Annotated in this window: 59 protein-coding genes (1 of these 59 cut by a window edge); 35 read left to right on the top strand and 24 right to left on the bottom strand. The window is 62.8% G+C overall.

Annotated features, from left to right (window positions below):
- The 3 genes from prfA to DPV79_RS27310 form a co-directional block, all read right to left on the bottom strand.
- Positions 1–490: the start of a peptide chain release factor 1 gene (gene prfA / locus DPV79_RS27320; RefSeq protein WP_027788492.1), read on the bottom strand. Its footprint begins 593 nt before the window's first position; 490 of the gene's 1,083 nt are visible here — the first part of the coding sequence; the start codon lies at positions 488–490; its stop codon lies beyond the left edge, outside the window.
- A gap of 93 nt (positions 491–583) precedes the next feature.
- Positions 584–1,882 (bottom strand): glutamyl-tRNA reductase, encoded by a 1,299-nt coding sequence (gene hemA, locus DPV79_RS27315; RefSeq protein ID WP_113046963.1) that lies wholly within the window; start codon positions 1,880–1,882, stop codon positions 584–586.
- Between the two features lie 26 nt (positions 1,883–1,908).
- Positions 1,909–2,670 carry a response regulator transcription factor gene (locus DPV79_RS27310; RefSeq protein ID WP_113046962.1) on the bottom strand — a complete coding sequence of 254 codons (762 nt, stop codon included), beginning with the start codon at positions 2,668–2,670 and terminating at the stop codon, positions 1,909–1,911.
- Positions 2,671–2,841: 171 nt separating this feature from the next.
- Between DPV79_RS27310 and DPV79_RS27305 the strand changes: the two genes are divergently transcribed.
- The 4 genes from DPV79_RS27305 to DPV79_RS27290 all read left to right on the top strand — a co-directional run bounded on the left by DPV79_RS27305 (position 2,842) and on the right by DPV79_RS27290 (position 6,178).
- Positions 2,842–3,096 (top strand): DUF1129 domain-containing protein, encoded by a 255-nt coding sequence (locus tag DPV79_RS27305; RefSeq protein WP_021161784.1) that lies wholly within the window; start codon positions 2,842–2,844, stop codon positions 3,094–3,096.
- Positions 3,097–3,114: 18 nt separating this feature from the next.
- Positions 3,115–4,929, top strand: a complete 1,815-nt coding sequence (locus DPV79_RS27300) for an aminopeptidase P family protein (protein WP_059486488.1) — start codon at positions 3,115–3,117, stop codon at positions 4,927–4,929.
- A gap of 77 nt (positions 4,930–5,006) precedes the next feature.
- Positions 5,007–5,558: a cysteine hydrolase family protein gene (locus DPV79_RS27295; protein WP_021161782.1), complete on the top strand. Its 552-nt coding sequence runs from the start codon at positions 5,007–5,009 to the stop codon at positions 5,556–5,558.
- Positions 5,555–6,178, top strand: a complete 624-nt coding sequence (locus tag DPV79_RS27290; RefSeq protein WP_059486485.1) for an HAD family hydrolase — start codon at positions 5,555–5,557, stop codon at positions 6,176–6,178. Before DPV79_RS27295 ends, DPV79_RS27290 begins: the two co-directional genes overlap by 4 nt.
- 134 nt (positions 6,179–6,312) lie before the next feature.
- On the opposite strand, the gene ettA is transcribed toward DPV79_RS27290, so the two are convergent.
- The 3 genes from ettA to gcvA all read right to left on the bottom strand — a co-directional run bounded on the left by ettA (position 6,313) and on the right by gcvA (position 9,509).
- Complete coding sequence (gene ettA, locus DPV79_RS27285) at positions 6,313–7,980, bottom strand: energy-dependent translational throttle protein EttA (protein ID WP_039352138.1); 1,668 nt, start codon at positions 7,978–7,980, stop codon at positions 6,313–6,315.
- Positions 7,981–8,170: 190 nt separating this feature from the next.
- A complete protein-coding gene (locus DPV79_RS27280) occupies positions 8,171–8,479 on the bottom strand; it encodes a DUF3761 domain-containing protein (RefSeq protein WP_113046961.1) in 309 nt (102 codons plus the stop codon).
- A 112-nt stretch (positions 8,480–8,591) separates the two neighbouring features.
- Complete coding sequence (gcvA, locus tag DPV79_RS27275) at positions 8,592–9,509, bottom strand: transcriptional regulator GcvA (protein WP_027788483.1); 918 nt, start codon at positions 9,507–9,509, stop codon at positions 8,592–8,594.
- 193 nt (positions 9,510–9,702) lie between these two features.
- Between gcvA and DPV79_RS27270 the strand changes: the two genes are divergently transcribed.
- The 5 genes from DPV79_RS27270 to DPV79_RS27250 all read left to right on the top strand — a co-directional run bounded on the left by DPV79_RS27270 (position 9,703) and on the right by DPV79_RS27250 (position 15,595).
- Positions 9,703–11,019 (top strand): MFS transporter, encoded by a 1,317-nt coding sequence (locus tag DPV79_RS27270; RefSeq protein WP_113046960.1) that lies wholly within the window; start codon positions 9,703–9,705, stop codon positions 11,017–11,019.
- An 81-nt stretch (positions 11,020–11,100) separates the two neighbouring features.
- Positions 11,101–11,445: an MmcQ/YjbR family DNA-binding protein gene (locus DPV79_RS27265; protein WP_021156959.1), complete on the top strand. Its 345-nt coding sequence runs from the start codon at positions 11,101–11,103 to the stop codon at positions 11,443–11,445.
- A 412-nt stretch (positions 11,446–11,857) separates the two neighbouring features.
- On the top strand, positions 11,858–13,249 hold the full coding sequence (gene gabP / locus DPV79_RS27260) for a GABA permease (RefSeq protein ID WP_021156961.1): 1,392 nt from the start codon (positions 11,858–11,860) through the stop codon (positions 13,247–13,249).
- A 435-nt stretch (positions 13,250–13,684) separates the two neighbouring features.
- A complete protein-coding gene (locus DPV79_RS27255) occupies positions 13,685–14,494 on the top strand; it encodes an alpha/beta hydrolase family protein (RefSeq protein ID WP_244321820.1) in 810 nt (269 codons plus the stop codon).
- 39 nt (positions 14,495–14,533) lie between these two features.
- Entirely contained in the window at positions 14,534–15,595 is a 1,062-nt protein-coding gene (locus DPV79_RS27250) for a radical SAM family protein (protein ID WP_113046958.1), read from the top strand.
- A 73-nt stretch (positions 15,596–15,668) separates the two neighbouring features.
- Here DPV79_RS27250 and ychF read toward each other — a convergent pair whose 3' ends face one another.
- A complete protein-coding gene (ychF, locus tag DPV79_RS27245) occupies positions 15,669–16,763 on the bottom strand; it encodes a redox-regulated ATPase YchF (protein WP_021156964.1) in 1,095 nt (364 codons plus the stop codon).
- A 247-nt stretch (positions 16,764–17,010) separates the two neighbouring features.
- On the opposite strand from ychF, the gene DPV79_RS27240 reads away from it, so the two are divergent.
- The 4 genes from DPV79_RS27240 (at position 17,011) to DPV79_RS27225 (ending at position 21,658) form a co-directional block, all read left to right on the top strand.
- On the top strand, positions 17,011–18,189 hold the full coding sequence (locus DPV79_RS27240; RefSeq protein WP_060058102.1) for a UbiH/UbiF family hydroxylase: 1,179 nt from the start codon (positions 17,011–17,013) through the stop codon (positions 18,187–18,189).
- Between the two features lie 90 nt (positions 18,190–18,279).
- Complete coding sequence (locus tag DPV79_RS27235; RefSeq protein WP_059554492.1) at positions 18,280–19,008, top strand: DsbC family protein; 729 nt, start codon at positions 18,280–18,282, stop codon at positions 19,006–19,008.
- A gap of 106 nt (positions 19,009–19,114) precedes the next feature.
- Positions 19,115–20,914, top strand: coding sequence for a M61 family metallopeptidase (locus DPV79_RS27230; protein WP_111943138.1), 1,800 nt, complete (start codon positions 19,115–19,117; stop codon positions 20,912–20,914).
- Between the two features lie 147 nt (positions 20,915–21,061).
- Entirely contained in the window at positions 21,062–21,658 is a 597-nt protein-coding gene (locus DPV79_RS27225) for an FMN-dependent NADH-azoreductase (RefSeq protein ID WP_048026373.1), read from the top strand.
- Between the two features lie 116 nt (positions 21,659–21,774).
- Here DPV79_RS27225 and DPV79_RS27220 read toward each other — a convergent pair whose 3' ends face one another.
- From DPV79_RS27220 to DPV79_RS27200, 5 genes are read right to left on the bottom strand one after another with little or no spacing between them, the layout of a single operon-like run.
- Positions 21,775–22,680: a uracil-DNA glycosylase gene (locus tag DPV79_RS27220; RefSeq protein ID WP_021156969.1), complete on the bottom strand. Its 906-nt coding sequence runs from the start codon at positions 22,678–22,680 to the stop codon at positions 21,775–21,777.
- Between the two features lie 12 nt (positions 22,681–22,692).
- Positions 22,693–23,319, bottom strand: coding sequence for a CYTH domain-containing protein (locus tag DPV79_RS27215; protein WP_060082871.1), 627 nt, complete (start codon positions 23,317–23,319; stop codon positions 22,693–22,695).
- A complete protein-coding gene (trpC, locus tag DPV79_RS27210; protein WP_027788473.1) occupies positions 23,319–24,104 on the bottom strand; it encodes an indole-3-glycerol phosphate synthase TrpC in 786 nt (261 codons plus the stop codon). The genes DPV79_RS27215 and trpC overlap by 1 nt, the downstream gene beginning before the upstream one ends.
- A gap of 29 nt (positions 24,105–24,133) precedes the next feature.
- Positions 24,134–25,165, bottom strand: a complete 1,032-nt coding sequence (gene trpD / locus DPV79_RS27205) for an anthranilate phosphoribosyltransferase (protein WP_027788472.1) — start codon at positions 25,163–25,165, stop codon at positions 24,134–24,136.
- A 13-nt stretch (positions 25,166–25,178) separates the two neighbouring features.
- The gene (locus DPV79_RS27200; protein ID WP_113046957.1) at positions 25,179–25,769 is read right to left on the bottom strand and encodes an aminodeoxychorismate/anthranilate synthase component II; all 591 of its coding nucleotides are present in this window, start codon (positions 25,767–25,769) and stop codon (positions 25,179–25,181) included.
- Positions 25,770–26,097: 328 nt separating this feature from the next.
- Here DPV79_RS27200 and DPV79_RS27195 point away from each other — a divergent pair, with 328 nt between their 5' ends.
- From DPV79_RS27195 to DPV79_RS27175, 5 genes are all read left to right on the top strand, one after another.
- On the top strand, positions 26,098–26,745 hold the full coding sequence (locus DPV79_RS27195; protein WP_113046956.1) for a hypothetical protein: 648 nt from the start codon (positions 26,098–26,100) through the stop codon (positions 26,743–26,745).
- Between the two features lie 377 nt (positions 26,746–27,122).
- Positions 27,123–27,362, top strand: a complete 240-nt coding sequence (locus DPV79_RS27190) for a helix-turn-helix transcriptional regulator (RefSeq protein WP_165843579.1) — start codon at positions 27,123–27,125, stop codon at positions 27,360–27,362.
- Positions 27,363–28,588: 1,226 nt separating this feature from the next.
- Positions 28,589–29,788 (top strand): inovirus-type Gp2 protein, encoded by a 1,200-nt coding sequence (locus tag DPV79_RS27185; RefSeq protein WP_113046954.1) that lies wholly within the window; start codon positions 28,589–28,591, stop codon positions 29,786–29,788.
- A gap of 322 nt (positions 29,789–30,110) precedes the next feature.
- Positions 30,111–30,473, top strand: a complete 363-nt coding sequence (locus tag DPV79_RS27180) for a hypothetical protein (protein WP_113046953.1) — start codon at positions 30,111–30,113, stop codon at positions 30,471–30,473.
- A gap of 115 nt (positions 30,474–30,588) precedes the next feature.
- Positions 30,589–31,545, top strand: coding sequence for a DUF6602 domain-containing protein (locus tag DPV79_RS27175; protein ID WP_133295734.1), 957 nt, complete (start codon positions 30,589–30,591; stop codon positions 31,543–31,545).
- Positions 31,546–31,801: 256 nt separating this feature from the next.
- Here the strand turns inward: DPV79_RS27175 and DPV79_RS27170 are convergent, their stop codons facing one another.
- Positions 31,802–32,566, bottom strand: a complete 765-nt coding sequence (locus tag DPV79_RS27170; protein WP_113046951.1) for a hypothetical protein — start codon at positions 32,564–32,566, stop codon at positions 31,802–31,804.
- 340 nt (positions 32,567–32,906) lie between these two features.
- Here DPV79_RS27170 and DPV79_RS43465 point away from each other — a divergent pair, with 340 nt between their 5' ends.
- From DPV79_RS43465 to DPV79_RS27115, 11 genes are all read left to right on the top strand, one after another.
- Entirely contained in the window at positions 32,907–33,677 is a 771-nt protein-coding gene (locus DPV79_RS43465) for a hypothetical protein (RefSeq protein ID WP_244321819.1), read from the top strand.
- Between the two features lie 56 nt (positions 33,678–33,733).
- On the top strand, positions 33,734–33,862 hold the full coding sequence (locus tag DPV79_RS43680; RefSeq protein ID WP_279636602.1) for a hypothetical protein: 129 nt from the start codon (positions 33,734–33,736) through the stop codon (positions 33,860–33,862).
- Positions 33,855–34,331 carry a hypothetical protein gene (locus tag DPV79_RS43460; protein WP_244321818.1) on the top strand — a complete coding sequence of 159 codons (477 nt, stop codon included), beginning with the start codon at positions 33,855–33,857 and terminating at the stop codon, positions 34,329–34,331. The genes DPV79_RS43680 and DPV79_RS43460 overlap by 8 nt, the downstream gene beginning before the upstream one ends.
- 122 nt (positions 34,332–34,453) lie before the next feature.
- Complete coding sequence (locus DPV79_RS27150; RefSeq protein ID WP_113046949.1) at positions 34,454–35,425, top strand: DUF932 domain-containing protein; 972 nt, start codon at positions 34,454–34,456, stop codon at positions 35,423–35,425.
- Between the two features lie 72 nt (positions 35,426–35,497).
- Positions 35,498–36,493 carry a YqaJ viral recombinase family nuclease gene (locus DPV79_RS27145; protein ID WP_113046948.1) on the top strand — a complete coding sequence of 332 codons (996 nt, stop codon included), beginning with the start codon at positions 35,498–35,500 and terminating at the stop codon, positions 36,491–36,493.
- A gap of 54 nt (positions 36,494–36,547) precedes the next feature.
- The gene (locus DPV79_RS27140; protein WP_113046947.1) at positions 36,548–37,492 is read left to right on the top strand and encodes a recombination directionality factor; all 945 of its coding nucleotides are present in this window, start codon (positions 36,548–36,550) and stop codon (positions 37,490–37,492) included.
- Positions 37,489–37,914, top strand: a complete 426-nt coding sequence (locus DPV79_RS27135) for a hypothetical protein (protein ID WP_113046946.1) — start codon at positions 37,489–37,491, stop codon at positions 37,912–37,914. Before DPV79_RS27140 ends, DPV79_RS27135 begins: the two co-directional genes overlap by 4 nt.
- A 55-nt stretch (positions 37,915–37,969) precedes the next feature.
- The gene (locus tag DPV79_RS27130; RefSeq protein ID WP_244321817.1) at positions 37,970–39,070 is read left to right on the top strand and encodes a hypothetical protein; all 1,101 of its coding nucleotides are present in this window, start codon (positions 37,970–37,972) and stop codon (positions 39,068–39,070) included.
- A gap of 321 nt (positions 39,071–39,391) precedes the next feature.
- The gene (locus DPV79_RS27125; RefSeq protein WP_113046945.1) at positions 39,392–40,198 is read left to right on the top strand and encodes a DUF4942 domain-containing protein; all 807 of its coding nucleotides are present in this window, start codon (positions 39,392–39,394) and stop codon (positions 40,196–40,198) included.
- Positions 40,199–40,306: 108 nt separating this feature from the next.
- Positions 40,307–40,606 carry an ACT domain-containing protein gene (locus DPV79_RS27120; RefSeq protein WP_113046944.1) on the top strand — a complete coding sequence of 100 codons (300 nt, stop codon included), beginning with the start codon at positions 40,307–40,309 and terminating at the stop codon, positions 40,604–40,606.
- Position 40,607: 1 nt separating this feature from the next.
- Positions 40,608–41,246, top strand: coding sequence for a hypothetical protein (locus DPV79_RS27115; protein WP_113046943.1), 639 nt, complete (start codon positions 40,608–40,610; stop codon positions 41,244–41,246).
- On the opposite strand, the gene DPV79_RS27110 is transcribed toward DPV79_RS27115, so the two are convergent.
- Complete coding sequence (locus DPV79_RS27110) at positions 41,247–41,588, bottom strand: helix-turn-helix transcriptional regulator (protein ID WP_113046999.1); 342 nt, start codon at positions 41,586–41,588, stop codon at positions 41,247–41,249.
- Between the two features lie 359 nt (positions 41,589–41,947).
- Between DPV79_RS27110 and DPV79_RS27105 the strand changes: the two genes are divergently transcribed.
- The 3 genes from DPV79_RS27105 to DPV79_RS27095 all read left to right on the top strand — a co-directional run bounded on the left by DPV79_RS27105 (position 41,948) and on the right by DPV79_RS27095 (position 43,937).
- Positions 41,948–42,607, top strand: a complete 660-nt coding sequence (locus tag DPV79_RS27105) for a hypothetical protein (protein WP_133295733.1) — start codon at positions 41,948–41,950, stop codon at positions 42,605–42,607.
- Positions 42,608–42,705: 98 nt separating this feature from the next.
- Positions 42,706–43,071 carry a hypothetical protein gene (locus DPV79_RS27100; protein ID WP_113046941.1) on the top strand — a complete coding sequence of 122 codons (366 nt, stop codon included), beginning with the start codon at positions 42,706–42,708 and terminating at the stop codon, positions 43,069–43,071.
- Between the two features lie 239 nt (positions 43,072–43,310).
- Positions 43,311–43,937: a hypothetical protein gene (locus DPV79_RS27095; protein ID WP_113046940.1), complete on the top strand. Its 627-nt coding sequence runs from the start codon at positions 43,311–43,313 to the stop codon at positions 43,935–43,937.
- A gap of 329 nt (positions 43,938–44,266) precedes the next feature.
- On the opposite strand, the gene DPV79_RS27090 is transcribed toward DPV79_RS27095, so the two are convergent.
- Positions 44,267–44,590 carry a hypothetical protein gene (locus DPV79_RS27090; RefSeq protein WP_133295732.1) on the bottom strand — a complete coding sequence of 108 codons (324 nt, stop codon included), beginning with the start codon at positions 44,588–44,590 and terminating at the stop codon, positions 44,267–44,269.
- Positions 44,591–44,913: 323 nt separating this feature from the next.
- Between DPV79_RS27090 and DPV79_RS27085 the strand changes: the two genes are divergently transcribed.
- Positions 44,914–45,105 (top strand): hypothetical protein, encoded by a 192-nt coding sequence (locus tag DPV79_RS27085; protein WP_113046998.1) that lies wholly within the window; start codon positions 44,914–44,916, stop codon positions 45,103–45,105.
- 37 nt (positions 45,106–45,142) lie between these two features.
- Here the strand turns inward: DPV79_RS27085 and DPV79_RS27080 are convergent, their stop codons facing one another.
- Entirely contained in the window at positions 45,143–45,871 is a 729-nt protein-coding gene (locus DPV79_RS27080) for a hypothetical protein (RefSeq protein WP_113046938.1), read from the bottom strand.
- 178 nt (positions 45,872–46,049) lie between these two features.
- Here DPV79_RS27080 and DPV79_RS27075 point away from each other — a divergent pair, with 178 nt between their 5' ends.
- Positions 46,050–46,799 (top strand): DNA/RNA non-specific endonuclease, encoded by a 750-nt coding sequence (locus tag DPV79_RS27075; RefSeq protein WP_113046937.1) that lies wholly within the window; start codon positions 46,050–46,052, stop codon positions 46,797–46,799.
- Complete coding sequence (locus tag DPV79_RS27070; RefSeq protein ID WP_113046936.1) at positions 46,789–47,055, top strand: hypothetical protein; 267 nt, start codon at positions 46,789–46,791, stop codon at positions 47,053–47,055. The genes DPV79_RS27075 and DPV79_RS27070 overlap by 11 nt, the downstream gene beginning before the upstream one ends.
- Positions 47,056–47,177: 122 nt before the next feature.
- On the opposite strand, the gene DPV79_RS27065 is transcribed toward DPV79_RS27070, so the two are convergent.
- The 8 genes from DPV79_RS27065 to tssG all read right to left on the bottom strand — a co-directional run.
- The gene (locus tag DPV79_RS27065) at positions 47,178–48,116 is read right to left on the bottom strand and encodes a hypothetical protein (protein ID WP_113046935.1); all 939 of its coding nucleotides are present in this window, start codon (positions 48,114–48,116) and stop codon (positions 47,178–47,180) included.
- A gap of 56 nt (positions 48,117–48,172) precedes the next feature.
- Positions 48,173–49,336, bottom strand: a complete 1,164-nt coding sequence (locus DPV79_RS27060; RefSeq protein ID WP_165843578.1) for an AlbA family DNA-binding domain-containing protein — start codon at positions 49,334–49,336, stop codon at positions 48,173–48,175.
- Positions 49,337–49,474: 138 nt separating this feature from the next.
- On the bottom strand, positions 49,475–50,110 hold the full coding sequence (locus tag DPV79_RS42260) for an NlpC/P60 family protein (RefSeq protein ID WP_133295731.1): 636 nt from the start codon (positions 50,108–50,110) through the stop codon (positions 49,475–49,477).
- 68 nt (positions 50,111–50,178) lie between these two features.
- The gene (locus DPV79_RS27055) at positions 50,179–51,483 is read right to left on the bottom strand and encodes a hypothetical protein (RefSeq protein WP_133295730.1); all 1,305 of its coding nucleotides are present in this window, start codon (positions 51,481–51,483) and stop codon (positions 50,179–50,181) included.
- Positions 51,484–51,724: 241 nt separating this feature from the next.
- Complete coding sequence (locus DPV79_RS27050; RefSeq protein ID WP_244321824.1) at positions 51,725–52,885, bottom strand: sterol desaturase family protein; 1,161 nt, start codon at positions 52,883–52,885, stop codon at positions 51,725–51,727.
- A 599-nt stretch (positions 52,886–53,484) separates the two neighbouring features.
- Positions 53,485–53,700: a hypothetical protein gene (locus DPV79_RS42255; protein WP_133295729.1), complete on the bottom strand. Its 216-nt coding sequence runs from the start codon at positions 53,698–53,700 to the stop codon at positions 53,485–53,487.
- Between the two features lie 45 nt (positions 53,701–53,745).
- Positions 53,746–54,849, bottom strand: a complete 1,104-nt coding sequence (locus DPV79_RS27045) for a type VI secretion system protein TssA (RefSeq protein WP_113046931.1) — start codon at positions 54,847–54,849, stop codon at positions 53,746–53,748.
- Positions 54,846–55,423 (bottom strand): type VI secretion system baseplate subunit TssG (gene tssG, locus DPV79_RS27040; protein ID WP_113046930.1); only part of this gene is annotated, 578 nt, incomplete at its 5' end. The genes DPV79_RS27045 and tssG, both read right to left, overlap by 4 nt.

The following is a 55,423-nucleotide window of genomic DNA, read 5'->3' as shown; positions in this document are numbered from 1 at the left end:
CGATCACTTCCTTGTAGCCGCCGAGATCCGATGCGCTCTCCGACATCATTTCGACCTGCCAGCGCTGGCGTTCCGCGAAGCGCAGGTACATGCGCAGCAGGTCGCCGGCGAACAGCGCGGATTCGTCGCCGCCCGTGCCCGCACGGATTTCGAGGAAGATGTTGCGGTCGTCGTTCGGATCCTTGGGCAGCAGCATCTTCTGCAGCTCGGTCTCGAGGCGGGTCATGCTCTCGCGCGCGCTGCGGATTTCGTCTTCCGCGAAGTCGCGCATCGACAGATCGCCGAGCAGCTCCTGGGCGGCCGTCTCGTCGCTGCGCGACTGGCGCCACAGCGCGTACTGTTCGACCACCGGGCCGAGTTCCGCATGTTCACGCGTCAGCTTGCGGTACTGGTCGAGGTCGGCCGTGACGTTTTCGCGGCTCAGCAGGTCGTTCAGTTCGGCCAGCCGTGTGGACAGCTGGTCGAGCTTGCGTTGCATGCTCGTCTTCATGGTGTGGAGCGGCGCTCCCGGGCAAGGGGTATTCGGAAAGGATAGGCCGGCGGCGGGACAACGACCGGCCGGCGGCAGGGCGACCGGCCGGCGCTAGTGGCCGGACTGGTCGTTCGAGCGCGGTGCGTGCTGGTAGAAGCCGCGCATCAGGTCGATCAGCGAATCGCGATCGGCGCCGTTCACGCGATTGAGCGCGCTCGTCGGGCCGTGGATCAGCTTGTTGGTCAGTGCCTGCGACAGTGCTTCGAGCACGGCGGCCGGATCGTCGCCGCGCGCGAGCAGCTTCTGCGCCTTGTCGACTTCGGCCCGGCGCAATGCGTCGGCCTGCGTATGCATGTGACGGATCACCGGCACGACGCTGCGCGTGTCGAGCCACTGCATGAAATTCTGCACGCGCGTTTCGATGATCGATTCGGCTTGCGCGACCGCAGCCTGGCGCGATGCGTTGCCTTCGCGCACGATCGCGCCGAGATCGTCGACGGTATAGAGGAACACGTCCTTCAGCTTGCCGACTTCGGGCTCGATGTCGCGCGGCACCGCGAGGTCGACCATGAAGATCGGCCGGTGGCGGCGTGCCTTCACCGCGCGTTCGACTGCGCCGAGGCCGATGATCGGCAGCGTCGACGCCGTGCACGACACGATGATGTCGAATTCGTGCATGCGGGTCGGCAGATCCGAGAGCGGCATCGCGCGGCCGCTGAAGCGTTCGGCCAGGCGCTGGCCGCGTTCGGCCGTGCGGTTCGCGACGACGAGTTCGCGCGGGCCTTGTGCGGCGAAGTGCGTCGCGCACAGCTCGATCATCTCGCCGGCGCCGATGAACAGCACGCGCTGATCGGACACTTTTTCGAAGATCCGCTGCGCGAGGCGCACCGCGGCGGCGGCCATCGACACCGACTGCGTGCCGATTTCGGTCGTGCCGCGCACTTCCTTCGCCACCGCGAACGTGCGCTGGAACAGCTGGTTCAGGTAGGTGCCGAGCGCGCCGGCTTCCGTCGCGGTGCGGACGGCATCCTTCATCTGGCCCAGAATCTGGGTTTCGCCCAGCACCATCGAATCGAGGCCGGATGCGACGCGGAACGCGTGCCGGACTGCTTCCGACTGCGGCAGCGCATAGACGTGCGGTGCGAGCTCGTCCACCGGAATCCGGTGATACTCCGACAGCCAGCGGATCGCGCCTTCGCGTGCGGCGCGATCATCGGTCGCGCAATACAGTTCGGTGCGGTTGCAGGTGGAGAGGATCGCCGCTTCGGGCGTGTTGGGCGCCTGGGGGCCGAGAAACACGTTCTTGAACGTGACGAGAGCCGGCTTGATCTGCTCGAGCGGAAACGCCACGCGTTCGCGCAGGGCGACAGGCGCAGTGTGGTGATTGATTCCGATCGTGAGGAGTTGCATATCGAGGGCTATCGTTTAGCCCCATATTATAGCGTTTCAGCGATTTCCTCACTCGCGGCATACCGGGCATCGGCGTGGCGGGGCCGAGAATTTGGGGGCTCGATCGGCACGCGGTCGAGCTGATAGCCATAGCCGTAGAGCGGCAGCAGCCGGTAGCCGCGCTCCGGAAGCAGGTGCAGCTTGCTGCGCAGCCGGGACGCGTGGGTATCGAGCGTGCGCGACTTCGTGTCGCGGCGGCGCGCCCACACCGTTTCGAGAATATGGGCGCGCGACACGGGCCGCGACAGGTTCGCGAACAGCAACTGCGCAAAACGGAACTCCTTCGGCGTGAGTGAAACGATTGCGTTGCCGAAGCGAACGAGGCAGTGCGTGGCGTCGAAAGCGTATTCGCCATACATTTCGCGCGAGCGGGCCGGCGGCCGGCGCACGCCGGCGCGCCGGCTCAGCGCGTTGACGCGCGCGAGCAGCTCGGGCCCGCTCACCGGGCGCACGAGGCAATCGTCGGCGCCCGCGTGCAGGCACGATACGATCTCGCTTTCGCGCGGCATGTGCATCACGGCGATCGCCGGCAGCCCGGGCAGGACTGTCTGCGCGCGCGGAATGACTTCCTCGGCCGGCTGGTCGCCGGCCCAGTGGCCGGTGATCAGCATGTCGCAGGTATTGGCGGCGAGCCACTCGAAGAACGCCGTACTGGACGGAAACGCGTGGCATACGTGACCGCCCGCAAAGAGCAGGCGGTTCAGGAGCGCGGCATGGCGCGCGTCCGGATCGATCAGAGCGATTCGCATGAGAATTTCTTCAATACGGCAGCTGGTGCGCGCTTGCCATAACGTCGAGTCGGCCCCTACACTCGAACGTTCGCGGCACCCGGCTGGTCTCGGGTTCGATGGATGAATCGATGCTAGCCGCTGGCAACGTTCACGCCTATGGGACGAATCCGAATTTATCGAAGGCGTTGAATGAACTGGTTTGGAATCCTTGTCCTGGGAGCGGCCGTCGGGCTGTTCGGCCGATGGCTGCATCCGATGCGGCGCACGGCCCGGCCAGCGTGGTGGATCGCGGTGCTCGCCGGTATCGTCGGCGCGGCCGCGGCCCGCATGGCCGGCAATCTCTCTGGACTGTTTTACGATGGCGAGACGCTCGAATGGCCGGTCTGCACCGGCGTCGCGTTCCTCGCAGTAGCCGTGACGGTTGCGCTGTCGGCCCGTCGCTGAATGCTCTCAGGTGAAATCATGAATGCCCGTCTTCCCGAAGTCTCGCCGGTGCCGGCCCGTCTCGCGCTGTTGCGTGGCGCGATGGTCCGCGAGGACCTGGCCGCCTATCTCGTGCCGTCCGCCGATCCCCATCTGTCCGAGTATCTGCCGGAGCGCTGGCAGGCCCGCCGCTGGCTGTCCGGCTTCACGGGCTCGGTCGGCACGCTGGTCGTAACCGCGGATTTCGCAGGGCTGTGGGTCGACAGCCGCTACTGGGTGCAGGCCGACGCCGAACTGGCCGGCACGGGCGTGCAACTGATGAAGATGACGGGCGGGCAGCAGAGCGCGCCGCACGTCGACTGGCTCGCGCAGAACGTGGCGGCGGGTGCAACCGTCGGCGTCGACGGCGCCGTGCTCGGCGTCGCGGCCGCACGCGGGCTGACGGCCGCGCTGAACGCGCGCGGCATCGCGCTGCGCACCGATCTCGACCTGCTCGACGCGATCTGGCCCGAGCGGCCGGGGCTGCCCGGCGATGCGGTGTTCGAGCACGCAGCGCCGCAGGCCGACACGACGCGCGCGAGCAAGCTGGCCGAAGTGCGCCGCGCGATGCGTGCGCAGGGCGCGCAGTGGCATTTCGTCTCGACGCTCGACGATCTCGCATGGCTGTTCAACCTGCGCGGCGCCGACGTCAACTTCAATCCCGTATTCGTTGCGCACGCAATGATTGGCGCCGATCGCGCGACGCTGTTCGTCGCCGACGGCAAGGTGTCGCCGGCACTGGCCGCGTCGCTTGCGCAGGACGGCGTCGACGTTCGCGCCTACGACGCCGCGCGCGCCGCGCTCGCGGCACTGCCCGACGGCGCGACGCTGCTGATCGATCCGCGCCGCGTGACGTTCGGCACGCTCGAGGCCGTGCCGGCCGGCGTGAAGCTCGTCGAGGCCGTGAATCCGTCGACGTTCGCGAAGTCGCGCAAGACATCCACCGAGATCGAGCACGTGCGCGTGACGATGGAGCACGACGGCGCCGCGCTCGCGGAATTCTTCACCTGGTTCGAACAGGCCGTGAACCGCGAGACGATCACCGAGCTGACGATCGACGAGAAGCTCACTGCCGCGCGCGCGCGGCGCCCCGGCTATGTGTCGCCGAGCTTCGCGACGATCGCGGGCTTCAACGCGAACGGCGCGATGCCGCATTACCGCGCGACGCCGGAGTCGCACGCGACGATCGCCGGCGACGGGCTGCTGCTGATCGATTCGGGCGGCCAGTACGTGACGGGGACGACCGACATCACGCGCGTCGTGCCGGTCGGCACCGTCAGCGACCTGCAGCGGCGCGACTTCACGATCGTGCTGAAATCGATGATGGCGCTGTCGCGTGCCCGATTCCCGCGCGGTATCCGCTCGCCGATGCTCGACGCGATCGCGCGCGCGCCGATGTGGGCGGCCGGGCTCGACTACGGGCACGGCACGGGGCACGGCGTCGGCTACTTCCTGAACGTGCACGAAGGCCCGCAGGTGATCTCGCACTACGCGCCGGCCGAGCCGTACACGGCGATGGAAGAGGGCATGATCACGTCGATCGAGCCGGGCGTGTACCGTCCCGGCCAGTGGGGCATCCGGATCGAGAACCTGGTCGTGAACCGCGCGGCCGGGCAGACCGAGTTCGGCGATTTCCTCGCGTTCGAGACGCTGACGCTGTGCCCGATCGACACGCGCTGCGTGCTGATCGAGATGCTGCATGAAGAAGAACGCGCGTGGCTGAACGCATATCACGCAACGGTGCGCGAGCGCGTCGGCCGGCACCTGAGCGGCGACGCGAAGGCGTGGCTCGACGCGCGCACGCAGCCGATCTGATGCAACGCGCGGTAGCGGCCGAGTAACGATTGGATAGCGGTCGAACGACGGCCGGACAATAACGACGAGGGCAAGCAATGGCGGACACTGCAGTGATCGTGGTCGACATGCAGCGCGGGCTGGTGGAGCGGGCGAGGCCCGCGTACCGGCTCGATGACGTGGTGTCGGGCATCAACCGGTTGACGGCGGCGGCGCGTGCGGCGAACGCGCCCGTGTGCTTCGTGCAGCACGACGGCGACGCGGACGACGACGTCGTGCCCGGCACGCCGGGTTGGGAGCTGCACGCGGGGCTGGTCGTCGGGAACGGCGACTGGCGGGTGCGCAAGCAGATGAGCGATTCGTTTCACGATACGCCGCTCGCGGCGCAACTCGAGCGCCACGGCATCCGTTCGGTGCTGATCTGCGGTTATGCGACCGAGTTCTGCGTCGATTCGGCCGCGCGCCGCGCAGCGCTGCTCGGCTACCGGACGACCGTCGTGTCCGACCTGCACACCACGAACGAGCGCACGCACCTGTCGGCCGCGCAGATCGTCGCGCATCATCACTTCGTATGGGAAAACAATTCGCTGTCGGGCAACCCGGTGACGCCGCGCCCGCTCGCGGACGTCCTTGCGACGGAGTTCGCATGACGATCAAGGCCGTGGTATTCGATTTCGGCGGCGTGCTGATCGACTGGAGCCCCGAGTACCTTTACCGGGAACTGATTCCCGACGACGCCGAGCGTCGCTGGTTCTTCACGCATGTGTGCACGATGGACTGGGTGGTCCGCCAGGACGGCGGGCAGACGATCGAAGAGGGGACGGCCGAGCTCGTCGCGAAGTTTCCGGCGCACGAGGGGCTGATCCGCGCGTTCTATGCGCGCTGGCACGAGATGATCGGCGGCGTGCTCGACGAAGGCGCCGCGCTCGTCGACCGGCTCGACGCGCAGGGGATGCCGCTGTTCGGGCTGACGAACTGGTCCGCGCAGACGTTTCCGTATGCGTGGGACAACTTCCCGGTGCTGCGGCGTTTCAGGGACATCGTCGTGTCGGGCCGTGTGAAGCTCGTGAAACCCGATCCGGCGATCTACCGCGAGATGCATGCGCGGATCGAGCCGCACTTGCCGGGCATCGCGCCGCACGAACTCGTGTTCATCGACGACAACGCGAAGAACGCCGCGGCCGCGACGGCGCTCGGCTGGCACGGCATTCATCACACGAGTGCGGCGGCGACCGAGGCACGACTGCGCGAACTGGGCGCGCTGGCGTAAGCGGCAAGCGTGCAGCCAGCCGCCGGATAAAAAAACGGGCCGCAGGCCCGTTTTTTTGTTCCGCTTCCGGAGCGAGACCAGCCTCGGTGCCCGTTCCTGCGTTGCCGCAGTGCCGGGCGCCGGGGCCGCGCCGCTCAGCGGCTGATCGGCTTGTAGCGCAGACGCTTCGGCTTCGCGGCTTCCTCGCCGAGGCGCGCACGCTTGTCGGCTTCGTATTCCTGATAGTTGCCGTCGAAGAACGTGACCTGCGAATCGCCTTCGAATGCGAGGATGTGCGTCGCGATCCGGTCGAGGAACCAGCGATCGTGCGAGATCACCATCACCGAGCCCGCGAATTCGAGCAGCGCGTCTTCCAGCGCGCGCAGCGTTTCGACGTCGAGGTCGTTCGACGGTTCGTCCAGCAGCAGCACGTTGCCGCCCGAGATCAGCGTCTTCGCGAGGTGCAGGCGGCCGCGTTCACCGCCGGACAGGTTGCCGACGATCTTCTGCTGGTCGCCGCCCTTGAAGTTGAAGCGGCCGATGTACGCGCGCGACGGCGTTTCGTACTTGCCGACCGTCAGCACGTCGGCGCCGCCCGAGATTTCCTCGAACACCGTCTTCGAACCGTCGAGCGCGTCGCGGCTCTGGTCGACGTACGCGAGCTTCACCGTCGGGCCCATCACGACTTCGCCCGAATCCGGCTGTTCCTTGCCGGTCAGCATCTTGAACAGCGTCGACTTGCCGGCGCCGTTCGGGCCGATGATGCCGACGATCGCGCCGGCCGGGATCTTGAAGCTCAGGTTGTCGATCAGCAGGCGGTCGCCGAACGACTTGCTGACGTTCTTGAACTCGATCACTTCATTGCCGAGGCGTTCGCCGGCCGGAATGAAGATTTCCTGCGTTTCGTTGCGCTTCTGGTATTCCTGGCTGCTCAGCTCCTCGAAGCGCGCGATACGCGCCTTCGACTTCGCCTGGCGGCCCTTCGGGTTCTGGCGCACCCACTCCAGTTCCTTCTTGATCGCCTTCTGGCGCGCCGATTCCGACGCTTCTTCCTGCTTCAGGCGCTCTTCCTTCTGGTCGAGCCAGCTGCTGTAGTTGCCCTTCCACGGAATGCCGTGGCCGCGGTCGAGTTCGAGAATCCACTCGGCCGCGTTGTCGAGGAAGTAGCGATCGTGGGTGACCGCGACGACGGTGCCCGGGAAGCGCACCAGGAATTGCTCGAGCCAGTCGACCGATTCCGCGTCGAGGTGGTTGGTCGGTTCGTCGAGCAGCAGCATGTCGGGTTTTTCGAGCAGCAGCTTGCACAGCGCGACGCGGCGCTTCTCACCGCCCGACAGGTGCTCGATCTTTGCGTCCCATGACGGCAGGCGCAGTGCGTCGGCGGCCACTTCGAGCTGTTGCTCGGGGCTGCCGCCGTCGCTCGACGCGAGGATCGCTTCGTACTTCGCCTGCTCGGCGGCGAGCGCGTCGAAGTCGGCGTCCGGCTCCGCGTACGCCGCGTAGATTTCCTCGAGCTTCTTGTTGGCCTGGAACAGGTCGCCGAGGCCTTCCTCGACGGCTTCGCGCACCGTCTTCGTCGGATCGAGCTGCGGCTCCTGCGGCAGATAGCCGATGTTCAGGTTCGGCATCGGCGTGGCTTCGCCTTCGATGTCCTTGTCGACGCCCGCCATGATGCGGATCAGCGTCGACTTGCCCGAGCCGTTCAGGCCGAGCACGCCGATCTTCGCGCCGGGAAAGAACGACAGCGAGATGTCCTTCAGGATCTGGCGCTTGGGCGGCACGATCTTGCCGACCCGGTTCATCGTGAAAACGTATTGGGCCATTTGGGTGTGAAAGTCAGAAGTGGTTGAGACTGCCGCGCAGCGCGCGGGCGTGGCGGCGTCGGGTGATTCGGTACGGAGCGTGCCGCGCACGGCGCGGCGGCGTCGCCGGGTGTCGGCGGCGCGAGCGGCTATTGTACTTCGCCGCCGGCCGCCGCTGGCGCGACACCTGGCCTTTTGGCCGGGGCCGCGCTCACAGCCACGCGGCGACGCCGCCGTGCCCCGAGCACGTGCCGCGCCGATGGCGGCTGAAGCTGTAGGTGCCGTCGCGGCAGCGCGCGCTCGCGCCTTCGGGCATGCGGCCCGATTTCGAGTGCGCGGGTGCGTGCACGGTTTCGCCGTCGCGGTTGCGATACGTGTCGTGACGGTCGAGATCGGCTTCGTTGCCGTAGCCGGGCGGTGCGCGGTACGCGTGTGCGGGTTGGGGCAACGCGGCGCAGGCGACGAAGAAGACGGCGGACAGTGCCGCGATGCGTGTCGCGCGGCAGAACAGGGCAGGCATGGTCTCTCCCGGTCGGTTTGTTGTTATCGATGTCGGGCGGACGGCCCGCGCCGCATGTTAGCGGATCGGCGCCCGACCGGCGCCGGTGCCGGCGCCGCGCGGCGGCGTGACGCTACGCCGCGCCCGACATCGAGGCCGCGCCGTCGGCCTGCGCGGCCTCGAGGATCCATCGGCGAAAAGCGGCGACCTTCGGCCGCTCGGCGTGATGCGGCGGATAGACGAGGTAGTACGCGAAATCGTCGAGCCACGCGACGTCGGCGAGCTGCACGAGCCGGCCGCTTGCCAGCTCGCCGCGCACCATCGCGGCCGGCAGCAGCCCGGCGCCCTGGCCGGCGACGATCGCCTGCAGCAACAGGCCCGAGTCGTCGAACGCGGGGCCGCGCGGCGGGCCGATATCGTCGATCCGCTGCGCGCCGAACCAGATGTGCCAGCCCTTGCGCTCGGCGTCGTGCAGCTGCGGCCAGCCGACCAGATCGGCGGGCGTCGCCGGCATGCCGAGCCGCGCGACGAGGTCGGGCGACGCGAGCGCGACGATCTCCACCGTCAGCAGGCGCTCGCTGCACAGGCCGATGTAGCGCCCGAGGCCATGACGGATTGCAACGTCGACGCCGTCGCGCGAAAAATCCGCGAGCGCGTGGCTCGTGACGACCTGCAGGTCGACGTCAGGGCACGCGTGCCGGAATTGCGCGAGGCGCGGGACGAGCCACGCGGATGCGAAGAACGGGGTGACGCTCACCGTCAGCACGCCGCTGTCGGCGGCGCCCGACACGCGCTGCGACGCGTCGGCGATCTGCCGGAACGCATTGCGCACCGGCGGCAGGTAGTCGCGGCCGGCGGCCGTCAGCAGGATGCCGCGGTTGACGCGCTCGAACAGCTGCACGCCGAGGTGCGTCTCGAGCGTGCGGATCATCTGGCTCACCGCGCCGGGCGTGACCGACAGCTCCTCGGCCGCCGATTTCACGGACAGGTGGCGGGCGGCTGCTTCGAATGCACGCAGCGCGTTGAGCGGCGGCAGGCGGGAACGATTCATTGAGTTTTTCTAAAGCGAATGACCGATGAAATATCGTTTGAGGCGGCGCGTGTGCGCGAGTACCGTTGTCGCATCCGATTGCGTGCTGTGTGGCTGCATTGCGGCAGCCAATGCGATCAACATAGTTCAACTATATCCACGAGGCAAACCGGACGCCGTGAGGTGTCCGGCGGGACCTGAGAGGAGCATCGTCATGATCCGCCCGGGCACATCGCGCCATTTCTTCTATGGCTGGTACGTGGTCGCGGCCGCGTTCGCCGTCACGTTCGTCGGGTTCGGCAGCGCCTATACGTTCAGTGCGTTCGTCGAGTCGCTGCAGCGGGACTTCGCCGCGTCGCGCGGCCAGATCTCGCTCGTGTTCTCGCTCGCCGGCTTCCTGTATTTCGGTTTCGGCATCGTCAGCGGGCCGCTGGCCGACCGCTTCGGCTCACGGCGGCTCGCCGTCGCCGGGATGTTGCTGACGGCCGCCGGGCTCGCGGCTGCCGGCGCCGCGCACACGCTGCTGCAGGTTTATGTCGCATACGGGCTTGGCGTCGGTTTCGGCGTCGGCTGCGCATACGTACCGGCGGTCGGCGCCGTGCAGCGCTGGTTCGTGCGCCGGCGCGGCTTCGCATCGGGGCTCGCGGTCGCGGGGATCGGTGTCGGCACGCTGGTGATGCCGCCGCTCGCGTCCACGCTGATCGCGCAGGTCGGCTGGCGCGGCGCGTATTTCACGCTGGCCGTGATCGCGGTCGTGATCGGCGCGGGGATGTCGCTGCTGATCGAGAACGACCCGCGCGGGCGGGGGCTGCTGCCGGACGGGGAGGCTGCGCATGAGCCCGGCGGCGGGGCGCACGTCACCGGGCACGGTGCGAGGGCCTCGGTGTCCGCCGCCGCCGCGAGGCGTCAGCCGGTCGCCGCTTCGGCGCCTGCCGGCGCGACGGTGCGCGAAGCCGTCATGTCGCGGCCGTTCGCGAGCCTGTACGCCGCATGCCTCGCCTGCTCGTTCGGCGTGTTCGTTCCGTTCGTTCACCTCGTGCCGTACGCGCTCGATCATGGCGTCGCGCCGTCGACGGCCGTGCTGCTGCTCGGCGCGATCGGCGTCGGCAGCACGGCCGGCCGCTTCTTCCTCGGCGGCCTCGCCGACCGCTTCGGCCGCCGTGCGTCGCTGCTCGCGATGTTCGCGGGCATGGCCGTCGCACTCGTCGCGTGGGCCGGTGCCGGCACCGTCGCGACGCTTGCCGCGTTCGCGCTCGTGTTCGGCGTGTTCTACGGCGGCTGGGTCGCCGTGCTGCCGGCGGTCGTGATGGACTACTTCGGCGGGCGCAACGTGAGCGGGATTATCGGCGTGCTTTATACGAGCGTCGCATTCGGCACGCTGATCGGGCCGGCCGCGGCCGGTTTCATCTATGACGCGGGCGGCGGTTATCTCGTGCCGATCCTGGCCAGCGCCGCCGTGAATGCGATCGCCTTCGCGATCGTCGCGACGACGGGGCGTGCGCCGGTGGCCGCACGTGCGGCGCGCGGATAGGCGCACGTCCCGCGGCGTGCCTTCGCGAATTCCGGTAGGGTGGCCGGATCGTGAACCGAAGAAGTGCAGCCGGGAGGCCTCATGACATTCGACGAAGTCCGCCAGATCGCGCTGGCATGGCGCGGCGTCGAGGAAGGTACGTCGTACGGCACGCCTGCGCTCAAGGTGAGGGGCAAGATGCTCGCGCGGCTGCGCGAGGACGGCGACACGCTCGTCGTGAAAGGTGTCGGCCCCGACGAGCGCGCGTGGCTGATCGAATCGGAACCGGACGTGTATTACGTGACGGATCACTACGTCGGCTGGCCCATCGTGCTGGTGCGGCTGTCGGCGGCCCGTCCGGACGCCGTGAAAAAACTGCTTCTGCGAGAATGGCAGGCCGTCGTCCCCGCCAAATGGCGCGACGAGAGGGCGCACGGCGCGAACTGACACGCCGGTCGCGGCCTGCTGCCCGGCGTAGCCGGGCGCTTTCGGCGCGGCTCGCGCGCCGGCACGAACGGGTACAAGCGTTGCATCGATCGATGTCGATGCAACGAGTGGTTCCATCGAAATTCTTCAATTGGTTCTTAGTGAAGAACCGTTTGGTGCTTACACTCCTTCGCTTCGAAGGCAGCTGACGAAAGCCGACGGAAACGGCGCACGCGATGCGTCGGCGCACCGCGCGCCGCATCGCACCCGCAGCTTCGCAGACTGCGCGGCGCGCCGATCCGAACGGTCCCATCCGGCCGCATGCCCGCGTGCGATGCACGCGCGCTCGCAGCCGGATTCAAGAACGACAACTCCCCCTGCTGCCTTCACGCGATACCCGGCCATACCGGAACCGTTTTTTGGAGAGAGACAGATGAGTGGAAGCAACACAGGCCTCGGTACGGGCCTGAAGCAGCGGCACGTGACGATGATGTCGATTGCCGGCGTGATCGGCGCGGGCCTGTTCGTCGGCTCCGGCCACGCGATCGCGGAAGCCGGCCCGGCGTCGATCCTCGCGTATGCGATCGCGGGCGTGCTGGTCGTGCTGGTGATGCGCATGCTCGGCGAGATGGCCGTCGCGCATCCGGACAGCGGTTCGTTCTCCACCTATGCCGATCGCGCGATCGGCCACTGGGCCGGTTTCTCGATCGGCTGGCTGTACTGGTGGTTCTGGGTGCTCGTGATCCCGATCGAGGCGACCGCCGCCGCGACCATCCTCAATGCATGGTTCCCCGGCGTTGCAACCTGGGTCTTCGCGCTCGGCATCACGCTGGTGCTGACGGTGACCAACCTCTTCTCGGTCAAGAACTACGGCGAATTCGAATTCTGGTTCGCGCTGATCAAGGTCGTCGCGATCGTCGTGTTCCTGTGCATCGGCGGCGCGGCGATCGTCGGCATCATTCCCGCGCCTGCCGTGTCGGGCGTATCGAACCTGTTCGTGCACGGCGGCTTCATGCCGCACGGTGCCGGTGCGGTGCTCGCGGCGATGCTGACGACGATGTTCTCGTTCCTCGGCACGGAGATCGTGACGATCGCGGCCGCCGAATCGGACAACCCGCAACGCCAGATCGTGCGCGCGACCAATTCGGTGATCTGGCGCATCACGCTGTTCTATCTCGGCTCGATCCTGATCGTCGCGGCCATCGTGCCGTGGAACGATCCGCTGCTGCCGAAGCACGGTTCGTATCAGCGCGCGATGGAGCTGATCGGCATCCCGAACGCGAAGGCGATCATCGACGTGATCGTGCTCGTGTCGGTCGCGAGCTGCCTGAATTCGGCGCTGTACACCGCGTCGCGGATGCTGTTCTCCCTGTCGAAGCGCAAGGACGCGCCCGCGTTTCTGCACCGCACGGATTCGACCGGCACGCCGCGCGCGGCCGTGCTCGCATCGACCGCATTCGGCTTCCTGACCGTGATCGCGAACTACCTGATGCCGGAACAGGTCTTCGGCTTCCTGCTGGCGACGTCGGGCGCGATCGCGCTGCTCGTGTATCTCGTGATCGCGATCTCGCAGCTGCGGATGCGCAAGACGCTCGAAGCGACCGGCGCCGACCTGACGCTGCGGATGTGGCTGTTCCCCTGGCTCACGTGGCTGGTGATCCTGTTCATCTGCGGCACGCTGACTGTGATGCTCGTGAGTGAGGATCACAGGATGGAAGTGGGTGCGACGGCCGTGCTGGCGCTGATCGTGCTGCTGGCATCGTGGCTGAACAAGCGCGGCCGCGATGCGCAGGCGAGCGCGGGGCGGCGGGTGTCGGCGATGTGAGGTGACGACGAAGCGGCGGCGGACCGAGTGTTTGCCGTCGGCTGGTGAGGAGATTACCGGCGTGAAAAATGGCCCGATCGGCGAAAGCCGGTCGGGCCATTTGCTTTTCGGGACAAACGGGTACCGCTTTCCGGTGTCGACGCGAGTTGTTCGGTAACAGCATGCGGCATTGAAATTTGTGGTCAAAAATCGAACTCGTCTGATTTTACTGGCGGCAAAAAATTAATACATTGATCACCTCGATAAACGGGGTGAATCGATGGGCGAATCGATTTTGAATCCTTTTTTACACGACCAAATTCAGAAATCGGGCCGTATGTTCGTTCCGGAATGCCGGGCACATCCTTGCATGATTATCGTATCGGGACCCGAGCGATGAACCGGCCGTCGTTATCTCGTGTATGCGTTGCATTTCATGCCCGCGATGGATTTCCGTTGAAGGGCACGTATTTTCCGGTGGCCTCGGCCACTTGCTTTCCTGTTCTCATTTGCCCCGCGACGGGCGTTCGCCAATCCTTTTATTTTCCATTCTCGGATTGGCTGAATGCAATCGGGTATCCAGTATTCGTATTCGATTACCGGGGGATGGGGGCGTCGCTCGGCACGCGCCATGTTCGCCAGTCGCGCGCACGCAAACAGGACTGGGGCCAGCTCGACATGCCCGCCGCGCTTGACTGGCTTCTTCGTGAAACCGGCGCGAGCGAAGCTCACCTGATCGGTCACAGTGCGGGCGGGCAACTGGTCGGACTGATGCCGAATCACGCGTCGATCCGTTCGTTATGCGCGATTTCCGCGTCATCCGGATACGTCGGCAACATCCGGTGGCCGAAGCGAATCGCTGCGTTGTTGCTGGCGAATCTCTATGTTCCGGTTACCGCACGCCTACTCGGCTATGTGCCTGCGAGGGTGCTCGGTTGGGGCGACGATTTGCCGGCACGCGTCGGGCTTCAGTGGGCCCGATGGTGCCGCCGCCCCGGATATATGGCGAACGAGTTCGGGGTCGGCGTTACGCAGCACCACTACAACGAATTCTCCGCTCCCGTCACGGTAGTTGCTGCGACCGACGACCCACTCGCGACACCGGCCAACATCGAAGACTGGCTGCGATGGTTGCCGCGGGCCAAAAGCAATATCCATTTCATCAGTCCGGAAAACTGCGATGGCCGAGCAATCGGTCACGTCGGCATGTTTCGTCGCCAGTATTCGTCGTTGTGGCCGGAACTCATCAGAGGATTGCGGGGTTGACGTTCAGGCGAGCTTGCATCCTCGTATCAGGAGACCAAGATGGACGATTCAAAAGATATGAAGGCGCGCTTCAAAGCAGTCAGAAACGAAGCGAGTGAAACGCGCGCATCGCTTTACCATCTCACGAATCAATGCAACTTGCGATGCAAGGGGTGCTGGTTCTTCGAAAACGAATTCGACGTCGCATCGGATGAGTTAAACGATACGTCGCGTCTTGAGGCGCGCGTGAAGGACGAGGCCGGGCGCGGGGTCAACGCACCATTGCTGATCGGCGGCGAGCCTGCGTTGCATCTCGACCGGATAAGAATATTCCGGAAACACATGCCGAAGGTGTCCGTCTCGACAAACGGCCTTCGGCGCATTCCAATCGAGGGCTTCGAAGATATCACCATCGCGATCTCTGTATTCGGTGGCGGGCCGCTCGATGACGAACTGCGCGCGATCGGTCCGAATGGGAAGCGTTTCGCGGGCTTGTTTGACAAGGCGCTACTCAACTATCGCAATGACGAGCGGGCGGGTTTCGTCTATGCGGTGTCGATCGACGGAATTGCCTATATCGAAGATACGGTGCGCAAGATTCAAGATAACGGAAATCGACTGCTGTTCAACTACTACAGTCCATACGACGTTGCCGGCCCGCTTCGCCGGCGTGGTGAGGAGCAGCTCCTGGATGTGTTGCTCGAACTGAAGGCGAAATATCCGGAAACAGTGGCGAGCCATCCCTATTATCTGGCTGCTCTCATGCGCGGGGAGACCGCATGGGGGATATTCGACCATACTAGTTGCCCGAGCGTCAGCGAGGCTCATCCGCAGAACGCCACGCGTTTCACGTCGGGGTGGCCCGCGTTGCCGAAATTCAACGCGTATCGTGCAGACATGCATACGCTAGCGCGCTGCTGCACATCAGGAGAATGTGCGAAGTGTCGAGACAGCCAGGCCGTGATGTCGTGGTTGCTGGTCAATGCCAAGCAAGTTATGCAGGAAGACGACGGGCTCAGAACGTGGACGGAAGTGGCGGAGAGCTATTTCAGTCAGTTCGTCTGGTCGAGATACCATCCGCGCAGTCGTCTTGAGCGTATCTCGAGTCGCACGATGCAATGACACAACGGGCCGCTCGCCCGGAAAATGAAAAGCCCGCTGCAGCGGGCTTTTCATTGAGATCTTGATGTAACGCTCAGACGTTGAACAGGAAGTTCATCACGTCGCCGTCGTGCACGACATATTCCTTCCCTTCGGCGCGCATCTTGCCGGCTTCCTTCGCGCCTTGCTCACCCTTGTACGTGATGAAGTCGTCGAACGCGATCGTCTGCGCGCGGATGAAGCCGCGCTCGAAGTCGGTATGGATCACGCCGGCCGCCTGCGGTGCCGTGTCGCCGATATGGATCGTCCACGCGCGCACTTCCTTCACGCCCGCGGTGAAATAGGTCTGCAGGCCGAGCAGCTTGAAGCCCGCGCGGATCACGCGGTCGAGGCCCGGTTCTTCCATGCCCATGTCGGCGAGGAATGCTTCCTTGTCGGCATCGTCGAGATCGGCGATTTCCGCCTCGATCGCCGCGCACACGGCGACCACCGGCGCATTCTCGCTTTCCGCGTACTTGCGCACGGCATCCAGGTGCGCGTTGTTCTCGAAACCGTCGTCCTTCACGTTGGCCACGTACATGGCCGGCTTCGCGGTGATCAGGCAGAACGGCTTGAGCAGCGCCTCTTCGTCGTCCGACAGCGCGAGGCCGCGCACGGCCTTGCCCTGGTCGAGCTGCGCGCGCACCTTCTCGAGCACGGCGACGAGCTTCGCCGCTTCCTTGTCGTTGCCCGACTTCGCGGCCTTCGAATAGCGCGTGAGCGCCTTCTCGACGGTGCCGAGGTCGGCGAGCGCGAGTTCGGTATTGATCACTTCGATGTCGTCGATCGGGCTGACCTTGCCGGCGACGTGAATGACGTTCTCGTCCTCGAAGCAGCGCACGACGTGCGTGATTGCATCGGTTTCGCGAATGTTGGCGAGGAACTGATTGCCGAGGCCTTCACCCTTGCTCGCGCCTGCGACGAGGCCCGCGATGTCGACGAACTCGACGACGGCCGGCACGACACGCTCCGGCTTGACGATCTCGGAGAGTGCCTTCAGGCGCGTATCGGGCACTTCGACGATGCCGACGTTCGGCTCGATCGTGCAGAACGGGTAGTTCTCGGCGGCGATGCCGGCCTTGGTCAGCGCATTGAACAGGGTGGACTTGCCGACGTTGGGCAAGCCGACGATGCCGCATTTGAGACTCATGGAATCCTTCGGACGGGTAAGGCGGCGCGGCCGGACAGGGCACGGCGGCGCGGGAAAAAAGGGCGGCCGGCGCTTGGGGCGCGGCGGGCCGACGGTCAAAGACGCTATTGTACCGTGCCGGCGCCCCCGGATTGCGGGCCGGCGCCGAACGGCCGATGCGGCGGGCCGCCGCGCTGCATCGGCCGCCTGCGATTCTGCTGATTTCCCGCAAAGTCCGGCCGCGTAAGGGTTTGGCCCCGCGGCTATAATGCCCGCCATGACTGCCCACCACTCCTTCGACGTCGCCGTGGTCGGCGGCGGGCTCGTCGGCAAGACTGCCGCGCTCGCGCTGACCCAGTCCGGCTACAAGACTGCCTTGCTCGCCCAGCCGGCCGCGCCGCGCCCCGCCGATCTCGTATTCGACACGCGCGTCTACGCGCTGTCTTCCAGTTCGCAGGCGTTGCTCGAGCGGCTGCGGGTCTGGCAGGCGCTCGACCACGGCCGGCTCGCGCCGGTCTACGACATGCGCGTGTACGGCGATGCGCACGCGGAACTGCATTTCTCCGCGTACCAGGCATCCGTGCCGCAGCTCGCGTGGATCGCCGAATCGTCGCTGGTCGAGGCGTCGCTCGACGCCGCGCTGCGGTTCCAGCCGAACCTCACGTGGTTCGAGGCGCGCGCGCAGGGCTTCGACGTACACGACGACGCAGCCGTGCTCACGCTGTCGTCGGGGCAGGTGCTGGAAGCGGATCTCGTCGTCGGCGCGGACGGCGCGCATTCGTGGGTGCGCTCGCAAATGGGGGCCAAAGTCGAACGGCGCGACTACCGGCAAACCGGAGTCGTCGCGAACTTCAAGGCGTCGCTGCCGCATCGCGAGACGGCCTACCAGTGGTTCCACGAAGGCGAGATCGTCGCGCTGCTGCCGCTGCCGGACGGCCATGTGTCGCTCGTCTGGTCCGCGCACACCGCGCATGCGGATGAATTGCTCGCACTCGATCCGGCGCAGCTCGCGGCCGAGGTGGAGCGCATGTCTCATGGCCAGGTCGGCACGCTCGACTGCGTGACACCGGCCGCCGGCTTCCCGCTGGCGCTGCAGACGGTCGACAAGCTGATCGCGCCGCGCGTCGCGCTGGTCGGCGATGCCGCGCACCTGATCCACCCGCTCGCGGGACAGGGGATGAACCTCGGCCTGCGCGATGTGGCGGCGCTTGCCGATGCGATCGCCGGCAAGGAAAGCTTCCGCAACCTCGGCGATACGGTGCTGCTGCGCCGCTACGAGCGTTCGCGCCGCGAGGACATCCGCGCGCTGATGGTCGCAACCGACGGCCTGCAGCGGCTGTTCGCGGTGCCGGGCTCGCTCGCGAAGGCCGTGCGCAATGCGGGCATGGCCTTCGTCGGTGCGCAGCCGCTCGTGAAGCGCTGGCTCGTGTCGGCCGCGCTCGGCTGATCGAACCTTCGGCCGCTTCGCCGGTCGGACACGGTTCCGTTACGGCGTACACTGTGCCGTGAACACCGATTGAGCTGAAGGAAGATTTCGATGAAAAAAACGATCCGCATCGCGTCGCTGGCGCTGGCCGTCACGATGGCGACGCTTGGCTGCACCGCGCAGGCCGACCAGACCACCGACAAGCTGAAAGCCACGCTGCAGGCCCGCCTCGGCAACGATGCGCCGATCAAGAGCGTGTCGAAATCGCCGGTCGCGGGCCTGTACGAAGTGAACCTCGGCTCGCAGATCATCTATAGCGATGCGGCGGGCGACTACGTGCTGCTCGGCGATCTCGTCGACACCAAGACGCACAAGAACCTGACCGACGCCCGCCTGTCCGAAATCAACAAGATCGACTTCGCGAGCCTGCCGTTCTCGAATGCGATCAAGGTCGTCAAGGGCAACGGCGCCCGCAAGATCGCGGTGTTCTCCGATCCGAACTGCCCGTACTGCAAGAAGCTCGAGACGACGCTGCAGTCGGTCGACAACGTGACCGTCTACACGTTCCTGTACCCGGTGCTGTCGCCGGATTCGACCGCGAAGTCGAAGGCGATCTGGTGTGCGACCGACCGCGCGAAAACGTGGGAGAGCTGGATGCTCGACCATCGCGCACCGACCGGCGCCGGTACCTGCGATACCGCCGCACTCGACAAGAACCTCGCGCTCGGCCGCGGGATGAACGTCACGGGCACGCCGACGATCTTCCTGCCGGACGGCCGCCGCCTGCCGGGCGCCGTATCGGCCGACCAGCTCAACCAGGCGCTCGCGTCGAGCAAGTAACCGACCATCCGCCGGGCCGCATGGCCCGGCCAGCGAGGGGCGCCCGCGTGACCTGCCGGCGCCTCTCTTCGTTTCCGCCGCCGTATCCGACCGTCCGATTGCCACGATGACCCAGCCGATCCGCTATTCGATTGTCCCGAAAGATCTTGCCGCGCACCTGTTCGAAGTGTCGGTGACGGTCACCGATCCCGACCCCGAGGGCCAGCGCTTTTCGCTGCCGGTGTGGATTCCGGGCAGCTACCTCGTGCGCGAGTTCGCGCGCAACATCGTGACGCTCGGCGCATTCAACGACGCGGGCCGCAAGGTGCGGATCGCAAAGACCGACAAGCATACGTGGCAGGCCGCACCCGTGAACGGCACGCTGACGCTGCGTTACGACGTGTACGCGTGGGACCTGTCGGTGCGCTCCGCGTATCTCGACGAATCGGGCGGCTTCTTCAACGCGACGGCCGTGTTCCTGAGCGTTGCCGGCCGCGAGGACGCGCCGTGTGAAGTCGACATCGGGAAGCCGGCCGGCGCGGCGTTCCGCGCGTGGCGCGTCGGCACCGCGTTGCCCGAGGCGCGCGGCACGAAGCGCTACGGGTTCGGCGCGTACCGCGCGTCGAACTACGACGAGCTTTCCGATCATCCGGTGACGATCGGCGAATTCGCGCTGGCGACGTTCGACGCGCACGGTGTGCCGCACGACATCGTGATCGCGGGGCGTGTGACGCAGCTCGACATGGAGCGCCTGCGCACCGACCTGAAGCGCGTGTGCGAAGCACAGATCGCGCTGTTCGAGCCGAAATCGAAGAAGGCGCCGATGGACCGCTACGTGTTCATGACGCTTGCGGTCAGCGACGGTTACGGCGGCCTCGAGCATCGCGCGTCGACCGCGCTGATCTGCAACCGCACCGACCTGCCGGTGAAGGGGCGACCCGAAACGACGGAAGGCTATCGCACGTACCTCGGTCTCTGCAGTCACGAGTACTTCCATACCTGGAACGTGAAGCGCATCAAGCCGGCGGCGTTCGTGCCGTACGACCTGACGCGCGAGAATTACACGTCGCTGCTGTGGCTGTTCGAAGGCTTCACGTCGTATTACGACGATCTGATGCTGGTGCGCAGCGGGCTGATGTCGCAGGACGAATATTTCGCGGCGCTCGGCCGCACGGTCGGCGGCGTGCTGCGCGGCACGGGCCGGCTCAAGCAAAGCGTCGCGGAAAGCTCGTTCGACGCTTGGATCAAGTACTACCGCCAGGACGAGAACGCGACCAACGCGATCGTCAGCTATTACACGAAGGGTTCGCTGGTCGCGCTCGCGTTCGATCTCGCGATCCGCGCGCAGACGCGCAACCGGAAGTCGCTCGACGACGTGATGCGCCTGCTGTGGCAGCGCTACGGCCGCGATTTCTACCGCGGCAAGCAGGCGGGTGTCGAGGAGAACGAAGTCGAGACGCTGATCGAGGAAGCGACGGGCGTCGCGCTCGGCCGCCTGTTCACCGATGCCGTGCACGGCACGCGCGACCTGCCGCTCGCCGAGCTGCTCGCACCGTTCGGCGTGACGCTCACGCCGGATGTCGCGAACGGCGCGGCCGCGAAACCGACGATCGGCGCACGCCTGCGCGGCGGCGCGGACTGCACGTTCGCGGCGGTCTACGAAGGCGGCGCCGCGCATCGTGCGGGGCTGTCGGCCGGCGACACGCTGATCGCGGTCGACGGGCTGCGCGTCACGGGCACCAACCTCGACGCGCTGCTCGCGCGCTACCGGCCGGGCGACAAGGTCGAGGTTCACGCATTCCGTCGCGACGAGCTGCGCAGCGCGAAACTGAAGCTCGACGGCCCCGAAGTCACGCGCTACCGGCTGACGGCGGCCGCGAAGCCGGCGGCGGCATCGAAGGCCCGGGAAGCCTGGCTGAAGGGCTGATCCTACGAAGGCGGGTATCGGGGCGCGATCGAGGATTGTTCTGTTGTTGCAACAATCCGTCGCCCTGAACCCGCTTTTTCGCGGTCATGCGGCCACGCACAATGGCGTCACTCGCGCTACCGAAGCGCAACCCTACTGGAGCCTGACATGACGACCATTCTGCAAATCAATTCCGCGGCGCGTTCGCAAGGTGCGCAATCCACGCTGCTGGCCAACGAACTGACGGCAAAGCTGCAACAATCGAACCCCGGCGCGAATGTCGTGGTTCGCGACCTGCTGGCCGATGCGCTGCCGCACCTCGACGAATCGGTGCTCGGCGCGTTCTTCACGCCGGCCGACAAGCGCACCGCGGAACAGAATGCGATCGTCGCGAAGAGCGATGCACTGATCGCCGAACTGCAAGCGGCCGACATCATCGTGATCGGCGCACCGATGTACAACTTCGGCGTGTCGTCGCAACTGAAGGCGTATTTCGACTGGATCGCCCGTGCGGGCGTCACGTTCCGCTACACCGAGAACGGTCCGGAAGGCCTGATCAAGGGCAAGAAGGTTCACGTGGTGACGGCCCGCGGCGGCAAGTACCTGGGTACGCCGAACGACAGCCAGACGCCGTACCTGCGCTCGTTCCTCGGCTTCATCGGCCTGACCGACGTGAACTTCATTCACGCTGAAGGCCTGAACCTCGGGCCGGACGCGCAGAGCGCCGCGCTCGCCAGCGCACGCGAAGCGATCGCCGCCGCGTAAGGAAGGCCGAAGCGGGTGCGGCGCACCTGCTGCATCGCCCGATAAAAAAATGCCGCGTTCCCGAAAGGGACGCGGCGTTTTTGCATGCTTGCCGGCTCGAAGGAACCGGCAGCGCGTTACGCGAGCGTTTCGGCGACTTCCGGCAGGCGCCAGTCGATCGGCTCGCGGCCGGCATCGACCAGATAATCGTTCGCGAGCGCGAAATGGCGGCAACCGAGGAAACCGCGGTGCGCGGACAGCGGCGACGGATGCGGCGCCTCGAGCACGCAATGCGCGCTTGCGTCGAACAGTGCGCGCTTCGCCTGCGCGTGTGCGCCCCACAGCATGAACACGAGCCCGCGATGACGGCCGGCGAGTTCGCGGATCAGCGTGTCCGTGCACTGCTCCCAGCCGCGCTTCGCATGGCTCGCGGCCGCGCCGCGCTCGACCGTCAGCACCGTGTTGAGCAGCAGCACGCCCTGACGCGCCCAGGTGTCGAGGCAGCCGTGGCGCGGCGTGTCATGACCGAAGTTCGCGGCGATTTCCTTGAAGATGTTGCGCAGCGACGGCGGCGTGCGCACGGCGGGCGGCACCGAGAACGCGAGCCCGTGCGCCTGCGGCGTGCCGCGATCGTCGCCGTGATACGGATCCTGGCCGAGGATCACGACTTTCACGTCGTCCGGGCTCGTCAGGCGCAGCGCGCGGAACACGTCGGTCGGGTAGACGGTCTTGCCGGCCGCACGCTCGTCGTCGACGAAGCGGCACAGCGGCGCATACGCGTCGCTGTCGGTAAAGGGCTTCAGCACGTCGCGCCAGACGGCAGGCAGCGCGTCGAATTGCGCGGCGAGGTGCGGAACGTTGGCGGCGGCAGGCTGCGGGGCCGCCGGTGCCGCAGCCGATGCAGCGGTTTTCTTGGCAGGCTTGCGCCCGGCCGCGGGCGGCTCGGAAGGCGGGGACGGAAGATCGGCCGGTGCCGTTTCCGGCACGGGATCGTCGAACAGCGACGCCTGTTGCGGCGCGCGGGAAGTCTTGCGGGTTGCCATGCGTGATGCGTGTTATTGCGCGCGCAGCCGGTAGCCGCGCTGCGCCTTGCTGATGTTCTCGGGAGCGAGGCCCGGCAGCGCCTGCTGCAGTTCGGCGGCGAGCGTTGCGAGCGCCGCTTCCGGGCCGTCGATCAGTTCGAGTTCGATTTCGCTGATCGGTTCGCGGCGCGTTTCGTGTTCCGCCTGGACGACGATCTCGCCGACGTCCACCGCGGCTTCGACGGTTGCGCCGCCGATTGCGATGCGCCACAGCGTACGCGAAAAATCCGTGCGGAACAGCGCACGCAGCGCGCCGGCCGCGTCATTCAGCGCGGCGGCGGCCTCCGGTACGTCGCAGGCCGCGACGAGCGCATCGATCTCGAGCGCGTCGCCGGCGACCGGCAGCTCCCATTCGTGGCGGCGGTGCAGGCCGCCTTCCGCGCTGCCGACCGTCTTGAACGTCTGCAGCCAGCCTTGCGGCGCGCGGCGCACGCGCACCGCGCTCTTCGAGCGGGCCAGCGCGAGATCGGGCGTGTCGTAGTAGACGTTCGCGAGCGTGATGTCGTGGCCGGGTTCGCCGGTCAGCGTCTCGAAGAAGCGTCGCGCGGCCTCGGCCTGGCCGGCCGGCAGCGCGAGCTTGATTTCCTTTTCGATCGCCATCAGAAGAACATCCGTGCGAGTTCCTCGCCCGGCTGGTCGGCACGCATGAACGCTTCTCCGACGAGGAACGTGTTCACGTTCGCCGCGCGCATCGTGTCGACATCGGTGCGCGACAGGATCCCCGACTCGGTCACGACGATGCGGTCCGCCGGAATCATGTCGAGCATGTCGAGCGTGGTCTGGATCGACGTCTCGAACGTGCGCAGGTTGCGGTTGTTGATGCCGAGCAGCGGCGTCTTGAGCGTCAGCGCCTGTTCCATCTCGTTGCGGTCGTGCACTTCGACCAGCACCGCGAGGCCGAGCGAGTGTGCGTACGCTTCGAGATCCTGCATCAGCGGCGTGTCGAGCGCGGCGGCGATCAGCAGGATCGCGTCCGCGCCCATCGCGCGCGCTTCCACGATCTGGTACGCGTCGACGATGAAGTCCTTGCGCAGCACCGGCAGCGTGCAGGCCGCGCGTGCTTCCTCGAGATAGCGGACGCTGCCCTGGAAGAACTGCTCGTCGGTCAGCACCGACAGGCACGCGGCGCCGTGCTCCGCGTACGAACGGGCGATGTCGGCCGGCACGAAATGCTCGCGCAGCACGCCCTTCGACGGGCTGGCCTTCTTGATTTCGGAAATCACGGCCGCGTGGCCGGCTGCGTGCTTCGCGCGCAGTGCGCCGACGAAGTCGCGCAGGTCGCGCGCAGAGGCTTCCAGTTTCAGTGCCTCGAGCGGCGCGCTGCGCATGGCCGCCGCGACTTCTTCGCGCTTGACGGCGATGATTCGGTCGAGAATGTCGCTCATGTGGGTTCCTGCTTGATTCGTAAGGGGAGTCAGCGCTTGAACTGCTGCGTGAAGCGCACGAGTTCGTCGACTTTCGCGCGGGCCTTGCCGCTCGCGATCGCTTCGCGGGCGAGCTGGATGCCGTCCGCGATCGATTCGGCGACGTTCGCCGCATAGAGTGCGGTACCCGCGTTCAGCGTGACGATCTCGCGCGCGACGCCCGGCTGGTTGTCCAGCGCGCCGAGCAGCATCGTGCGCGATTCGTCGGCATTTTCCACCTTCAGCGTGCGGTTCGACACCATCTGCAGGCCGAAATCTTCCGGATGGATCTCGTATTCGTGCACCTTGCCGTCGCGCAGTTCGCCGACGAGCGTCGCGGCGCCGAGCGACACCTCGTCCATCCCGTCCTTGCCGTACACGACGAGCACGTGCTGCGCGCCGAGACGCTGCATCACGCGCACCTGGATGCCGACGAGGTCGGGGTGGAACACGCCCATCAGCTGGTTCGGCGCGCCGGCCGGATTGGTCAGCGGGCCGAGGATGTTGAAGATCGTGCGCACGCCGAGCTCGCGGCGCACGGCCGCGATGTTCTTCATCGCCGGGTGATGGTTCGGCGCGAACATGAAGCCCATGCCGGTTTCGGCGATCGACGCGGCGACCTGCTCCGACTGCAGGTCGATGTTCACGCCGAGCGCCTCGAGCACGTCGGCGCTGCCGGACTTGCTCGACACGCCGCGGTTGCCGTGCTTCGCGACCTTCGCGCCGGCCGCGGCCGTGACGAACATCGACGCGGTCGAGATGTTGAACGTGTGCGAGCCGTCGCCGCCGGTGCCGACGATGTCGACGAAGTTCGAGTTGTCCTGCACCTCGACGTGATTCGCGAATTCGCGCATCACGGTCGCGGCGGCGGCGATCTCGCCGATCGTCTCCTTCTTCACGCGCAGCCCGGTGATGATCGCGGCCGCCATCACGGGCGACATGTCGCCGCGCATGATGAGCCGCATCAGGTGCAGCATCTCGTCGTGGAAGATCTCGCGGTGTTCGATCGTGCGCTGCAGCGCTTCCTGTGGGGTAATCGTCATCGTGAGGCTCCCGTCAGGCGGCTTGCGCGGCTGCGGCGCGTGCCTGTTTCAGGAAATTCTCGAGCAGTGCATGGCCATGCTCGGACAGGATCGATTCCGGGTGGAACTGTACGCCTTCGATCGGCAGCGTCTTGTGGCGCACGCCCATGATCTCGCCGTCGTCGGTCCACGCGGACACCTCGAGGCAGTCGGGCAGCGATTCGCGCTCGATCGCGAGCGAGTGGTAGCGCGTGACGTCGAAATGCTTCGGCAGGTCGGCGAACACGCCGCGGCAGTCGGTTTCGATCTTGCTTACCTTGCCGTGCATGATGGTCTTCGCGCGCACGACGCGGCCGCCGAATGCCTCGCCGATCGCCTGATGGCCGAGGCAGACGCCGAGGATCGGCTTCTTGCCCGCGAATTCGCGCAGCACGTCGAGCGTGATGCCCGCGTGCTGCGGATTGCTCGGCCCGGGCGACAGGCAGATGGTGTCGGGGTTCAGGCGCGCGATGTCGCCGAGCGTGATTTCGTCGTTGCGGTAGGTGCGCACGTCCTCGCCGAGTTCGCCGAAGTACTGGACCAGGTTGTAGGTAAACGAATCGTAGTTGTCGATCATGAGCAGCATGATTTCCCTCAACGTATTGAAGAATAAAGGATTTCCTTCTCGCCGCCTGTGTTTGGGTGGTTTTTTTGCCCCAATTTCACCCCAATGTGCTGGGGGGCGGAAGGCAGTGGCCCGCGTTGGGGCCGAGCAAAGGACTTGGCAGGCTTAACGCCAACCAAAAAAGAGAAGTACGGAGGGGAATCGAGTGCTATGTCGCATGGCGACCATTCTAGCAGCACAACGGTAGCGAGTGGGGGGCGCACTTTGGGCTGGACAGGATGCCTCTGTCTGCATTTGGCTAGCGATGGCGTGTTGATAAACTGCTTTTTTTGCAGACGCTTCCCCCACGATGAACGAGTTTCTAGACCCCAAGCAATTCGAGATCAGTGAGCCGACGCTTTCGGAGGCGATAGCGGGACTTCATCGCGAAATCGAGTCCAATTTGGAAATATCGGACACTCTCTACGGCGACTATCGCGACGCGGCAACCAAGGCACTTCGGGACCATCCCGACGAGCCGGCGGATTACGTGGGTGAGCAGTTCCCTTCGTTGACGAGTGACGGGCTTCGTCGCATTTATCTGGCGCGTGCGTGCATTTATGCGATCGAGGCTGAACAGGCCATGCAGCGCGACGAGCGTGATTCTGCCTGGTACCGCGTTTCCATCGCTCAGCGTCAGTTGGGACTTTTTGATGGTTCCTACTGCGATCCGTATTCCACGAAGGAGCGCACGGAGTTCGCGTCCTTAGGCGGGCAGGCTCGAGGTGTGAGGACAGCCCCCGTTCGGAAGGAACTGATTCGCATGCTTAACGAGCGACGTCCAGAACACGGCTGGATAGAGGCGCGTGATGTGATCAAAGCAGTCGAGAAAGATCTGTTTGTGTTCAGCGAGCGCCATGGTGGGTTTCTAACGAAGTCCGGTTTTCCTCAGGCCATTCGACGATGGTTGCAAGAGGATAGGGATGTTCGAGCGGCCTTCGAAGGCTCCCGTCGCTGAACACGGCATTGATCGCCCGCGCAGTGCGCGGGCAGCAACCTTTCCCATTGGCCAATCGGGCAACCTTTGGTGCGCGGCACCTTTCATCGAGTGTTGTGCACGCACCTCACACGAACGTGTTTCATTCCCTGCCACGTCGGATTGAGCCTCGCTGTCAAGAGGGGGCTTCGCGTGCGGCACGGTCTCCTTTTCGCCCTTCATCTTCCAAATAACATCCGGCCGCATCCGCTGGACAGATCGATATTGCTATCCATTCAAAATCATTACAAGCAATGATTTTTTATAGCAAGCTGTGTTGCTGTTGCGCCCGGCCCCGCTTCCTTAGACTTGCAGCACTTAATCACCGTCGCGATGAGCGGCACATGGAGAGCGGAAAAATGATGAACATGACGACCAATTCGCCCCCGACGCGGGCGCTGACGATCAAGGTGGTGGCCGACCGCATCGGGCGCTCGCGTGCGTCCATCTACGAGATGATGGATAAGAAGTCCCCGCGTTACGACGCGGCATTCCCCACGCCCTTCAAGATCGGCGTCAAGACCCTGTTCGTCGAAGCGGAAATCGAGCAGTACCTGAAAGCCAAGATCGCAGAGAGCCGCGGCAGCCTGTCGGTGTAGGCAGGCGCGCCGGTCGATTTGCCACATTCGCGAACCTCGCCAATGACGAGTACGGCGTTACCCGCGTACGCAAGCCGGTGTCGGCGCTGCGCGAAGATCGCGCCCCCTCGCGGAAAAGGTGCTGGAACGCTAAGCGGCATATCTGTCGGTCGGCAATCGGAATTTTCCAATTGACCCGCGTCGCCGCCATGCAGTGGTGTTGTATTTCTGCAAAGCGAAAAAAGATCGATTAGATGTGGTTGGACTGTCTCGGACAAAGACGGAATATATTTATTAGGTATCCGATGTTTTGAGGCGTTGACCGATGGCTTCTCTTCTATATAGCGTGCGAGATCAATACCCGTGCAGGTCATCCTGGCGGCTGATTTTTCTGAAGGGTTCTTATCGTCGAAGGAGGAATTGTCGGCGTCAGTGCCAAAGCCGGATACGCGAGATTTGCCGAGAGTAGGCGTCATCCGGATCGAGCAACGTGCTCGGTAACGTGAGGTGCTATAGCGTACGAAAGAAATAGGAAGGTCTGCGGCGCGATGTTGCCGTGACGAATGCGTCATGGTGCGTCGCGAGTGCGGCGGACATAGGGGCGTGTCGTATTGCGGTCAACGTATCGCTTGGCAGCAGACGTTCAGCGCGATCGGGCAGCAGAAAGCTGCGATCTAAGAGAAGGAAATCGATACAAACTGCGTCCAACGTACACAAGCTACGACGAAACCTAAACAATTTGCGACCGACGGCCAGTGCTACCCCTCGTGTAGGCGGTAGTGGGGCTACTTATCGAATGCTGAATGGACCAGGATGCTCTGGCTATCGGCAGGGTGTGTTTCGATCTCTTGTTTCGGGCGTAAGTATGTATATGAAAAGGGAGAACAATTTCCCGGTCGCCGCCGGCCTTTGGAATGTCGAGATTGCGTGAATCGTTGAGCTTTTGTGAGAGTGAATTTAAGGGTCTTATGTAATACAGGGTATTTCTTAGATCTATAGCTAAGGTAGAACATAGGCTATCCATAGAAGATCCATTTCATTGTTCAATTATTCACCATCTCTACAAGTACTCAGTTAGCCCTGTACCCTGTACGCAGGACAGAGAACATTCGACCGTCCGATGTGACAGTCAAGCAGTGCCAGGAGGCGATGAGCAGAGGATGCTCTCGTCTTCATCATTCGAACATAACCAGCAATGAGCAGCACGTGCGATGCGCTCATGTGATTTAGATCAAAGGTAATTAAAAATGTCCTTCGAAGAAGACGACTTCAAGAAGATTTACGAATATGGCGAGTGGGTGAGAAACACCGAACGAGCCGAGATTGCAGGCGAAGAGAAGATCGTGCTGTTGCCGAGTTTCGATCTGATGAGAACGTCGCTCGCTTCCATGGAAGCGCTAGTGCGTGACATCGAGTTCTCGAAAGACGGCGTGGGCTTCGAGATCACGCGCAACAAGTTGGGTAGGCCGGTTGTCGTGCCCAAGCCGCTGGGTAAGCGCCATTTCCACGCATTGAAGGCGTTCTTCCAGAACTACGCCTTCGCAGAGCGCTATGTGTACAGTACGCATGTGTCGGCGGTGCCCGAAGCGTTCGAGGCTTTGGGCCTGCACCCGCATGTCTTCACGTTTCGCGAACCAGGTTCGATCGAGCCTAGCACGGGCAAGACGCACGGCGAGACGTTCAACGACATTACGAAGAAGGTGGCCGAGATCGTCGGCTCGAAGCAGTTCCGCGAGCGCCTGCGTGTGCGTCGGCGCAATGCAGAACGCAACGAGGCGAAGGGGCTCGCAATTGAGCAGCAGGTGTTCGAGAACAAGTCGCGCCAGCTCGTGCTGATGCTGCACTTCGGTTTCAAAGAGCAGCATCGCTCGAAGATCACGCTCGACGAGATCCAGAAGCACCGCAAGAAGTTCTTCAACAATTGCCGGACCAACAAGCTGCTGCGCGGCATCGTCGATTACATCTGGAAGCTCGAAGAGGGGGACGAGTCGGGTCTGCACCTGCATGTGCTGATCTTCTACACGGCCGATTCGTGCCGCGACGTGTATATCGCACAGCAGCTGGGCGAGTACTGGGTCAAGGTGACGGAGGGCAAAGGCCAATACTGGAATTCGAATGCCAACAAGATCTTCCACGAGAAGTACGGCCACGGCGTGGGTACGGGCGAGATCAACTGGGGCGACGACGCTAAGCGTGAAGCACTGCGCGAGAACATCCGGTACATGACGAAGGCCGACCAGTTCCTGAAGATGAAATACGGCGAACACAGCCGCCTGTTCGGTACGAGCCAGGTCGAGGAAAAGAAGAAGCCGGGCCGTCCGCGTGTGGGGAAAGCGAAGAGCAACGTCGATACCGCAGATAGCACGCAGGCGGATTTGTGCGATTTCGAATCGCCCGATGACACGGGCGTGGACGCAACGAACCCGGATGCGGATCAGATCGAATAAATCGGGTCCGAATGGCTCGATGTGTTTGGCGTTGGGGTTCGTGTGGGCGGCGGTCTATCGTGACCACGGAGGGGGTGTAATCGGCTCCGAACGCCCATGCCACTTGCACGCCGATCGGTTGGGGTGGAGGCAACGTGAAGCACGTGCGGATCGTTGTGGATGCAACTCGGACGCAAAGCAGATGCAACGGTATGTAGCGCGGCGCTTGCATGATTGTGGTGCGATTCAGTCGGGCTGAAATTCGAATCAGCTCAGTGATGCATGAAGGAATGCGAAACGGATGCAACGGGATGCAGAGGGTTTGACGAGGGGTGAATTCGCAATGGAAGAAGAGGACCTAAAACGGCGGATCGATGCGCTTGGCACATCTGCGCCCGTGTCGTCGAAGATCGCCCGTTTGCGTGCACTCTACGACCACATCGACGCCGCATTGGGCCGCGGGGCGACGCGGCAGGATGTACTCGACGTGTTGAATTCAGACGGATTCAACATGACGATGGCGAGCTTCAAGTCGGCGCTGCAACGGATACGTGCGGAGCGAAAAGAGACGCATGAGGATGCGTTGACGAACACGCCGGGGTCCAACGGGGACTGCGCGGCGACTGATCGGCGCGGTATGGGAACGGCGTTTGCGGAGTTGCTTGCCACGCAAACGCGTCGACGTTGGGACGGGAAACTGTATTAGACGATGCGCAGCTGATTGTTAGCTCGGACAGGCCGGGAGCAGCTAAGACTCTTTTCGCGCTTGCCGTTGCATAGGCAGACGGTCATACTCGGTCGCTTCAGTCGGCGATAATGTCGTGCGAGCTTCGTTTCGCGATTTGCCGGTCAGTTTGAATGTCGAGCGCCGAGCCGACGTGCTGGTCTGGCAGCCGAGTCAGGCAATGCCTCCCAAGATTCAGCTTCTCTGCAAGATTGCCAAAATGACAAAACAGCAAGCAGGAAACGCGCTGCAGGCGCTTCTAGACGAGAAGATGCGGGTGTTTGCCGAAGCCTTTGTTGATGGATCGCGGCGCCTTTTCGTCGATGATAAAGGGGCGCTGGTCCATCCCGGCGAGTTTGGCTCATACCGAGAGGCCATCACTCATGACTTTTTGCGTGCTTTTATTCCGCAGCGAATGGCGGTCGACTCAGGTTTCGTCGTAACGTCATCGGGACGCATCAGTACGCAGTGCGACGTCGTCATCTACGACCGCTCGGTGACGCCGCTGCTGCAGAACGACTATAAGCAGCGATTCTTCCCATTGGAATCTGTTTGTGCGGTGGGTGAAGTTAAATCGGTCATGTCATTGGCGGATCTCAAGGCGGCGCTGCGGAAGCTCTCGGGCGTGAAGTCATTGCGGGACACGCTGTACGAGCCGAGGTACGTGCACTGCGTCAAGGAGGACGGGCTTGCTTCTGAATACGAGCCGCATCGCGATGAACGCGATCAGATCATCACGTTTCTGATCTGCGAAGGATTTGCATTTGACATTGCTGACAAAATCGAAGAAGTGCTGTCGTGTTACATCCAGGAACATCCTCAATACCCGTCGAACCTTCGCCATAACTTCGTTTTAAGCATCCGGGACGGATTGCTGACCTACGTGCACCACTCTGGTCCACTATTTCCGTTTCCGACGAAGTCGACTGAGGTGGTGCACTACGACAATACCTCTGAACCTCAGCGGGTCGCAGTCGAGGGGTCGCCAGAAGGCCGTAATCGGCTCCTGGCGACTATTCAGCTTCCAGGCGAGTCGCGCGGAAGAATTGAGTGAGTCGCGTCGCGCCGATACCGCGACGACGTTGGTCGCATACTGGCTCAGGATGACTGTCGCGCGGCCCACGGAGTGCCAGGCGAAGCAAGCCATTCCTTCAAGCACGACCATATTCGCGAAATCCATCAGCAAGTCCAGTCACGCGACAGTCGTGCCGGGTCGCGGAGCAGTCCTGGTCGACGGGAAGGCGACTGTGTCGCGACGTCGTGACCAGTCGTGCGGCGGCAATTGCGCTCATCGTCTACATGCCAATGGTTCAGTCCACGTCGAATCCTTTGCCGGACATATACGCATCAAAGAGTTCTAGTTGCGCGTCGTCAGGGGGATCTGCCGTGAAGTCGAAATGACGGATGCTGTCGGCAACGTCGCGACGGTTGATATAACCCGTGCTGTACTTGCCGTTTTCGAGTTCGAAGTCCAGCGAACCACACCAGTTGTTGATGCGTCCGTAGCCAGGCATCAGCGCCGCCTGTTTGGGATTACCGCTGACTTCGTGTTTTGCGAGCGACACACGAACCCACTCCAGACGTGTGAACGCGATGTAGGTATGCCTGAGTTGCCTGTCCAGTTCGGCCACAATCGCTTCGTCGTCCAGCGCCCGCCCGATCTGCTCAATCCTGATTCTTAGCCCGAAGTGCGACCCTGTCTTGTCCCGCTCTTTCAGCGCCGCCAGCTTCTGTTCGAGTCCGTGGTTCGCATGCCACTTGATTATTTCACTCGCACGCTGCCGCCAGGTTCGCAACAGTTCGTAGGCAGCGAAGATCCACATTTGTGACTGCGCCAGCAGAAAATACGTGTCCGCTGGTGTGGAGTCCGTCTCCAACAGCTCTCGCAATACCTTGTGCTCCAACGGCATGAGAAACTGATCGACGAGGTTCAGGTTATGCGCCTGCGAACGCAGGTACATGTCGTCAGAGAAGAAGACGAGATTCGATAGCGACTGGTAAAGCGCCATGCTGTCGATTGTTTCCGGGGCGGCATATCGTGGACCTTCATCGTGTTCCTCAAAATCCTGATCCATGTTTGACGCTCCGCGAATGGTGGCCGAAACAGACGTGCTCATTCCGCAGCCATTCTATCCTGCTACGACACTGCCACGTTCTTTCACCCGGGTGTGTTGCGACGGAGCCCTGCATTTCCCGTGAGATGCAAACGGTACGCCGTCCGCGAGCTCGTATGGTGCCCCCGACTCGTGCCCGACGGCCTGACGCGTTCAGCACAGCGCGTCGGTGACGCTTTGTTCGCACGCCGCTGCAACGATCCAAGAAATTTTCAACTACATATAACCGCCCTGAGCAGAGCCAGCCCTGGCCGCTCCGCCAACGCACTCCCGCATCGGCGCACTTCGCTCAGGAGTTCACGTGAATCTCACCCCTTTCGTTTTGCCCGCAGTCCTGACAGTGGTGCTCATCATCATGTTTGTCGTTGGCCTGCGCTCGCTTGCAAACATCAATCGCACGCAACCGGTTCCGTCGTCTCCTGATGGTGCGTCTGTCAGTGGACGCCAGGCACAACATGCAACGTCAATGTCCGACGAACTGGACGAGTGGGAAGCCAACGCGCACTGGCCCGAACACGACGCGCGCCCAGCATTCGGCAATCGCGACAATCTGCGGGACACACCGGAGTCCTTCGACCGGCACGCGCCCCCTGGTGCACATGACATCGACGAGTCGCGGCACGAATTGCACGAAGCGTTGCGCGATGAGTCGCACGGCGGGTCCGCATCATTTTCTGCCGAACCGACGCCTGACGATGCCGCGCTGTTTCCTCAGTCCACGCCGACTTCACGGTCCGACGCGACTCCGCGCTGTCCACACTGCTGTTCGTCACGGATCAACACGCTTCACCGTGCTCGCAAGGCCGGCAGCGCCATCGGCAGCGTTGCCGGCGCAACCAGCGGCATGGCAATGGCGCTCTCAGGTGCGGAAGCGGGCGCAGTCGTCGGCTCCTTCGCCGGTCCGGTCGGCACCATCTTCGGCGGTCTCGCCGGCGCAGTGATCGCGGGACTCGTCGGCAGTGCCGCCGGATGCGCCGCAGGTTCAGCCGTCGGCACGGCGATCGACGAGAACGTGCTCGACAACCATTTATGTCTCTCCTGTGGCCACACGTTCAACGCGGCGCGTTCGTGAGCCTGGCTCGCATTTGCGCGATCTACCGTCCATCCAATCTTTTCGAGGAGATGTTCATGTCCCCTGTCTCTCCGCTCGACTATCTCGCCGCCTTCGCCCTCGCCTTTGTCGGCGGAGCACTGCTCGCCATGTGCCATTGCCGCTATGTCGGCAAGGTCCGCCGTGAGGCGTGCGCCAATGCGTGAGCGATCTTCCTTCGGCCAGTTTGACGACGACAACGACGACCAGTGGAACGAATCCCCATACGGGCAACGCGGTTCTTACTCCCGTCAGCCACATGCAGGGGCCACGTCGCAGCACTTCGAGACGGGCTCGCGGGACGTACGCTTTCCCTGCCCGGCCTGCCAGTCTCCGCGCATCGAACCGCGTCACGTCGCGCGGCGTATTGGCGGCGCCGTAGGTGCCGCTGCGGGTGCGACAAGCGCCATCGGCATTGCCCTGTCCGGCGCGGAAGCAGGCGCCGCTGCGGGTCTTCTCGCTGGTCCAATCGGCTCGGCCTGTGGCGGCATTGCGGGCGCGATCCTTGCCGGACTTGTCGCTGGTGCGGCTGGTTGCGCAACAGGCGCGGCCTGCGGCGAGGCGATCGACCAGAAGGTCCTGAATAACTGGCGATGCCTCGCCTGCGGGCGCACCTTCACGCTCGGCCCACGCTGAACTGCCTTCCGTCTGTCCCCCCGTTTCATTTTCTCTTTCTTCGATTTCCGCATCCGTTCTCCCATCGTGCCCGGCCTGGTGCCGGGCTCTATGCCCATTTATTTTTCACCGGAGTATCAAAAATGCATCTTGTACAGAACATGGCCTATGTCGGCGCAACTCCCTGGCACGGTCTTGGTAACCAGCTCGCCCCGAAGCAACCACTCGAAGTCTGGGCTCGCGCTGCCGGCATGGACTGGAGCATTGAAGAGGCGGAGGTCCGTTTCGTTGCCGCCGGCAACCGCAGTCTCGGTTCGATCCACGCGTTCCCCGAGCAGAAGGTCCTTTATCGCTCGGACACCAAGGCGCCGCTCTCCGTCGTGTCCGCCCGCTATCAGGTTGTTCAGCCGTCCGAGATTCTGGAGTTTTACCGCGACCTTACGGAAGTCGGTGGGTTCGAACTCGAGACGGCAGGCGTGCTAAAGGAAGGGCGCAAGCTGTGGGCGCTTGCGCGCACGGGCCAGGCCGCAACGCTCAAAGGCAAGGATCAGATCAACGGTTACTTGCTGTTGGCAACTGCTTGCGACGGCACACTCGCCACTACGGCACAGTTCACGTCCGTCCGGGTCGTCTGCAACAACACGCTGCAGATTGCATTGGGAGGCGACAACGTCGGCGCGGTCAAGGTTCCGCACCGCTCGCAGTTCGACGCCCAGGCCGTCAAACGCCAGCTCGGCATCGCGATCTCGTCGTGGGATGCGTTCATGGCTAGGACGAAGGCACTCGCAGAACGGAAGGTATCCGACTCCGCCGCGGAAGGGTTCCTGCGGCGCGTGCTGACCTACTCGACGACGAACCTTGCGGACCGCGAAGCGTTCGCCGTCAACGAGCGCGCGATCAAGGCGGTCGGTCAGCTTTACGCCGGGCGTGGCAAGGGCGCGGAGCTCGCTTCGGCGTCCGGCACTGCGTGGGGTCTGCTCAACGCCGTGACCGAGTACGTGGATCACCATCGCCGCGCGCGCAGCGATGACCATCGGCGCGACGCCGCATGGTTCGGTGCGGGCGCCACGCTCAAACAGAAAGCATGGGATGAAGCGATGAAACTCGTGGCATGAATCTGCATTCATTACGACATACACGCCCGGCAGGATTGCGATCCGCCGGGCGTTGTGCATTCTGGAGGCTCCATGGCTCAACCTGAAACTGCTGGACGCGAACAAAGACGTCCGGCACTGCGGCTCGTCGACACGAAGGATCTGTCGCGCAGCGAATGGCTGGAGGTACGAAAGTCGGGGATCGGCGGATCGGACGCAGCGGCCGCCATCGGTCTGAATCCCTACATGAGTCCCCTGGAACTGTGGCTCATCAAGACCGGTCGCGATACGAACCTGCCCCGGCCTGGCGTGGATGACACAACCGAGCCGGTCTATTGGGGGACGCTCCTTGAACCGATCGTCGCCGCGTCGTACACAAAGCAGACGGGTAATCGGGTACGGCGGGTCAATGCCGTGCTCAGGCACCCGACGATACCGTTCATGCTCGCCAACATCGACCGCGAAGTGGTGGGTTGCCGCGACGTGCAACTGCTGGAATGCAAGACGGCGGGCGAGTTCGGCGCACGGCTCTGGCGCGAGGGTGTGCCGGAATACGTGCAGGTCCAGGTGCAGCACCAGCTGGCCGTCACCGGCAAACAGGCAGCCGATGTCGCCGTGCTGATCTGCGGCCAGAAGCTCGAAGTCCATCGCATTGAACGCGACGACGCGCTGATCGCGCGGCTCATTCCGCTCGAAGCCGCATTCTGGCAGTTCGTGGAATCCGACACGCCGCCGCCTGCGGATGGCTCAGAGTCGGCCGATCGCGCGCTGCGCTGCCTGTATCCGGGCACCGGCGGCACGGTTGACTTCAGCGACGACCGGCGTCTGTCGTCGGTATTCGCCGATCTGGTTGCAGTACGGAGCGAGATCGAGCAGCGCGAGACGCTGGAAGCGCTGCTCAAGCAGACGATCCAGCAGGCCATGGGCGAAGCCGACCGCGCAATCTTCGAGACGGGATCGGTGACGTTCAAACGCAGTCGCGACAGCGCCGGCGTTGACCTCAAGCGGTTGCTCGCCGATCACCCGGAATTCGCGACGCACTACGCACTCACGAAACCCGGCTCGCGCCGCTTTCTCGTGTCGGTCTGAGTCCCTCCGCTATTCCACGCTGTTTTCCATTTCCTTGTCTACAGGAGAACCACCATGCTCAAGGGACTTTCCATCACACCGCCCGTGATCGGGCGAATCTCGATCGGGCGCGTCACTGAAAAGAACGGCAAACGCCTGCCGGAGAAAGACGACCAGTTCACCCTGACGACGCAGGTTCAGCAGCGCGGCGAATGGGTGCTGCATCCGCTCAATGAATCGTTGCGCAAGGCAACTTCCGGGAAGCTGCGCGCAATCCCCGTGCGCTTCCTGTTTAACGATCCCGATCTGAACCTGCGCGCCGAGTATTCCCTGTTCGACCGCGAGTCAGGACGGCCCGTCTGCGTCGGCAATGGCGAGACATGCCGGCGGGCGGGCGATGCAGGCATTGAGGCGCTGCCCTGCCCGTCGCCGGACGGCTGCGCGTTCGGGCAGGCGGGCAACTGCAAGCCATACGGGCGGCTGAATGTCACGATCGGCGACGAGGATGAACTTGGGTCGTTCATCTTTCGCACCACGTCCTTCAATTCCATCCGAACGCTTGCTGCGCGTCTGCACTACTTCAGCGCGGTGTCGGGCAACCTGCTTGCATGTCTTCCGCTGGAACTGAAGCTGCGTGGCAAGTCGACGACGCAAAGCTATCGCTCGGCGATCTATTACGTGGATCTCGGTGTGCGTAGCGGCAACACGCTCGAGCAAGCCATCGTCGAGGCGCGCGAACTCGATGCGCGCAGACGCGCAGCCGGGTTCGATCAGGCCGCGCTCGATGTAGCCGCACGCGCCGGCTTCAGCAACGGCGCATTCGAGGACAGTATCGAGGAAGGTTCCGCCGTCGTTGAGGAGTTCTATCCCGTCGCCGGACGTCCGGATGAGGGAGACAGCGGCAATAGTGATGCGACGCAACCAGTCGGCATAACGGCCGGAACAGATTCGGCCAGCCGTTCAACGCTGCGCGAGAAGCTGGAGCGCAAGGCGGTGCAGCTCGGGGGAAAGGCCGCATGAGCGCCGCGAGCGGTTCTGGAACTACCGCACACACGGGTGTATGCGAACCGTTCGTCCGCCGGGACGGGCGATTGCTTCCCCGCTACAACGACGGCCTGACTATGCTCGCACCCGGTCTGTACCTGGGTCTCTTTCATGGCCGCGACGCGATCGACGAAATCCTGGAAGACTGGGGATTCGACGGACCGGTCATCGGTCCGCTCGAATCCGTTCACACGACGTATGCGGCAGACGTCAAGCTGCGCTTCGCCGATGGCCGGATCGCCGGACGGCACTTCCCGGAGACGGGCTTCGTCACGAACGTTGCAACGGGTGAACGGACACGCTGCGTCGAAGCCTCGCTCAACATCGCGGACGATCTGCTCGTCTTCGACGGCCGCTATTTCGGCGACTGGACGGTCTTTTACGTCGCGCAAAGGTAGCCAGGCATCCTGCAACCCCGGCTCAGTGCGCCGCAATCAAATGGACATTCTGCCTATGGAGAACATCAACAGCAGTGAAGCACGCTTTCGCCAGCTGCGCCCGCCTGGCGGATGCACGGTCTGGCTCGCGACGGCGGCCACAGTTACCGCGCTGGCCCTGTCGATCCTCGCAGGCTGGCAGCGCGGCGGGTCGCTGCCTGAGCGGGGCGTGTGGGTGGCAATCGGCACGGTGCTCGTCACGAGCGCGCATCTGTTGCCTGCGCTACTCAGGCAAACGTCTTTGCTTGTCCGTGGCACAGGTAGCCTGTTATGGGGTGCCTGTCTGGCGTCCGCGTGCTATGGACATGCAGTGTTCTTCGTGACGGCCCAGCAGCATGCCGGGGAACTGCGGGCATCTGCCGTGGCAAGCGTTGAAGTCACAACGTCCGGTCGCAATCTCACGGCCGTCATGGCGGATCGAGCCAACGTGACGCGGCAGCTTGCGTTCGCGCAAACGCAACGTTGTTCGCGTGACTGTCCAGGGCTGGAAGCGCGTCGCACGACGCTCGCCGCGAAACTCGATGCGCTGAATGCCGAAGCAGACGACGTCCGACGCGTCGAAGCCGAACGTGACCGGGTCACGACCCGGCGCGACGCGTTACTCGCCGATCCAGTCACGTCGCGACTCGCAACGTTACTCGGTGTGAGTACGGCGCGCGTCGACCTGCTGTCGGGACTGGCATTCGCGGCTGTGTTGGAGGGCACTGCCTGCCTGCTGTGGACCGTCGCACTCCGGCCAGTGTCGCTACCGTCCCCGGTATCTGCCGTGACTCCGTCGGAAGTCACGCCGCTGGCGGAACCAGTCATGGACGTGACTCGCGTGACCCAACCAGCAGTAACGGCAGTAGCGGTGAGTCAAGCCGATGGAACCGTTCGTAGCGAAGCCGTCACGCAGCGTCACGCCGTTATGACGGACAGTCACGCGCCCCGGGACGATCCCGTCACGCCGTTACCAAAGACCGGATCACGCGATGACGACCTGACCGGACTGGTTCGCGACATCGCGGCCGGTCGCGTACGCCCGACCGTCGCGGACATCCGCAGACATCTCAACTGTTCTCAGGCGAGGGCGACAGCACTGCGCCGCCAGCTCGCCGGACTCGCCCCGACGGCATAAGCCGGGCCTGCGCCCGGCGATCCCGTTTTTCCCTTTGCCCTCACGCGTCACACGTCCGGCCCGTCCGGAGGCCGTCGCACGCCCGTTACCGGAGAACACATCGTGAATGCTTCCCACGTCCACCCGCTGCCTTACCTGCTTGGCGGCTATGCCGGACAGCAGCGGATCGATCCGGCCGTGCATGTCCCGCCCCCCGGGCGGGACTCCGCGCGCTCACCGCGGGCCGCTTCCGGTCCGCTCCCTCAAACCGGGCAGGCCTCGACACGGCTGACGACCGGCTGACCCTCGCGCCTGCTGCGGCGCGCTTCAACCACATCGACTATGGACACCACCGATCTTGTCAAAAGCATTAGCATCGCCAATCTCGCCAACCAGCGCATCGCCGTCGTCGAACGCGTCCGTCGCGCGCTCGATCTGCTCAACGAAGCCGAACAGCTCGCGAAGACGGCGCACCTCGGCTTTCCGCGGCTCGTGCTCGATGACGCCTATGCCTGTCGCGGCAGGCCGACCATCACCGGGGAATATGCGAAACGCGGCGAAGCCGAAGGCGCCATCACGCGCGTGATCGACGTGCGCGGCTGGAGCTACCTGCTGTCGGAGTCGGGCCTGCGCACCTTCATGGACGCCAGCGCCCGTGAACAGTGGGACCGGCAGCTTGCCGACGGCGACGTGCCCGAACTCACCGCCGCCAACATCGAAGCCACGTTCACGCAGCTTTACGGCGCGCGCGGCGACATGTTCGAACGCGGCGTGCTGCAGTGTTTTCGGCGGCTCTCGTGGGATTACAAGTCCAATCAGCCGTTCAAGTTCGGCAAGAAAATCATCGTGAAGTACCTGCTCTCCGGGGGCAGTGCCAATCATCGCGTCACCAACGAACTGGACGACCTCATCCGAGCGTTCTGTGTGCTCGACGGCCAGCCCGAGCCTGATCACCGGCACGGAGCGTATTACCTGATCTCGGATGCGCAGCGAGAGCGGCGCGCCGAAACCGAACACGCGTACTTCCAGCTGCGCTGGTTCAAGAACGGCAACGGACACCTGACCTTCGAGCGGCCCGATCTGGTCGGGAAGATGAACCGCATTCTCGCGAAGCACTACCCGAACGCGCTGGCCTCGGAAGCGCGGTAGTCCCCCTCAGACGCGTCCTGCGTCGCAGCCCTATTTCCCTCGTTCTAGCGACCTTGTATCCGGCTTTGCCGGAGGGTCGTGTGCGCCTGTCTTCCGGAGACCTACACCATGAATCTGCCTTCGACGTACTACGCCGGGCCGCGCTTCAAGCCGGGCCGCATTTACGCCACACCCGCCGCACTGGAAGTCATCGCCGATGCCAACGTTTCGATCATAGACCTGCTGATCCGTCACATCCGCGGCGACTGGGGCGACCTGTCCGAGTCCGACCGACAGCAGAACGAGCTGTCGGTCGACACCGGGCTGCGCCTGCTGTCCAGCTACGTTCTCCCTAACCGGCAAACCGTCTGGGTTATCACCGAATGGGACCGCTCGGCCACAACATTCCTGTTACCGGGCGACTACTGACATGCTGATCCAGAAATTTCATCCAGCGCTTCGATTCGGAAAGCGCCTGACACCTATCAGTTCTGGCAATCCGCTCTTCAGCCGTCAGGGGCACTGGGACGGCGGCAGCACGTTGCACTGCGTGGCCATGGCGCTTGCGCTGCTGGGGAGGATCGGCGATCCCGTGTGTCTGCCGTATCACGGAGACGGCCCCGAGCGCACCGTCTGGGACCACGCGTGGCCGCATTATCTTCACGGGCTAACGCTGTCCGAACTGGCGGGTTTCATCGCGGAACTGAATCTAGGTCTGCGTACCGTTGAGGGAGGCGGGCCGGCATCCCGCCTCGTGCGCTTCTGCGAGAGCGAATTACGGGCAGGCTGGCCCGTCGTCCTCGGCTGGCAGCAGCGGCATCCCGTCCAGGCACATGCGGCGCTCGTTACCGGTATAGAAGGTCATCAGCATGGACGCACCTTCGAACCCCACGCACTGTTGCTGATCGATCCTGCCGGCGACGATCCCGGACTGGCGGGCTTCAACGCGCGTCTCGATTGCCATGCAGATGAAGTGCTCCGCTATCGCTCGGTTACTGCCTCGCGTGCGGTGACACCCGAAGGCGCGCTGTCGATCCGCACTGTCGAGCCACCCCAAACGGGGGCGTAATTAGCGCAGGCGGCTGCGCTTGATTTCCGGTGGCGTCGCCGCGTTCGCGCGACGCTGGCCGGTCGGCTTCAGCGATACCCCGTCCAGCGGTGCGAACAGTTCCGAAAGCGTCACGTTCAGCGAATAGCAGATGTTCGCGAGCGTCTCGACCGATGGGTTCGCAATGCCGCGCTCGATCGCCGAGATGTACGTCCGGTCGACGTGTGCCTCGAAGGCAAGCGTTTCCTGCGATTTCTCGACCGCATGCCGGCATACCTTGATCCGCTTGCCAAGGGCAATCGAGATCGGGGCCGGGCGGGACAACGATGGGGTGGGGCGCCTGGTAGTCATGGCGTGCAGGATGCCCGCCTGTCGACTGATCAACGACGCTGTAAACTCGTCAATTGTAGTCGTATATACTCTACAAACAAATCTGCGCCGATGGCCACTGACATGGATGCTGGACCGTCCATGCCCGATCGAGGCGAGCTTTGTTGCGTCCTTGGTTGTCGAGTAAACGCTACATAACGAACGATGTTCGTCAAAAGGTCCGCCCTGCGATGTTGTGCCTGGTTCTGGCAAGGCACGCTGGCCCTCGGATCGCCAGAACCCTTTCGCCGACCGGTTCGCCGGTCGGCATTTTTTTATCCCGGTTCTCCGGCACACGCCGGACGCCACAAAACGCCCACAACTTCAACACCACTACAACAGGAAAAGAAATCATGAAGAACAGACGCAATACAGGAATCACACGTCTCGTGTTGGGTGTCGCCACGACCGCAATTCTTTCGGCGTGCGGACACAGCGCGCCTTCGGAAGGCGATGCAGAGCAGGCCGTTACGAGCGCGCTCGGGAACTGCAAGTACTTCGAGCTCAGGGACTTCCAGAAGGTAAACGGCATTCCCGGCGACACCAGCAACGACTATCGGGTCGACGTGAAGTACACGGTTCGCATGTCGCCCGACAGCGAAGTCAAGGACCGGGTGAAGCAATGGAGCGCGCTTTACGACCGGTATCAATCCATGAAAGCCGACGCCGAACGGAAGTCGACAGATTTCTACAACCGGAAGCAGGCGTATGTGGACGCCAACTCCAACGATCTCGATGCCGGACGTGCATTCGAGCAGCAGCATCAGGACGAATACAAGCCGATGCTTGACGAAGGGATCGAGGTTGGCAATCTGGCAAGCCAGGTGAATCAGATCAACCCCGCCAGCTTCTTCCAGGGCCGTATCCGACAGGCGTGTCCCAACGTGAGCTATCCGTTTCTCGGCAACTTTTTCAAGGGAAAGTGGGTGGATCTGGCCGACGACGTCGACGTGGAATTCACGCAGACGCTGGACATGATCAAGACGGACAACGGATGGCAGGCGGCGCGGTGACCTGTCGGCGGCTGACCAGGTCGCCTGCTGCCTGCCCTGCGGCGGCGGGCGTTCGCTGCCGATAACCAGGCACGACGATTACGGACACGCCTGAAGCGATGGATGCAAAACGAAGCGACCTGCCTCCCGATGAACCTCTCCACGTCGCCGCGGCCACGTTGTTCCTGCTGGCCGGCAAAACGGCCTGCGCGAGCGAGACGCCGCCCTGGGGACGAGAACGCGCGCTTGAGCTGATCGATACACTGCTTGCGTTTGTCACGCAGCATGGCTTCGCGCAGGCAGACGCACTACGCGCGAAGCTGACTACCGGCATCCGTACCGAGCGCACCCGGCTGCTCGCGGAGGTCGCGTTCAGTGCGGCACCCGCATCAGATCTGCTCGACGTCATCCGGCGCACGGGCTTTCATGCCAACCTGCACAAACCTGAAGAGAAGCCGAATGCGGGAGGTGAACGCCAAAACTGAGGCTCGTTCCGGAGATGCTGCCAGCAGGTGCGCTCTGTCGCACCTGCCATCGCTCCTTGCCATTTTTTTTGTTCTTCGGAGATTTCCGGGATGTCGCTTGCCGAGCTAACACGGATCGTCAACGAACGAAAATTGGTTTCCGAAGGCGGTCGATCAGATTCATACTTACGCCACTGCCGCTTACGGGCAACGAAGAAAAGCGCTTATCAAATATCACATACCTAAATTAGAGGTTATAGGTGGCAACATTCAAGACCACGCTTCAGGACGGAACGCAGATTGAAGTCAAGCACGAAGACGTAGCGAAATATGCCGAGGCCAGGGGGCTTGACGAAATTGCAGCCGGTAGGTATTCGAAGCTGTTCGCATTCAAACTGTTTCTGCACGAAACCTTCGATAGCCTTGATCCTCGTTTCGTCCTCGAGGAACTCAAGTCGTTAGAAGGGCAGCCTAACGGGGCACTCAACACCAAGCCTCCCAGCGAATTCAGTCAAGCGCCGCTGAAGGGGCTTTGGCATAAGCATTTCTTTTCCGATCTGTTCGTGGAACAGAATATCGCAACTCAAATGACCCCAAAGAAGCTCACCGAGGTAGTCAACCGTGTGGCCGATCCTGCCAGGTCATCCGTAATCACGAAAGACATGATCCGCGAGCTTGTGCATGAGGTGACCGAGGGAGCCCTCCTGGAACGGGAAAGCCAGAACAAGCTGACCGGCGAGTGGATCGTATTTGCCAAACACAGCGGCCAGAACTACTACCTGACGATTGCCAAGCACCCTGCGGGGCGTGCCGCAGGCGATCAAGCAATATTTAACGAAATCGAGTCTATCGCATACGAACAGTTTCCCTTCTTGAACACCCCTTGATTGATCGCAGGATGAGCGCGGGCAGGTCAAATACCGGTCGTCTCGCAATGACCGATTCTGGCCGCACCCGCTCCTAGGATAGCCGAAGCCACTCGACCAAATCGTGGCCGGCGAGTTTACACAGGGTGTTCGCTGAAGGCCCGCATGCAAACCCTCGGACTGGGCGCAGTCAAAATGCAACGACCGCACACTTTAGCGTGCAGCCCGTCGCAGCGCTCATGCAGCAACCGACACGCGCGGCAACTGCGCCACCCACGGCACACTACTCAACCAGTCGCGGCGAGGGGGCACCGCGCTGCCCGCACAAAACGAACATGCCCTGGTAACGCTTATTCCATCGGCTCACCCAGCCACGGCAGCGGCTGCGGCGACACCACGAAGGTGGTCAGCTCGTTGTCGGGCTGCGTCCAGATCAAGCCAAACCGCATGGTGTCTGCACTCGGCAAGATAAATGCGTGCGGCTCGTCATGAAAATCGCCCGACCATCCCGACGCCGTGGCCGCCTCCATCGCAGCTTCGTATTCGATGTCCAGAACACCACCGATGAACTCGTCTGCGCCGTCTTCGGCCAGTTCCCTGCGCAATTCGGCGAAGGTTCGCATCCAGTGGAATCGACCATCGGGTTTCGACATTGAATAAACATGCCACGTCATTTTTATTTCCTCGTTCGGCAAATGGTTGTCGCTTGATACATCGCATCGGCAAATCCGACGCGCTTTCATAGTTATCGGCAGGAGGTGCAGTCCCTTTACTTCTGTCGTGCGGCTCGACGAGTGGCGGTCGTGGTGCGCAGCTGAAAAGCGTCCTGGCTAAAGCGGGTTCGCGGTGAGGCATAAGCAGGTGCGCCCAGGCGCACCTGCGGTCCTGATCAGTCGTTTTCTTTTGTTCATCGACGATCATGGTGCCCGTCAACCTCCAGTTTCGCGGGCTGATAGAATTCAGCACCAAACTTGCAGCACTACGGGGTCAGCAGAGCATGGATTACCGCGTCAGCTACGAACACAGTCTGAAGGACAGACCGGATGACTTCATTACCCATGTTCCGTCGCAGTTCGTGGAAAACGTACCGGCCAACGTGCCTCGCGCGCTGCTGCCCGAATACATCACCGAACTGATCCTGAAGCGCTCGCCGCAGATCGGGAAAATCCGAAATCTTCGGATTCTCTGACGATCGAGATCCGGTCGGCCCCAAATCCGCTCATCGATCACCCGATCTTGACGATCGACATGTAACCCTGCAACGCGAGCGGCGTCTGATTCTGCGAGCCGAGCACTTTCGCAAAGCCCATCCACAGCGGGTTACTGCTTCCCCAGTTCGCCTGCACGCCGCTCATGTGCAGGGAGCCGAGCACGCCGGAGACCGAAGCGCTACCTACCGGTACATCCGGATATTGCTGGACGGCGTCCTGGTACACGCCCGGATACGCGTAGCCTTGACCAACCGCGAAATACATCTGCGCTGGCAACTGGTATGTATCGGTCGACGTTGCAAGAATCTTTGCACTACCCGACACCAGATAGACGCCGGAGAGAATGGAAATCGTGCCATCGGCATTCGCGGTGTACTCGAAGCCATTGGCCGCCGAGACGCCGACGCGGAAATCGAGCTGGTACCAATTGCCCATGTCGATACCGCGACCACCATTGGCTTGCGCGCCGTGACCGAGTTCGATCGTCAGCACGGGCAGGATGCCATGCGGCAACAGGAGGTCGATGAGCTGGCTTCCATCGACTGCCGGCAATCTGCCGCTGGCGTCGAGCACAACAACATCGCCGGGCGCGGTGCCCGCCTGCGACTTGGGGATCGCGGCGTCTGCCGTCGTCTCCGCGCTGGTGGCTTTTGCGGCTATAGCTTGAAGCCCAGGGCCGAGATCAGTGATTGCATTCCCCAGCGCGGTGAGCGCCGAGGAAAGGGATTGTTGTGAGCATGTCACGATGTACTCCTTGAAAGGAACGATGAACCATAGGATTCTTCTTCGCCCCTTGCCCTCATGTCACTGCTGTCGTATCGCCGTTGCCTACCGGATTGCCGAAGCGAATTGCGCTCCGGTATTGCGGTCAGTGGTGGGGTTCCGCCGTATACTTCGCGGCTCCTCACTCAATGCAGTTTCTATGCGGAAAATTTTCGCCTGCGTGCTGATGGTGCTCGCCACGCACACCTTCGCTTCCAACTCCTGCACGCAGTTCAGTCCAAAAGGCAAATCCCCGGTCGTCGTCAATCCGCGGATAGCGGCGAAGACGCGCCTCCTGTGCTATTCAGATTTTGAGGTGTTGCACGCGAGCATCACGCACGGACCGCTCTGGTCGGCGGAACACCTGACCCGTACTCATCTGGCGGCGGCGAAGAACGAGATTCGCACGAACCGATTCTTCGAAGAGTCGCGGTTACCCAACGGAGAAGGCGCGCGGCTCACGGACTACCGCAAAAGTGGCTACGATCGCGGGCACATGAGTCCAGCTGGAGATCGTTGGAATGATCGGGCAATGGCCGAATCGTTTACGCTTGCAAACATGGTGCCGCAGAATCCGACGAACAATCGTCACCTGTGGGCACACATTGAGGAAGCGGTTCGCCGGATCGCGCTGCGCGCGACGGACACATACGTTGTCACGGGGCCGCTGTTCAAGGGGGCAGAATTGACGACGATCGGCAAATCTGGCGTCATCGTTCCAACCCAGATTTTCAAGGTAGTCTATGTACCTCAGAAGCGGCTCGCGTTCGCAGTCGTCGCTAATAACACCGCAACCAAGCGCTACACGATCGCGACGGTACATGAGCTTGAGGCACAAAGCGGCTTGCGATTCCCCGGCATTCCTGAGTCGCTGAAGGACACACGCATCGGAGGTCTGAATGGAGTTTAAGGCGTTTGCAGATGACGCGACCGTCGTGAACATTCACGGCGACGCGCTCACCGTGACCAACGATCCTGAGCGCATCGTATTGTCGGGCACGTTGGAGCTGACGCGCGACAAGGCCGGGCTCGCCGCCGCGCTTGCGCTGCAACAGGCGATCGCGAGCATCCTCGACGTGCTTCAGCACGATGCCGCGTTGCCCGAACGCGTCCGCGAGGAGCCTGCTGCACGAAGGGGCAAGATCAAAAATCCGTTCGAAGAGTGAATAGCGGTGTAATAGATCTCGAAGGGGAATCGTCCGGATGCGCGTCCCACGCCGCGGACGCATTTCGAGAACCATCACGCGGCTATCGACGTGCTCCCGTTGGTTGGACGGACCGCAGGCTATCAGCGTGTCCAGCGTAGCTCTCTGTAGATCATACCGAGCAATGCAATGGAGGTTTCCGCATCGGCTTCGCTGGGCGGCATGGTATCCCTCTTGATCTGCTCGGCCGACTTCCCGCGCGAGTGCATCCTGGCGAGAATCTTGGCCGTATTGCCGAGGATGTCCCTCGTTTGCGACGAGAAGAAATCGCCCAGTTTTGCCAGATCCTGCACCTTCGCAACTTTCCCTTCTTCAACAGTATCACGCTCCGCGTGCAGTGCTGCGGTGGCAGCTTCACGGCATCGATCGATGACGCTTTCCGCATCGTCGCGGAAAGCGGAGCTGGCAGCCTTCTCGTACTGCTCCAGGACGAGTTTCCTATATGCCTCGGGAATCAGTTCAACGATTAATTCCGGTAATCCGCTCAAGCTGGGACGCGTTCGAACGGTGATCAATTCCTCACCCGTCGCCAACCGCTCGACATCAAGGACTGAATGCACCATCGCGCGATCGCCGGAACCCATGACCAACACAGCATTGCGGCGCTTCTTGAGAAACTCTTCCGATACACGCCATGATTCGAAGGTCGTAAGCTCCATCGAAAAAAATCCGCGCTCGTCTGGAACGCCGTAACCATCTCCGTTCGTTGAGATGCTCAAGCCGGAGGTGGCATACGCAGGGTGTCTCTGGACGCGCCAATTCGCGGGGTTTACCTGCTGACGACGGATATACAGCCGACCGCGCCTCACGCGTGCAACTGGGTCGAACGAATCTTCGCGAAACAGCATCGGTGCGTCTGTCAGGCGCACGACTGTTCGATCGCGCCTCCAGGCCGCCAGTTCTCCGATATGGGATACCAGCGACATGAACGGCGACGGCCAGATCGCATGCCCATACAGGCTCAGCGAGCCTTCGTAGAAGAGGGATGTGTTGTCGTCGATCCCGATATTTAATCCGTTCATAGCGCCCCCCGGTGCACCTTGGGACTCAAGCCCATGGTGAAGCTACTGGTGTTGTCTCAACGCCTATCAATTCGTTCCCCGCCCTCGTTGTAATTTAACGAACGCTCCATTCCTGCCGACTGCCACACGAGGTCGAAGACGGGCCTTAATGCTCGTTCAGCCGCTAGTTCCGACGGCAACAGTACATCAGGCAACACAAGATTTTTTCGATCAAAGTAGCCCTGGTGGTCGTCAAGCACGTAGCGCACGCGCTCCAGTCCGAGTTCGGCGCGATCGGCGTTCAAGATGGAAATCATGCAGGTCATTTCGATACCGATGTTGAGATGCGCGTACTCGTTCCTAATACGTCGCAATAGCTCAATGAAGTGATCTTCGTAAGCAATGCTGCCCAATCCGGTTCGCCCCCGATCAACGAACTGGAGAACCTTGACCGTCTCGAAAAAACCGTTGCGAAAGAGCTGTGAGTATCCGTGTGTACCTTCAGGCCCTGGGTTGCGCACGACGAGGGCGCCGTCCGCATTCACGCGTGCGATCGGCATCGTCGCGCCCAATACAGGAAGCGTGCGATCACGCAAGTATGGAATAGGATCAATTTGTACTGCTCCGAGCGCTGCCTGAGTGGGGACGAAGTGACCGACCAGGATGACGCCAGGCACAAGCCGATGGGCAGCTTCTCCCGCAAGTAGTTTCCCCAGCCGCTCAGTGCGGAAGTTCCGGACGCGTTCTGCCTGCTGGACGGAGTGCACAAACAGGCCGCGAATTTCCGGGATGTCCAGTTGCCGCTTACGGCCGTTCTCGCGAATAAAGAAATGTTGATTCGACTTCACGCGATGAGGGCCCGCCCAGCTTTGAGGCACACGGATCACCACGACAAATCCCCCATCGACAGGGACAGGCTGGACCTGAAGGCCTGGTATCCGCGGCTCGATGCCGTTCATCAAGACATCTTGCAGGCGGCGAGCCTCTTCATCCGAATTACCGGGCTGGGGAACGACAGCCGCCGCACGCCCTTGCCCGTCTTCATCCATGCCGTAGATGAGATCGCCGCCGGAGCTATTTGCGAATGCAGAAACGTCCGCCAGGAATTCGTGACGCCCGCCGCCGTCCGGCCGTGGAAGCTCGCGTTTGATGTCCAGATAAGTGCCTTCACTCACCTGATCGGCAACTAACGCATTTAGATCGGCTTCGTTGGTAGCCGCGAGATCGCGAGGCAATGCCATATTTGCTCCCCCTCTCAAGAGTAACGCGGCTCGATCAGTGAAGCTGTGCCGTCCAATCGCGCGTCGTACGTCAGTATGCCCACAGGCGGCAGGCTCATCAAATGCCGGTTGCATTGACATTGATAACCACTCGCACGCTCACGGAGCGCGACGCGCATATGCGAATGTCGAACATAGCCGGCTCACGGAATGTTCTTCCGGCTTCCCTGACCACCAGTCATTATCGACTGTCCGCCCGTCACCGACGGCGATACCGACGTGCCAATGAGTATTTGGACATCGCACTATGCCAGTGTGCCTTGGTCGCCAGAACACAACGTCACCGGGCTTAAGGTCTTCGATTTTCACGATCTTCGGCCAGCGCGACAAGGCAGAGTCGATAGCCGAAACCGAAGCAAGAGTGCCGATTGGATGACACGCTGCCCGGAAGATCGCGCTCACCGTGTACGCGCACGAGAGCAGCCCTGGAAATTGCAGACCGACATAGCTCGCTCGCGTGGCCACGGTCCAACGCTGCATGCCGTAAAGAGAACCGTCCTGCTGCACGGCGCCAGGTGAGGCAATCGCAGCCTGCGTCAAGCGCTGTGCAAGCGGCTGTCCGCATTGCATCGGCGACATCTCACTGCTCGTCGCGTATGTGCTGCCGCCTGCCAAGACCTGCGCCGCCAAGGCTGCCAGACAGAGGCGCTTTACCACTGTCGATCGATTGCCTGGCATCACCATCATTTCAAAAGTGTTTTTCGTTGTGCAGACATTGCGATATTTCGAGTTCATGTGTCTGGATATTTTTCCGTAATGACTCGACCTGCTACGACATTCGTCCACCGATTGTCGTCGGTGCGTCAGGGCCTTTCTGGTCTGAGCGCGCCACGTAGTTGCACATATGACCGTGCTTCAGCTTGTAACGCATCGTACGGTTTTGACATTTCAGCGAGAATTTCGGCTTGCGCGTCCTTACAGCCCTGCTCGTCACAATGTGTCGGCTCCATCTTCGTCCAGACAGATTTGCCGTCGTGAAAGTACTGATCCCAGTGAATGGTGTTCATGTCTTCCACCGTGGCTGCCTGCGTGTCGTAGTAAATGTCGCCGGAATAGCCGACGAGTTCATCGTTGAAAAAAGTCCATCTCTCAGTCCGGATTGGCAGCACGTTGTACGCCGGGTGTGCGTTATCGCCGCGCACGCGCATCGACAGTTGCAGGAGCGGACCGAATTCAGTCAAGTCCGCATACGCGCCCTCGCTACTGCGACGGAACCAGCGCGTCATGCCTTCGGAGACAGGAAGAGGGCCACCGAGTCGGGCCGCATCATGAACGCCTTCGAGATCGATCTTGACCTGTGCGGCGGCGATTCTGCTTGGTGGCAGATGGCCGTGTGCAGCGCCGGCTTGACTGCCAAAGTCTTCGCCCACTAGCGGGCAAGTGTCGTGCATCAGACGCTCCAATGACATCCGTTTCGAATCGGTACTGAGTTGAACCACAACCGGGATTCGGATCTCCGGAAAACCCGATGGTGTTGAGAGGAACAGGCAGTCCTGATCGTCGCCTCGCGTCTGCGACGGGTCGTAATCCTCAAAATGGACCAGGTATTCGAACGCCGGGTCGGGCGGATCGCGATCAAGAGCGGAGGGCGTCGCCGTAATCTTCTTGACGAGCGAGCGATAGCTTGGCTGTTGGTAGAGCGTATTGGCAGGCACTTCCAAATAGAGACCCGAGAGCACATATCCGCCCTCAAGAGCCGCAGGCATTTCGACGCTAAAGGCGCGTGGTGCGCCGGGATTTGCGTCTGCCGCGATCGTGGTCGGTAATGCCCGGTTCTGTTCCGTTGAATCTTCGCTCCAGTGCGGTGCGGGCCAGCAGCCAACGCCGACTTCGCAGCCGAGCAGATGAAACGAATGGGTTGTGTGGGTATAAGTTGCAATAACCTTGGTACGTGTCGACAGACTGCTCAGTACTTCGGCATTCTCCTTGGTTGTGAGAAACGGCGCATAGAGGTCGCGAATGCCGAACGTGATGCGAACATTTTTGGACGGGGGGGTGACCTGATGGGGTTTTGTCAGGAACATCAGGCCCGCCAACATGGCAGCGATCGCGAGCACCGCGACGTGGCCACCCATGATTCGTTGACGGAGGGTATGGATGAGTGACATATAAGTGATTTTATTGTCGGAACAGGCCGGGCTCCGGCTGGTCCATTTCCTGGGGGGCACGTCACGCGTTCCTGCAATCGCACGATGAACCACCGCGACAAATAAAAGTGCCGATTGATCCGTCAGGACGTGCCGGCTCCGACTTGCACAGTTATCTAACTACTCAGAGCCGAGCCTGACGTCGCCGCGTCATTGAACGAGATTGGCCAATGCACGCGTTATGTGATTGCGGCGACAGCAATCACGATTGCGCCACATCTGTCCTTGTGTTGTCGCGACGAAACGGAAAGCGCTGCTGCTTGATGAAGCCGTCAGGTACGTAGTCACCCACCACGCCATACTTTTCTGGAAACGCGCGCTTCGATTTCACGGAAGTGCCGAATATGTAATCGATGAACGAGAAGTGGGCAGCGTAGTTCTTGTCAATCGCCTCGTCTTCCGAAGAGTGATGCCAGTGATGGAAGTCCGGTGTCACGAAGATGTATCGGAGCGGTCCCCACGGCAGATGTACATTGGCATGATTGAACACGGCCTGGAAGCCGACGATGATGATGTAGATGTCGACCACCGTCTTGTCGAATCCAAGCACGAACAACGGACCCAGCACGGCCACGCGTGTGACGACCAACTCAAGAATGTGCTGACGGGACCCGGCCAGCCAGTCCATCGTCTTGACGCTGTGGTGCACGGCATGAAAGCGCCACAGGAATGGCACCTCGTGATATGCGCGGTGCGTGACGTACTCCATCAGGTCTGCCACCAGCATGCAGAGCAGCAACTGCGGGAGGAACCAGATGTGCTGCACCATCTGCTGGAATTCGGCATTGACCATCCAGCCGAACACGTGATGAATCAAAAAATTTACCACTAGCAGTACCAGGCCGACGATGAAGTGGTTGACGGCAAAATGAGCCATATCGGTTTGCCATTCGGCGCGGAAGACCGGTTGATTGCGATAGAGCGGGAATGCCTTCTCGAGCAGGATGAAGATCGTGGTCGAACCCAGCAGATCGAGAATGAACCAGTCGAGTCCGATGTACGGCGTGTGGTCGGGGAAATCACCCACCGACACACGCGAGCCGCCCAGCGTCACCGCAGCCAGTACCAGGACAAAGGCAAGTCCATTAAGCCGCCGCCGGTTACCCAGCACGATACTGGCGAGCGCCAGGCCGCCCGAGACGATCAATGCCGCGAAGAGAAGGGTTCGCATCGTGTCGACGGAATAAACGTGGCGCAGTTCCGGCGTCGTGAGGTATTGAGGAAAATGAAATGCCAGTACGCCCAGCAGGCAAAGGAAGGCCAACACCAATGCAAGAATGGTCGCGATCAGCCCCTGGCCCCATCTCAGTGCGCCGCTGGTGCGAGCGAGCTTGGAGGCGTCATGTACGGTTTGGGCCGCAATGTGCTGTGATGTTGTCCCTTTTCTACGACTCTCGCCGTCTGGCGGCGTATGGCTGGAATTCATGTTCGTAATCGGAGTAGTTCAAGGTTGAAGGGTGAATAGGCTTGGTTTGCTGAGCGACATTAGCGCTCAGCCACCGTGTCAGGAGCTTAGTCGGGACCGCTTGGATGAGCTTGACGATCTGCCTGCCGCCGAATTGTTCGGCGCACCTCGTGCTAGTTTCGAAGTGCTGGTTGTCACGGAGCGTCGGTCAAGTCCGGGTGCGTCCGGGGTTCGAGCTGTGTGTGAATTCACAGTGAGTGGTTTCATGGCGGCCGACGCAAATGCGGCGATCGGGTCGCTGTCCGTCGGACCGACGCGACGGCGGGCATGGCTCCCGCCTTCGGTCGCCGCGCCGGTTTTACGGCCCGACCCATGGGCGGTGTTGCTCGTTCGGGTTGTGGCTGACGCATGCTGTTGCGCCTCGTGCTGCAGCGCCGTCTCGCTCATCCATTGTTCGCGATACTCTGCGCACGCGGCGCCGTCGCACAGGAGGAGCATCGAGGTCGCGACGATTAGCACAGCCGCGGTCGTGAAGGTTCGCTGTGTCATCGTTACGTTCAGTGGCGGACCGGAACAGCAGTGGCTGTGTGAACCAATATCGCATCGAGACACGCCCAGGTGGCGAACACCGACACGAGGATCGCTGCGATCGATGCGCGCAGCAGCCAGCGCGGCGCTGTCCGGCGTGTTTCTTTCTCAACCGGCTCGCGCGTGCGTTGCCAGACGACTCGCTTTAGCTCGCCAATGCCTGCCGAATAGTGCTGGTCGCTCATGTTTCTGTCTTCCGTCTCGTCGTATACGTTTGTCGTGCAGCGTTTTCAAGACGCATCGGCATCTTCCCACTGTGCAAGAAGATCCGCGGGAATCGCCTTGACGATGTCGGCATAGCGTTTGCCGACGAACTGTTCGGCGCGCCTGAGCAACACCGGAATCGGACTGCTCGGTTCGTGGGCTTCGAACCACGCGCGGGCCGTGCGGATCAACGCAAGCGCCGCCTGGCGGTCAGCCGGCGCAGAGCCGGATTGCATCGTCGTGGTGTCGGGAACGCCAACAGGTGCGGTATTCGCCGGTTTGGGCGTGGCTATCGCTTCGTGTTCGCCGACCTCGTCCGTGACGGGAGCCGCTTCGGTGGATTGCACATCGGGTTCGGCTGCAGCCAGCGACGCAGGCGCGCCTAACCTGCTGAGTAGCCGTGTCACCGGCGACAGGTCTGGCTGGTACGCTTCAAGATGACGGGTGCACCAGTCATCGATCGCGGCAAGATTCGCGATTGCCTCGTCGAAGCCCGCCATGACGGTAGGTTGGTGCGTGCGAAGGTCGTGAAGCTGCTGCGCGACAGAATCCGGCGCGAGCGCATCGGCCGGTCTCGGATGTGCAAACGCTCGCTCGACGTCGCGGACCTGCAGGCGCGTCACGGTCGATTTCGTGAGCACCATTTCGCGCACGTCGGCGAGCAGTCCCTCGGGGTCGGCGAGCGCCTGCAGTGCATTCATCCGCATTTCGAGTGCAGCGCTGCGTTCTCCGTCGACGTCGGGCTGTGGATGAACGCTGTCTGTAAACGTGTCCAGCCAGGCGGTGAGGAGCCCCGTGCCTTCCGCGAGACCTGACGCGCCAGCCAGTCGAGTGCGGCAACGGGTATAAAGCACGGCGACACGGACGTCCTTGGTGCGCATCATCAGTCGCCGGCAATCGCGCTCGACTTCACTCCAGCTGACGGGATCGGGTGTGCCGACGAATGCGCCGTACTGCGCGTCCTGTCTGGGCGCCGCGTTCGCGAAGAGTACGACGAAATCGTGGTCGTATTCGAGGTCCGGGCCGCACGGTGCGACGTCGCTCACAGGCGCAAGCCAGTCATGATGGGGCGCGCGCCCGGCAGGGGCTTTGCCGGAGTCTGCCCGCTGAACGGATGGTTTCTTGCTCATGGTCGATTTTCAGATTCGGTGGCGCGGCGATTGAAGTACCGAACGTAGCGCTCAGGCTCGAAGCGCATGCCGGTAATCGGTTTGTGGGGGCTCGGGCGGCCCAGCCACCCAGACCAGCCCATGCGCTGCTCGCCGCCCATCACGGCCGGCGGCGCGCTCTCGGGCCGGATGCGCAGCTCGAGTTCCCATTCCAGTTCATGGCCGACGAACGCCCGCACCCATTCAACGAGCCTCGGCAGATCCTCGCCCTGGGGCGTGAAACGCAGATACGCGTCGAGATCGACCGGGCCGATGACGATACGGAACCGGTGCTGGCGATCTGGCGCGACGCGGCCGAGCATGGCGCCGTGTCCCATCGTCGCGGCCGGCCCCGGTCGGCCCATGCGTCCCTGATCAGCGGGATCGATCGCGATCCAGTGAAACACGTTCTCCTCGATCACAACTGGGACGCCGAAGTAGTGTTCGAGCGTCGCGCGCAGTCCGTCCGGATTGCGCGACTCGCGCACGAGGTGCGCCGAGGCTGCGAGTCGCGCATGCGAGGGCAGGGGACGCTGCTGGATTTCGTTGACGTCCT

Source organism: Burkholderia reimsis (assembly GCF_003294055.1).
Taxonomy (GTDB): Bacteria; Pseudomonadota; Gammaproteobacteria; order Burkholderiales; family Burkholderiaceae; genus Burkholderia; species Burkholderia cepacia.
This window is presented reverse-complemented; position numbering and strand designations above follow the sequence as displayed.

What these genes read in the sequence shown, in the direction of transcription:
- hemA (WP_113046963.1), bottom strand. Translation starts at nt 1,882, where the DNA reads ATGCAACTCCTCACGATCGGAATCAATCACCACACTGCGCCTGTCGCC.
- DPV79_RS27310 (WP_113046962.1), bottom strand. Translation starts at nt 2,670, where the DNA reads ATGCGAATCGCTCTGATCGATCCGGACGCGCGCCATGCCGCGCTCCTG.
- DPV79_RS27305 (WP_021161784.1), top strand. Translation starts at nt 2,842, where the DNA reads ATGAACTGGTTTGGAATCCTTGTCCTGGGAGCGGCCGTCGGGCTGTTC.
- DPV79_RS27300 (WP_059486488.1), top strand. Translation starts at nt 3,115, where the DNA reads ATGAATGCCCGTCTTCCCGAAGTCTCGCCGGTGCCGGCCCGTCTCGCG.
- DPV79_RS27295 (WP_021161782.1), top strand. Translation starts at nt 5,007, where the DNA reads ATGGCGGACACTGCAGTGATCGTGGTCGACATGCAGCGCGGGCTGGTG.
- DPV79_RS27290 (WP_059486485.1), top strand. Translation starts at nt 5,555, where the DNA reads ATGACGATCAAGGCCGTGGTATTCGATTTCGGCGGCGTGCTGATCGAC.
- ettA (WP_039352138.1), bottom strand. Translation starts at nt 7,980, where the DNA reads ATGGCCCAATACGTTTTCACGATGAACCGGGTCGGCAAGATCGTGCCG.
- DPV79_RS27280 (WP_113046961.1), bottom strand. Translation starts at nt 8,479, where the DNA reads ATGCCTGCCCTGTTCTGCCGCGCGACACGCATCGCGGCACTGTCCGCC.
- gcvA (WP_027788483.1), bottom strand. Translation starts at nt 9,509, where the DNA reads ATGAATCGTTCCCGCCTGCCGCCGCTCAACGCGCTGCGTGCATTCGAA.
- DPV79_RS27270 (WP_113046960.1), top strand. Translation starts at nt 9,703, where the DNA reads ATGATCCGCCCGGGCACATCGCGCCATTTCTTCTATGGCTGGTACGTG.
- DPV79_RS27265 (WP_021156959.1), top strand. Translation starts at nt 11,101, where the DNA reads ATGACATTCGACGAAGTCCGCCAGATCGCGCTGGCATGGCGCGGCGTC.
- gabP (WP_021156961.1), top strand. Translation starts at nt 11,858, where the DNA reads ATGAGTGGAAGCAACACAGGCCTCGGTACGGGCCTGAAGCAGCGGCAC.
- DPV79_RS27250 (WP_113046958.1), top strand. Translation starts at nt 14,534, where the DNA reads ATGGACGATTCAAAAGATATGAAGGCGCGCTTCAAAGCAGTCAGAAAC.
- ychF (WP_021156964.1), bottom strand. Translation starts at nt 16,763, where the DNA reads ATGAGTCTCAAATGCGGCATCGTCGGCTTGCCCAACGTCGGCAAGTCC.
- DPV79_RS27240 (WP_060058102.1), top strand. Translation starts at nt 17,011, where the DNA reads ATGCCCGCCATGACTGCCCACCACTCCTTCGACGTCGCCGTGGTCGGC.
- DPV79_RS27235 (WP_059554492.1), top strand. Translation starts at nt 18,280, where the DNA reads ATGAAAAAAACGATCCGCATCGCGTCGCTGGCGCTGGCCGTCACGATG.
- DPV79_RS27230 (WP_111943138.1), top strand. Translation starts at nt 19,115, where the DNA reads ATGACCCAGCCGATCCGCTATTCGATTGTCCCGAAAGATCTTGCCGCG.
- DPV79_RS27225 (WP_048026373.1), top strand. Translation starts at nt 21,062, where the DNA reads ATGACGACCATTCTGCAAATCAATTCCGCGGCGCGTTCGCAAGGTGCG.
- DPV79_RS27220 (WP_021156969.1), bottom strand. Translation starts at nt 22,680, where the DNA reads ATGGCAACCCGCAAGACTTCCCGCGCGCCGCAACAGGCGTCGCTGTTC.
- DPV79_RS27215 (WP_060082871.1), bottom strand. Translation starts at nt 23,319, where the DNA reads ATGGCGATCGAAAAGGAAATCAAGCTCGCGCTGCCGGCCGGCCAGGCC.
- trpC (WP_027788473.1), bottom strand. Translation starts at nt 24,104, where the DNA reads ATGAGCGACATTCTCGACCGAATCATCGCCGTCAAGCGCGAAGAAGTC.
- trpD (WP_027788472.1), bottom strand. Translation starts at nt 25,165, where the DNA reads ATGACGATTACCCCACAGGAAGCGCTGCAGCGCACGATCGAACACCGC.
- DPV79_RS27200 (WP_113046957.1), bottom strand. Translation starts at nt 25,769, where the DNA reads ATGCTGCTCATGATCGACAACTACGATTCGTTTACCTACAACCTGGTC.
- DPV79_RS27195 (WP_113046956.1), top strand. Translation starts at nt 26,098, where the DNA reads ATGAACGAGTTTCTAGACCCCAAGCAATTCGAGATCAGTGAGCCGACG.
- DPV79_RS27190 (WP_165843579.1), top strand. Translation starts at nt 27,123, where the DNA reads ATGATGAACATGACGACCAATTCGCCCCCGACGCGGGCGCTGACGATC.
- DPV79_RS27185 (WP_113046954.1), top strand. Translation starts at nt 28,589, where the DNA reads ATGTCCTTCGAAGAAGACGACTTCAAGAAGATTTACGAATATGGCGAG.
- DPV79_RS27180 (WP_113046953.1), top strand. Translation starts at nt 30,111, where the DNA reads ATGGAAGAAGAGGACCTAAAACGGCGGATCGATGCGCTTGGCACATCT.
- DPV79_RS27170 (WP_113046951.1), bottom strand. Translation starts at nt 32,566, where the DNA reads ATGGATCAGGATTTTGAGGAACACGATGAAGGTCCACGATATGCCGCC.
- DPV79_RS43680 (WP_279636602.1), top strand. Translation starts at nt 33,734, where the DNA reads ATGTCCCCTGTCTCTCCGCTCGACTATCTCGCCGCCTTCGCCCTCGCC.
- DPV79_RS43460 (WP_244321818.1), top strand. Translation starts at nt 33,855, where the DNA reads ATGCGTGAGCGATCTTCCTTCGGCCAGTTTGACGACGACAACGACGAC.
- DPV79_RS27150 (WP_113046949.1), top strand. Translation starts at nt 34,454, where the DNA reads ATGCATCTTGTACAGAACATGGCCTATGTCGGCGCAACTCCCTGGCAC.
- DPV79_RS27145 (WP_113046948.1), top strand. Translation starts at nt 35,498, where the DNA reads ATGGCTCAACCTGAAACTGCTGGACGCGAACAAAGACGTCCGGCACTG.
- DPV79_RS27140 (WP_113046947.1), top strand. Translation starts at nt 36,548, where the DNA reads ATGCTCAAGGGACTTTCCATCACACCGCCCGTGATCGGGCGAATCTCG.
- DPV79_RS27135 (WP_113046946.1), top strand. Translation starts at nt 37,489, where the DNA reads ATGAGCGCCGCGAGCGGTTCTGGAACTACCGCACACACGGGTGTATGC.
- DPV79_RS27130 (WP_244321817.1), top strand. Translation starts at nt 37,970, where the DNA reads ATGGAGAACATCAACAGCAGTGAAGCACGCTTTCGCCAGCTGCGCCCG.
- DPV79_RS27125 (WP_113046945.1), top strand. Translation starts at nt 39,392, where the DNA reads ATGGACACCACCGATCTTGTCAAAAGCATTAGCATCGCCAATCTCGCC.
- DPV79_RS27120 (WP_113046944.1), top strand. Translation starts at nt 40,307, where the DNA reads ATGAATCTGCCTTCGACGTACTACGCCGGGCCGCGCTTCAAGCCGGGC.
- DPV79_RS27115 (WP_113046943.1), top strand. Translation starts at nt 40,608, where the DNA reads ATGCTGATCCAGAAATTTCATCCAGCGCTTCGATTCGGAAAGCGCCTG.
- DPV79_RS27105 (WP_133295733.1), top strand. Translation starts at nt 41,948, where the DNA reads ATGAAGAACAGACGCAATACAGGAATCACACGTCTCGTGTTGGGTGTC.
- DPV79_RS27100 (WP_113046941.1), top strand. Translation starts at nt 42,706, where the DNA reads ATGGATGCAAAACGAAGCGACCTGCCTCCCGATGAACCTCTCCACGTC.
- DPV79_RS27090 (WP_133295732.1), bottom strand. Translation starts at nt 44,590, where the DNA reads ATGACGTGGCATGTTTATTCAATGTCGAAACCCGATGGTCGATTCCAC.
- DPV79_RS27085 (WP_113046998.1), top strand. Translation starts at nt 44,914, where the DNA reads ATGGATTACCGCGTCAGCTACGAACACAGTCTGAAGGACAGACCGGAT.
- DPV79_RS27075 (WP_113046937.1), top strand. Translation starts at nt 46,050, where the DNA reads ATGCGGAAAATTTTCGCCTGCGTGCTGATGGTGCTCGCCACGCACACC.
- DPV79_RS27070 (WP_113046936.1), top strand. Translation starts at nt 46,789, where the DNA reads ATGGAGTTTAAGGCGTTTGCAGATGACGCGACCGTCGTGAACATTCAC.
- DPV79_RS27065 (WP_113046935.1), bottom strand. Translation starts at nt 48,116, where the DNA reads ATGAACGGATTAAATATCGGGATCGACGACAACACATCCCTCTTCTAC.
- DPV79_RS27060 (WP_165843578.1), bottom strand. Translation starts at nt 49,336, where the DNA reads ATGGCATTGCCTCGCGATCTCGCGGCTACCAACGAAGCCGATCTAAAT.
- DPV79_RS42260 (WP_133295731.1), bottom strand. Translation starts at nt 50,110, where the DNA reads ATGAACTCGAAATATCGCAATGTCTGCACAACGAAAAACACTTTTGAA.
- DPV79_RS27055 (WP_133295730.1), bottom strand. Translation starts at nt 51,483, where the DNA reads ATGTCACTCATCCATACCCTCCGTCAACGAATCATGGGTGGCCACGTC.
- DPV79_RS42255 (WP_133295729.1), bottom strand. Translation starts at nt 53,700, where the DNA reads ATGAGCGACCAGCACTATTCGGCAGGCATTGGCGAGCTAAAGCGAGTC.
- DPV79_RS27045 (WP_113046931.1), bottom strand. Translation starts at nt 54,849, where the DNA reads ATGAGCAAGAAACCATCCGTTCAGCGGGCAGACTCCGGCAAAGCCCCT.